Source organism: Streptomyces sp. NBC_00386, assembly GCF_036063235.1.
Taxonomy (GTDB): Bacteria; Actinomycetota; Actinomycetes; order Streptomycetales; family Streptomycetaceae; genus Streptomyces.
In genome coordinates this window covers 3,510,651-3,566,783 of record NZ_CP107950.1, presented here as the reverse complement: position 1 = coordinate 3,566,783, position 56,133 = coordinate 3,510,651, and the positions used below count along the sequence as shown (strand labels likewise).

Below are 56,133 nucleotides of genomic sequence, written 5' to 3'. Positions count from 1 at the left end.
TCTTGCCGCCGAGGTATCCCGCGGTGATGCCGATGACGACACCGACCACCGTGGTCAGCAGCGTGGCGGCCGTGGCGATCATCAGCGACGTGCGGATGCCGTACAGCAGGAACGTGAAGACGTCGCGGCCGAGCTGGGGTTCGATGCCGAACCAGAAGCTGCCGTCGATGCCGCCGTTGGGCTTCACCGGGAAGGCGAAGTCGTTGAGAAGGCCGTCCGTCTCCTGGCCGTACTGCTCGTACGGGTTCTTCCCGTACAGCTTGGCTATCAGCGGCGCGCAGATCGCGATCGCGAAAAAGAAGACCACGATGTACGCGGAGATGACACCGGTGCGGTCGCGCTTGAACCGCGTCCAGGCGAGTCGTCCGGGGGAGCGACTCTCCGAGCCCTTGGGGTTGGAAGACGGAGCCGGGGTCTTGCCGGTCTCGTCGGTCACCTCAAGTGGGGCGGCCGCGGATGGAGTAGGGGGGGTCATGATGCTCCAGGCCCGAGGGGGTCAAGGGCTCCGCAGGGCGCTCCCTACGGGCTACGCCGGACTTTTTCAACGCAATTCATGCAAGGTCAATAAAATCTCGGTCGCCTTGGTTTTGTCTTTACTTTCTTTGCCTTGACTTGACTCCAGCGTAACTACGCGTGTAGCGCACTGTGGCCGTTCTGTGTCCGGATTCGGGCTAAAGGGGCTAAACGGTCAATGAGTTCGTTATCCGGACGCCGGAGTCTCGGAATGCGTACATCTCGTGCACTGGAATCAACGGTTCCGTATCGAAGAGCGGAGACCTGTTGCGTCGAAGGTCAAGATCGTCTGTGCCGATGGTCAAGATCATTTGACGGAGTGTCCGGAGTGCCCCCTTCCGGATGGATCGCCACTCGGAAGGGTGGGGTAAATGTGCGATGTGCACCGTATGGGCAGATATTGGGCCCTAAAGCCACACTGCACCGGAGCCGGTCGTCCGACCCCGGCGCCGGCGGCACAGCGCACTCTTGAGGAGGCACACCATGCGTGGAGCCACGCACGCCAAATGGGCCGCATGCGCGGTGGCGGTAGCCCTCGCGGCGTCCGCCTGTGGGGGCGGAGGGGGCGGAAGCAGCAGCGGCTCCGGCACGGTCAGCGCCTCCTGGGGGGACCCGCAGAACCCGCTGGAACCGTCCAACACCAATGAGGTGCAGGGCGGCAAGGTCCTCGACATGATCTTCCGTGGGCTGAAGCGGTACAACGCCGAGACCGGCGCCGCCGAGGACATGCTCGCCGAGAAGATCGAGACCTCGGATTCGCAGAACTTCACGATCACGGTCAAGGGCGGCTGGAAGTTCAGCAACGGCGAGGCCGTCACCGCGCAGTCCTTCGTCGACGCCTGGAACTACGGCGCCAGCCTGAAGAACAACCAGAAGAACGCGTACTTCTTCGGCTACATCGAGGGCTACGACAAGACGCACCCCGACACGGGCACCCAGAGCGCCGACACCCTGTCCGGGCTCAAGGTGACCGGCACGAACACGTTCACCGTCAAGCTCACCCAGAAGTTCTCGACGTTCCCGGACACCCTTGGCTACGCGGCCTTCTCACCGCTGCCCAAGTCGTTCTTCAGCGACCACGCCGCCTGGGTCGCGAAGCCCATCGGCAACGGCCCGTACACCATCGACTCCTACGCCAAGGGCTCACAGATGGCCCTGGTGAAGTGGGACGACTACCCCGGCGACGACAAGGCGAAGAACGACGGTGTGACCCTCAAGGTCTACACGGACAACAACACCGCCTACAACGACCTCCTGGCCGGAAACCTCGACCTCGTCGACGACGTGCCCGCCGCCCAGCTCAAGAACGCCAAGAGCGACCTGAACGGCCGGTACATCAACACCCCGGCCGGCATCATCCAGACGATCGCCTTCCCGTTCTACGACCCGAAGTGGAACACCAGCGGCGCCACGAAGGTCCGTCAGGGGCTGTCCATGGCGATCAACCGCCAGCAGATCACCGACACCATCTTCCAGAAGACGCGGACGCCCGCGAGCGACTGGACCTCACCGGTGCTCGGCGAGAAGGGCGGCTTCCAGGAAGGCCTGTGCGGCAAGTCCTGCGACTACAACCCGTCCGAGGCCAAGAAGCTGGTCCAGGAGGGCGGCGGACTGCCCGGCGGCCAGGTCAAGATCTCGTACAACGCGGACACCGGCTCCCACAAGGAGTGGGTCGACGCCGTCTGCAACTCGATCAACAACGCCCTCGGCAACGACAAGGCCTGCGTCGGCAACCCGATCGGCACCTTCGCCGACTTCCGCAACCAGATCGGGCAGCACAAGATGCCCGGTCCGTTCCGGGCCGGCTGGCAGATGGACTACCCGCTGATCCAGAACTTCCTCCAGCCGCTGTACTACACCAACGCCTCCTCCAACGACGGCCAGTGGTCCAACAAGCAGTTCGACAGCCTCGTCAACCAGGCGAACGCGGAGACCGACACCACCAAGGCCATCCAGCTCTTCCAGCAGGCCGAAGGGGTCGTGCGGGACAACATGGCCGCCATCCCGCTCTGGTACCAGAACGGCAGCGCCGGCTACTCGGACAAGGTCTCGAACGTGGCGCTGAACCAGTTCAGCGTGCCCGTCTACAACGAGATCACCGTCAACTGAGCCGCCCGGGGCGGGCCGCTCGCACCGGTCCGCCCCTCTATCCCCGGAGCACTCATGGGACGGTACGTCGTCCGGCGTCTGCTGCAGATGATCCCGGTCTTCATCGGCGCCACCCTGCTCATCTTCGTGATGGTGAACGTGATGGGCGACCCCATCGCGGGCCTGTGCGGCGAGCGGAAGTGCGACCCCGCCACGGCCGCCCAGCTGCGTGCGGAGTTCGGCCTCGACAAGCCCCTGTGGCAGCAGTACCTGACCTACCTCGGCCACATCTTCACCGGCGACTTCGGCACCGCGTTCAACGGGCAGCCGGTCACCGAGCTGATGGCGTCCGCGTTCCCGGTCACCATCCGGCTGACGATCGTCGCGATCTTCTTCGAGATCGTCATCGGCATCACGCTCGGCGTCATCACCGGTCTGCGCCGCGGGCGGCCCGTCGACACCGGCGTCCTGCTGCTCACCCTCGTGGTCATCTCCGTGCCGACCTTCGTCACCGGTCTGCTGGCCCAGCTCCTGCTCGGCGTCAAATGGGGCTGGATCAAACCCTCGGTCTCCACGGACGCCACCTTCGGCGAGCTGATCGTGCCCGGCCTGGTGCTGGCCTCGGTGTCCCTCGCGTACGTGACCCGGCTGACCCGGACCTCCATCGCGGAGAACAAGCGGTCCGACTACGTCCGCACGGCCGTCGCCAAGGGCCTGCCGCGGCGCCGGGTGACCCTGCGGCACCTGCTGCGCAACTCACTGATCCCCGTGGTCACCTTCATCGGCACGGACATCGGGGCGCTGATGGGCGGCGCGATCGTCACCGAACGGATCTTCAACATCCACGGGGTCGGCTACCAGATCTACCAGGGGGTCGTGCGCCAGAACACCCAGACGGTCGTCGGCTTCGTGACCATCCTCGTCCTCATCTTCATGGTCGCCAATCTGCTCGTCGACCTGCTGTACGCCGTACTCGACCCGAGGATCCGCTATGCCTGAGCAGCCGCCGTACGAGGAAGAGGAATTCCACCACGGCCCCGAGGGCCCGCCGCCGGAGGACCTCGCCATCGCCCCGACCGGCTTCGGAGGCACGATGGACCTCGGGACGAGCGAGGCGGAGACCCTGGAGAAGACGCCGGGAGGGCCGGAGGGCACCGGGCCGAAGGAGAAGCCGCGCTCCCTGTGGTCCGACGCCTGGCGGGACCTGCGCCGCAACCCCGTCTTCATCATCTCCGGACTCGTCATCGTCTTCCTGGTCGTGATCTCGATCTGGCCCTCCCTGATCACCTCCCAGAGTCCGCTCCAGTGCGACCTCTCCAAGGCGCAGCAGGGCTCGCAGTCCGGACACCCCTTCGGCTACGACGGGCAGGGCTGCGACGTCTACACGCGGACCGTGTACGGGACCCGCGTCTCGATCAGCGTCGGCGTGCTCGCCACGGTCGGGGTCGCGCTCCTCGGCTCGTTCCTCGGCGGTCTGGCCGGCTTCTACGGCGGGATCGGCGACTCGATCCTGTCCCGGATCACCGACATCTTCTTCGCGATCCCCGTCGTGCTCGGCGGTCTGGTCCTCCTCTCCGTGGTGACCAGCAACACGATCTGGCCGGTCGTCGGGTTCATGGTGCTGCTCGGCTGGCCCCAGGTCTCGCGTATCGCGCGCGGCTCGGTGATCACCACCAAGGAGAACGACTACGTCCACGCGGCCCGCGCGCTCGGCGCCTCCAACTCCCGGATGATGCTGCGGCACATCACCCCGAACGCGATCGCGCCGGTCATCGTCGTCGCGACCATCGCGCTCGGCACGTACATCTCGCTGGAGGCGACGCTGTCGTACCTGGGGGTCGGTCTCAAGCCCCCGACGGTCAGCTGGGGCATCGACATCTCCTCGGCCTCCGCGTACATCCGCCAGGCCCCGCACATGCTGCTGTGGCCGGCCGGCGCGCTCGCGATCACCGTGCTCGCGTTCATCATGCTCGGCGACGCGGTGCGCGACGCCCTCGACCCGAAGCTGAGGTGACCGCCGTGCTGCTCGAAGTGCGCGATCTACAGGTGGAGTTCAGGACCCGGGACGGTGTCGCCAAGGCCGTCAACGGGGTCACGTACAGCGTCGACGAGGGCGAGACGCTCGCCGTGCTCGGCGAGTCCGGCTCCGGCAAGTCGGTGACCGCCCAGGCCGTGATGGGCATTCTCGACATGCCGCCCGGGAAGATCACCGGCGGCGAGATCCTCTTCCAGGGCAAGGACCTGCTGAAGTTCAAGGAGGAGGAGCGGCGCAAGGTGCGCGGCGCCGAGATGGCGATGATCTTCCAGGACGCGCTGTCGTCCCTGAACCCCGTGATCAGCGTCGGAGACCAGCTCGGCGAGATGTTCATCGTGCACCGCGGGATGAAGCGGAAGGAAGCCCGCGCCAAGGCGATCGAGCTGATGGAGCACGTGCGCATCCCGGGTGCCGCCGAGCGCGTGCGGGACTATCCGCACCAGTTCTCCGGCGGTATGCGCCAGCGCATCATGATCGCCATGGCGCTGGCCCTGGAGCCCGCCCTGATCATCGCCGACGAACCGACCACCGCGCTGGACGTCACCGTGCAGGCCCAGGTCATGGACCTGCTCGCCGAACTCCAGCGTGAGCTCCACATGGGGCTCATCCTCATCACCCACGACCTCGGGGTGGTCGCGGACGTCGCCGACAAGATCGCGGTGATGTACGCGGGCCGGATCGTCGAGACGGCTCCGGTCCACGACATCTACAAGGCACCCGCCCACCCCTACACGAAGGGGCTGCTGGACTCGATCCCCCGGCTCGACCAGAAGGGCGGGGAGCTGTACGCCATCAAGGGACTGCCGCCCAACCTGATGCACATCCCGCCGGGCTGCGCCTTCAACCCGCGCTGCCCGATGGCCCAGGACATCTGCCGCACCGAGGTGCCGCCGCTCGCGGAGGTCGACGCGGACCGCGGCAGCGCCTGCTTCTTCTGGAGGGAGTGCCTCGATGACTCAAGCCGCGACTGAGCCGCTGCTGGAGGTCAGCGGACTGGTCAAGCACTTTCCGCTCACCCAGGGAATCCTGTTCAAGAAGCAGATCGGGGCGGTCAAGGCCGTCGACGGCGTCGACTTCCACCTCGACCGCGGCGAGACCCTCGGCATCGTCGGCGAGTCCGGCTGCGGCAAGTCGACGGTCGCCAAGATGCTCGTCAACCTGGAGCGGCCCACCGAGGGGGCGATCAAGTACAAGGGCGAGGACATCACCCGGCTGTCCGGCAAGGCGCTGAAGGCCGTACGCCGCAACATCCAGATGGTGTTCCAGGACCCGTACACCTCGCTCAACCCGCGGATGACCGTCGGCGACATCATCGGGGAGCCGTACGACATCCACCCCGAGGTCGCGCCGAAGGGCGACCGGCGGCGCAGGGTCCAGGACCTGCTGGACGTGGTCGGCCTCAACCCGGAGTACATCAACCGCTATCCGCACCAGTTCTCCGGCGGCCAGCGCCAGCGCATCGGCATCGCGCGGGGCCTCGCGCTGCGGCCCGAGATCATCGTCGCCGACGAGCCGGTCTCCGCGCTCGACGTCTCGGTGCAGGCGCAGGTGATCAACCTGCTGGACCGGCTCCAGGCCGAGTTCGACCTCAGTTACGTCTTCATCGCGCACGACCTGTCGATCGTGCGGCACATCTCCGACCGGGTCGGGGTGATGTACCTCGGGCGGATCGTGGAGACCGGCAAGGACGTCGAGATCTACGACCATCCGACGCACCCCTACACGCAGGCGCTGCTGTCCGCGGTGCCCGTGCCGGACCCGGAGGCCCGGGAGCACCGGGAGCGGATCATCCTGCACGGGGACGTGCCCTCGCCCGCGCACATCCCGTCCGGCTGCCGGTTCCGCACCCGCTGCTGGAAGGCACAGGAACGCTGCACGCTGGAGGTGCCGCTGCTCGCGGTGCCGGCCGAGTTCCGGCTCATCGCGGGCCCGGCCGCCCACGACTCGGCCTGTCACTTCGCGGAGGAGAAGCGGGTCGTGCCTCCGGAGGGGCCGTCCGACGGACCGACATAGCGCCACAAATGTGAGCGAACGTCGTTAACACGCAGGCAACTTGACGGAAGCGGTACCGATATACGGACGCGGCATGGTGAACACCGTACGGCCGTGCGGGTGCCGTGAACGAGCCGGGGTGTCGCCATGTCACCCCGGCTCGTTGCTTTTCCGGTGGGTCAGTTCGTTCCGAGGGAGCGCTTGAGGAAGTCCACCTGGAGGAGCAGCAGGTTCTCGGCGACCTGTTCCTGCGGGGTCATGTGCGTGACCCCCGACAGCGGCAGCACCTCGTGCGGGCGGCCTGCGGCCAGCAGTGCCGAGGAGAGCCGCAGCGCGTGCGCCACCACCACGTTGTCGTCCGCGAGGCCGTGCACGATCATCAGCGGCCGGTGCGTCTCGGCGGGCGCGGCGAGTCCCTCGTCGGTGACCAGCGAACTCTTCGCGTACACCGCCGGGTTCGTCGCCGGGTCGCCGAGGTAGCGCTCCGTGTAGTGGGTGTCGTACAGCCGCCAGTCCGTGACCGGGGCGCCCGCGATGCCCGCGTGGAAGACGTCGGGGCGGCGCAGCACGGCGAGTCCCGCGAGCCAGCCGCCGTACGACCAGCCGCGGATCGCCACCCGGGACAGATCGAGCGGGAACCGCTCGGCCAGTCCGTGCAGTGCCTCCACCTGGTCGTCGAGGGAGAGCGTCAGGTCGTCGCGGATCGCCTTCTCCCAGGCGGGGGAGCGCCCCGGCGTGCCGCGGCCGTCGGCGACGACGACCGCGAAGCCCTGGTCGGCGAACCACTGCGAGGTGAGGTGGGAGTTGTGCGCGGCCAGCACCCGGGGGCCGTGCGGACCGCCGTAGGGGTCCAGCAGGACCGGTAGGGGATTGTCGCCGTCGTAGTCAGTAGGCATAAGCACGGCGCATGGGATTTTCTGTGCGCCCCCCTGTGTGAGTGTCACGCGCGGGGACAAACCGGGATCTTCGGCGTACGAGGAGATGGTCGCCGTCTTCTTCCCCTCGCGCAGCACCTGCACCTGGGCGCCCGGCCGGTCGAGCACCGACGACACGAGGACGGTCACGCCCCCGGCGCGCACGGCCGAGTGCACGCCGGGCTCCTGCGAGACGCGCTCCAGGCCGAGTTCGTTCACCCGGTACACATGTACTTCACCCGTTTCGGGCGAGTTCGCACCCTCGCCCGCCGAGGCCGCGATCAGCACGTCGTCGGTCGAGACGTCGAGCACCGCCCGGACATGCAACTGGGCTCCGGTCAGCGGGCGTTCGCCGAAGGCCAGGACCCGCGCGCCGCCTTCGTCGGCGATCCGCACGAGCTGTCCGCCGGGGCTCCAGCACGGCACTCCAGGGAAAAGATCAAGCCAAGTTGGATCTTCATCCGCGTGCACCATCCGGGTCGCCCCGGTGTCCGGGTCCACGGCCAGGAAGAGCTGGCTCCGCTGGTCCCTCGCCTGCACCAGGAGCAGCGGCGCACCGGCGGCTGACCAGTGCGCATGTGCCAGATACGGGTAGCGGGACCGGTCCCAGGAGACCTCGGTGCGTACCCCGTCGAGCCCGAACACGTAGAGCCGCACCTCGGCGTTGGCGCTGCCCGCCACCGGATAGGCGACCCGCTGCGGATCGGTTTCCGGGTGCGCCGGATCGGAGATCCACCAGCGCTGTACGGGCGTGTCGTCGACCCGCGCGACGAGCAGCCGGTCCCCTTCGGGCGACCACCAGAAGCCGCGCGAACGCCCCATCTCCTCGGCCGCGATGAACTCGGCCAGTCCGTAGGAAACCGTGCCGGGGCCCGTGGCCGGCTCCGGCTCCGCGAGGGCCCGGTCGCCCTCGCCCTCGGCCCCGACGACCCGCAGCGCGCCCCCGGACACGTACGCCACGAGCGTGCCGTCCGGAGAGGGCCGCGGGTCGATCACCGGCCCGGGGACCGGGAGTTCACGCGTCGTGCCGGCCCGCAGCTCGGCCGTGAACAGACGCCCTGACAAGGTGAAACAGGCCAACTCGGCGGCTGCGTCGGTGGCGTACCCGACGATGCCCGCGCCGCCCTCGCGGCTGCGCTCGCGACGCGCCCGCTCCTCCGGGGAGAGGTGCTCGGCCGCCCCGCCGAGCAGGGCCGCGGGGTCGGCCACCACCCGCTCACCGCCCTCCGGCACATCGAGGACCCACAGTTGGTTCGCCCGCTCCGTGCCGGAGGGGGAGCGCAGGAACACCACGCGGGAACCGTCGGGGGACACGGTGAACGCGCGCGGCGCGCCGGAGGTGAACCGCTGGGTGCGGGCGTACCGGCGCGGGAAGGAGAGAGGCTCGTTCGTCATGCCTCGACCATATTGGCCATGCGCCCCCTTGTGCGGCCGTGCGCCGATCGATGCGCGCGTACGGATAGTTATGATCACTAGCGCTGTGTGGGTAGGAACCTGCTGGCTGTTGTCAGGCTGGACCGACCCTCGTGTCCGAACCCGTACCGGACCCCAAGTCCCTGGGAACTTTGGAGGTGAGCCGCCGTGGCACTCTCGATTTCGGCGGTGGTGCTGCTGGCGATCATCGTCTTTCTTCTGATCAAGAAGTCAGGACTGAAAGGCGGGCACGCGGTCGTCTGCATGCTGCTCGGCTTCTATCTCGCCTCCTCGACCATCGCGCCCACGATCAGCGATCTGACCACCAACATCGCGGGCATGATCGGAAGCATCAAGTTCTGATCCGCGCCGGGACCGTGGGGCGGGGAGAGCGACCGGCCGCGCTCCCCGCCTTCCCCGTCCGGCCTCCGCGAAACGGGCCGGTCCGTCCGCGCCGCTGAACGCCGGCCCTGCGGCCTCCGAGGCCGCACGGCGGCCGCCGTCAGGGTCGGCGCGACCAGGTCCGGCAGGCGGCCCGGCAGACGGCCTCCGGGCGGCCCGGCGGGGGGCCGGCGCCTCGTAGGGTGGGTTCCATGACGGAACTGCCCGACCGGCGTCTGCTCCTGGTGCACGCGCATCCGGACGACGAGTCGATCAACAACGGCGCGACCATGGCCCGCTACGCGGCCGAGGGCGCCCAGGTGACGCTGGTGACCTGCACCCTCGGCGAGGAGGGCGAGGTCATCCCGCCCGAACTCGCCCATCTCGCCCCCGACCGCGAGGGCGGACTCGGCCCCTACCGGACCGGTGAGCTGAGCGCCGCCATGAAGGAACTGGGCGTCGCCGACCACCGCTTCCTGGGCGGCGCCGGGCGGTTCCGCGACTCCGGGATGATGGGCGCCGAGCAGAACCACCGCCCCGGCGCCTTCTGGGCCGCGGAGGTCGACGACGCCGCCGACCACCTCGTGGAGGTGATCCGCGAGGTGCGTCCCCAGGTGCTCGTGACCTATGACCCCGACGGGGGCTACGGGCACCCCGACCACATCCAGACCCATCGCGTGGCCATGCGCGCCGCCGAGCTGGCCGCGGAGCCCGCCCACCGACCCGACCTCGGCGGCGCGTGGCGGATCGCCAAGACCTACTGGAACCGGGTGCCGCGCCCGGTGGCCGAGGAGGCGTTCGCCCGCCTTCGCGAGGCCCTGCCCGAGCTGCCGTTCGACCGGGCGGCGGCCGTCGGCGACGTGCCCGGCGTGGTCGACGAGGCGACCGTCACCACCGAGATCGACGGCTCCGCGTACGCCGCCGCCAAGGCCGCAGCGATGCGGGCGCACGCCACCCAGATCACCGTGGACGGGCCCTGGTTCGTCCTCTCGAACGAGCTGGCCCAGCCGCTCTTCACCACCGAGTACTACGAACTGGCCGGCGCCCCGCGGCCCGCGGCGCGCGAGAGGGACCTCTTCGAGGGGACCGGCACCGCCCCGGGGAGCGAGTTGTGACCGGCTTGGGCACGACGAGGACCACGACGACCCGGCGAGGGACGGATCCGCGATGAGCGTGAACGGACAGCGCGGCGGGGCGAGCATGCTCGCCCAGCCGCTGACACGGCCCTCGGGCGGGCGGATCGCCTCCTATCTGGGGCTTTTTCTGCTCGGTGCCGTGGTCGGCGTCGCCGGAGCGCTGGTGCAGCCGGGCTGGTTCCCGTTCGGGCTGCTGCTCGCTCTGGCGGGCGCCGCCGGACTCTTCCTGGGCGGCGCGCGCGCGGCGGGCTCCCGGGCCGGAGCCGTCGCCCCCGCGGCGGGCTGGATGGTCGCCGTCGTCCTGCTCACCGCCAGCCGACCGGAAGGGGACTTCCTCTTCGGCGCGGGGGTCGTCTCGTATCTCTTCCTGCTCGGAGGCATGGCTCTGGCTGTGATGTGTGCCACTCTCGGCCAGGGGCGGCAACCAGGCCCTTCCGGTGCCCGAGTTGGCAAGTGACGTACCAGTTCGCCGTATCGGTCCCGTGCGGGTCCCGTGCGAGATTCCTCACCGGGCGAGGTTTGCGGGCCGGACATGGCCAGTATGGTGGTGCGCGCCGCCGAGCTGCCCGAGATGAGGTCGAGTAAACGGGCGGCGGAGCCAACCGGGAGAACCTGCCTTGAGTCGTGAAACTGACAGTTCGTCCTCCGGGCCCAACGGGCGCGGTGGAGCCGCGTACCCGTCGGGGACGCCGCCGTACGGCACCCCCACGGCTTCCGAGACCGGTGCCGACGCGGGCCGTTCGGCCGCCGGCAAGCCGACGGAGGAACGCAAGACCGAGACAACCCTGACGACACGGATCCGGATCAACATCCCCGGATCGCGGCCCATCCCGCCCGTGGTCGTGCGTACACCCGTCGCCGACGCCTCGCCCGAGGGCGGCGACGGCACGGGGACCGGTGCACCGGCGCCGCAGGGCACGAGCTCGCCCGCGGGCGCCCCCGCGACGACGGCCACCACCCCCGCCCCGTCCGCCCCCGCGCCCGTGGACCAGCCCGCGCCGGCCGAGGAGAAGACGAGCGAGTGGTTCGCGCCCCGCAGGGCCGGCGCGCCCCCCAAGGGCGCAACGGGCGGCGGCTCGACCAACGGTGCGGGCCTGCCGGGCGGTTCGGCTCCCGTCGGCACCGCGCCCTCCGCGGCCTCGCCGGGCGCGGGACGTCCGGCACCGTCCACCGGCGCCGGTCCGCTGGGCATCACCGGTGGCGTCCGGCCCGGCGGTGTGAACGGTGCCGCGCTCCCCGGGGCCACCGGCGCCGGACCCGTGGCCCCCGGCCACGGCGGCGGCACGGGCTCCTTCGACGTCTCCGGGGCGCTGCGCGACACCGGCTCCTTCCCTGCCATCGGCTCGCCCGGAGGGTCCGGAACGGCCGGCGCGTCCGCGGGGTCCGGCGAACCGCGCCGCGACGACCTGCCGTACTTCTCCGAGCCCGGCCGCTCGGGCCGTGGCGGCCCGGCCGGTCCGACCGGCGGTCCCGCCACCGGCGACGGCCCGCTGCGGCCTCCGGGCGGTGCGGGCGCGGCCCCCGGCAGCCTGGCCGCACGGTCCGGTCCGGCCCCCGGCAACCGGAACACGGGCACGGGATACACCGGCGCACACGGCGGCCTGAGCGGCGGTCTCAGCGACGACACCGCGATCCTCACCCCGCAGAAGCCGGCACCCGACCCGGGACCCGGTGCCTACGGCGCCCCCGCGGAGAACGTCTCCGGGCACACCCTGACCAGCGGTATGCCCGTCGTGTCGCCCAGCCAGAACTTCGCGTACGACGGGGAGCCCGGCAACGGTCCCCGCTCGCACACCCCGCCGAAGCTCCCCGAGCCGGTCCGCCAGCCGTCCGCCCCGTCGAAGCCGGCGAAGAAGAAGGGCCGCAACAAGCCGGCGCTCCTCGCCGCCCTGGTCGTGGTCCTCGCCGGCGGCGCCTACGGAGCCGGCCTGCTCATGAACCACTCGGACGTGCCCAAGGGCACCACGGTGCTCGGCGTCGACATCGGCGGCGGGACCCGCGACGACGCCGTCCAGAAGCTCGACGACGCCCTCGGCCCGCGGACGACCAAGCCGCTCACGCTGTCCGTCGACGGCGACACGGTCCAGCTCAAGCCCGACCAGGCCGGACTCCAGCTGGACAGCCAGGCCACCGTCCGCGCCGCCGCGGGCAGCGACTACAACCCGATCTCGGTGATCGGCTCGCTGTTCGGCCAGGGACGCGTGGTGGAGCCCGTGATGCCCGTCGACAAGGAGAAGCTCCAGGCGGCCCTGGAGCGCGCCGCGAGCGGCTCGGGTTCGGCGAGCGACGGCACGATCAAGTTCCAGGCCGGCAAGGCCGTCCCGGTCTACGGCAAGGCCGGCAAGGGCATCGACGTCGAACCCTCGCTGCAGGCCGTCCAGGACGCGTACCGCGCCCAGGTGGAGAGCAACACGGCCACGCCGGTGAAGGTCGCCACCACGACCCGTCAGCCGACGGTCAGCAAGGCCGAGGTGGACCGGAAGATGTCGACGTTCGCGAACGTCGCCATGTCCGCGAACATCACCGTCCAGACGGACGCGGCCCACACCGTCTCCTTCAGCCCGCAGAAGTCCATCTGGAAGTTCCTGAGCGTCCAGCCGGTCCAGGGCAAGCTCGTCGAGCACTACGACCTCAAGGCGCTCGAGGAGCTGTACGGCCACGCCTTCGACGGTGTGACGATCACCAGGGGCGACGGCAGCCAGAAGGCCGTGAGCCCGCAGGACGTGGCCTCGGCCGTCGGCAGGGCGCTCGTCGGGAAGACGGCCGCCGCCCGCGTCATCACCATCTCCACCAACCCCAACTAGGGCCTGTCAGCGCGTCGAGGGCACCCGGCCGGGATCACCCCGGCCGGGTGCCCTCGTGCCGTTCCGCGGGGCCGCCCGCATGAGGGTTCCGAAGCGGGGCGTGGGGCCGCCGGCATGAGGGTTCCGAAGCGGGGCGTGGGGCCGCCGGCACGACAGTCCGAGGCCCGGGGCGCGGGGTCGCCGGCATGACATCTGTCATCCGCCGCCCAGGACACACCACACTGCCGCGCGCACCCCGCCCTCCACCACGATGGACGGCATGACAACGACTGCGGCGACCACCACCCCGTCGGTGGTCCGGTTCGAATCGGTGACCAAGAGCTACGGGACCGTCCGGGCCGTGGACGGACTGACACTCGAACTCCACCCGGGCGAGACCGTCGCCCTGCTGGGCCCCAACGGCGCGGGCAAGTCGACCACGCTGGACCTGCTGCTCGGCCTCAAGAACGCCGACAGCGGCACGGTCCGGGTGTTCGGCACCGGCCCGCGCGAGGCGATCGTCGCCGGCCGGGTGGGCGCCATGCTCCAGAGCGGCGGCCTGATGGACGAGGTCACCGTCGGTGAACTGGTCAAGCTCGCCTGCGACCTGCACCCGAGGCCGTACCGCGCGAGCGAGGTCCTCGCCCGGGCGGGCATCACCCAGATCGCCGACCGCAAGGTCGACAAGCTCTCCGGCGGCCAGGCGCAGCGCGTCCGCTTCGCCCTCGCCACGGCCGGCGACAGTGACCTGATCGTCCTCGACGAGCCCACCACCGGCATGGACGTCTCCGCCCGGCAGGCCTTCTGGGCCACCATGCGCGAGCAGGCCGACCAGGGCCGTACGGTCCTGTTCGCCACGCACTACCTGGAGGAGGCCGATGCCATAGCCGACCGCGTGCTCGTCCTGCACCGCGGACGGCTGCTGGCCGACGGCACCGCCGCCGAGATCAAGGCCAGGGCCGGAGCACGCCGCGTCTCCTTCGACCTGGAGGGCACGATCGACGAGGCCCCGCTGCGCGCGCTGCCCTTCCTCACCTCGGTCACGGTGTCCAAAAGCGGCTCCGCCGCGGGGTCCGGACAGACCGTCCGTATCCAGTCCTCCGACGCGGACGCGACCGTCCACGCGCTGTACGGGCTCGGCGTCTACCCCCGCAACCTCGAAGTCGCCGGGCTCGGTCTGGAGCAGGCCTTCGTCGCCATCACCGAGGCCGAAGAGGCCACCCGCGGAGCGGCCGAGGACGCCACCCGCACCGTCGCCGAGGAGGCCGCGTCCAAGTGAACAGTCTCATCAAGCTGGAGATCACCCGCGCCCTGCGCAACCGCAAGTTCCTGTTCTTCTCGGTCATCTACCCCTCGGCCCTGTTCCTGCTGATCGCGGGCAGCGCCGACAGCACCACGAAGGTGGACGGCACCGGCCTGACCCTGCCGACCTTCTTCATGGTCTCCATGGCCTCCTTCGGCGCCCTGACCGCCGTCCTCATGGGCAACAGCGAGCGCATCGCGAAGGAGCGGGAGAGCGGCTGGGTACGGCAGCTGCGGCTCACCCCGCTGCCCGGCCGCGGCTACGTGTTCGCCAAGACGGCCAGCGCCGCCGTGATCAGCCTGCCGTCGATCGTGATCGTCTTCGTGGTCGCCGCGGCCGTGAAGGACGTACGCCTGGACACCTGGCAGTGGTTCGCGCTCACCGGCGTGATCTGGGCCGGAAGCCTGGTCTTCGCCGCGCTCGGTGTCGCCATCGGCTACCTCGCCAGCGGGGACGCGGTCCGGCCGATCACGATGATCGTCTACTTCGGTCTGTCGATGCTCGGCGGCCTGTGGATGCCGACGACGACCTTCCCCGACTGGCTCCAGAACATAGCGAAATGGCTCCCCACGCACGCGTACGCTGCCCTGGGGCAGGCCATCGAACTGGGGAACGCCCCGCACGCGAAGGACATCGCCATCCTCGCCGTCTCCTTCGCCCTCTTCGCGGGCGGCGCGGCCTGGCTGTACCGGAAGGACACGCTGAAGGCGTGAACGCCATGACGGAAGACCCGCTGCCCGACGGAGCCCGCACGGAGCGGATCGTGAGGATGGGGGAGTCCCCGCGCAACCTCCGCGAGGCCCTGCGCAAGTCGGTGTGGATCGTCATCTGGCTGGTGTTCCTCAGCTCGCCGGTCCACGACCTCGTCTCCGGCCACCACACGCCCGCGGCCACCGCGGCCGGCTGCCTGGGTCTCGCGGCCTTCGTCGCGGTCTATCTGATGCTGGTCTTCCGGCACATGGGCAAGGCGTTCACGGGCTCCCTGGCCGTCACCCTCATGGTGCTCGCCCTCGGCGCGCTGGCCGTCGCCCTGTGCCTGACGCTCGGCGCGCCCTGGCTCGGTCTGTTCGTGTACGTCTCGGTCGCCTGCGGGACGACGCTCCCGGTGCGTGTCTCCTACTGGACGATCCCGCTGACCGCCGTCGTGATGCTCCTGGTCGGCCTGCACGGCGGCGAGGAGGACGCGCGCAACCTGGTCCTGCTCGTCGTGCTGATCGGCTTCGCCATGACGGGTGTACGCCAGCTCGTACGGACGACGGTGGAGCTGCGCAAGGCACGGGCCACCGTCGCCCAGCTCGCCGCGAACGAGGAGCGGCTGCGGCTCGCCCGGGACCTGCACGACCTGCTCGGCCACTCGCTCTCGCTGATCACGCTGAAGAGCGAACTGGCCGGGCGGATGCTCCCCGACCACCCCGACAAGGCGGCCCAGCAGGTGGCCGACATCGAACAGGTCAGCCGCCAGGCCCTGGTCGACGTGCGCGAGGCGGTCACCGGCTACCGAAGGCCCCGGCTGGCCGGGGAACTCGCGGGCTCCCAGGTCGCGTTGACCGCCGCGGACGTGGTCGCCGACCTTCCGGCCGAACCCGCCCTCGACGGCGTTCCCGAGGAGACCGAGTCCGCGCTGGCCTGGGCGCTGCGCGAGGCGGTCACCAACGTCGTACGGCACAGCGGTGCCCGGCGCTGCACCGTGGAACTCGTCCGGCGCCAGACCCTGGACGGTCCCGTGCTCGAACTCTCGGTGGAGGACGACGGCTCGGGCGGCTCCTCCTCCGCCCCCGGCAACGGTCTGACGGGACTGACCGAACGGCTGGAGAAGGCGGGCGGATCGCTGGAGGCGGGCCGGGTCCGGCACGGATTCCGGCTGGTGGCACGGGCGCCCCTGGAGGGCGGCCGGGCCTCTGTGGGCGCGTCGGAGGACCCCGTAGGATCCGGTGCATGAGCCGCACGATCAAGGTCCTGCTCGCCGAGGACCAGTCGATGGTCCGCGAAGCGCTGGCCGCCCTGCTGGGACTGGAGCCGGACATCGAGGTGGTCGCCCAGGTGGCCCGCGGCGACGAGGTCCTGGCGGCGGCCCGCGCCCACGACGTGGACGTGGCGCTCCTCGACATCGAGATGCCGGGCATGACCGGCATAGAGGCGGCGGCCGAGGTCCACAAGGAGCTCCCGGGCATCAAGCTGATCGTCCTCACCACCTTCGGCCGCCCCGGATACCTGCGCAGCGCCATGGAGTCCGGCGCCGACGCCTTCCTGGTCAAGGACGCCCCGGCCGCCCAACTCGCCGCGGCCGTACGCAAGGTGCTGGCCGGCGAGCGCGTCATCGACCCCACCCTGGCGGCGGCCGCGCTCGCCGAGGGCGCCAACCCCCTGACCGACCGCGAGCGCGAGGTCCTCCGCGCCGCCGCCGACGGCTCCACCAACGCCGAACTGGCCAAGGCCCTCCACCTCTCCCAGGGCACGGTCCGCAACTACCTCTCGACCGCGATCCAGAAACTCGCGGTACGCAACCGGGCGGAGGCGGTACGGATCGCACGGGAGAAGGGCTGGCTGTGAGCGGCACGGCCCGCGGATGCCTCAGTTGAGCATCGCCCGTGCCGCGTGGGCCTGTTGGCGGACCCGGGACGCGGCCGGTTCGTCGACCGCGGCCACCACGTCCGCGTAGGCGTCGAGTTCGGCGGCACCGGTCAGGAAGTCTCCCCGCTGGACCAGGAGTTGGGCCCGCTCGTAGCGCAGCCGCGCCGGGTGCGAGGGCAGCAGCAGGGAGAGCTCCACCGACCACAGGGCCACGTCGGAGCGTTCGGGCCGGGCGGCGGCCCAGGCCCGGATGTTGTTCAGGACGCGCAGGACGACGTCGAGCGGGTCGGCGGGGGCGAGCATCGACGGGTCGAGCGGGGCGCCGGTCGCGCCCGCGACGAGGAGCTGCGCGTCGGAACCGGTCAGGACGCGCCCGCCGTCGAAGGGGTCGGCGAGCACCTGCTCCTCGGGCGGTCCGAAGCCCACCACGAAGTGACCGGGCAGCGCGACCCCGCAGACCGGCGCCCCGGCCCGCCGCGCGACCTCCATCCACACCACCGAGAGCAGGATGGGCAGCCCGCGCCGCCGGCGCAGCACCGCGTGCAGCAGGGAGGACTCCAGCCGCTGGTAGTCGCCCGGTGAGCCCCGGTACCCCAGGCGCCCGCCGAGGAGTTCGGCGAGGGCGGTGGCCCAGGACCGGGGGTCGCCCGGACGGAAGGGCAGCCGGCCCGCCAGCTCGTCCAGCAGGATCTGCGCCGCGTCCAGCCCGGCGTCGTCCAGTGTCCCGTCGGCCGCGGCGCCCACCAGCAGACACAGCTCGGCCAGATCGGGCCGCTCGGCCCGCGCCTCGTCGGCGAACCGCCGCCGTACCTCGTCGGCTCGCTCCGGCCGCGGTGGCTGGGGGGAACGCATAGCCGGTTCGTGCCCCGTCACGTCGATCGATACGGCTCGGCACCCGGACCGGCGTCGCCGGACACGCTGTCCGCCGTGCCGCCCGCCGCCGGAGCGGTGCCCGCGGGGGCGTCCGCCGTGCCCGTGTCCGGCCCGGCGTCCGTGACGGGGGAGGACGCCCACCGGTAGTGGTGGTACGCGTGATGCGGGCCGAAGCCCATCCGGGCGTACAGCTCCCGCGCCCCGGTGTTGTCGGCCTCCACCTGGAGCCAGGCCGCCGAGGCACCCTCCTCCAGGGCCCGGCCGGCCAGCGCGGCCATGACGGCGGTGGCCAGGCCGCGGCGGCGCTGCTCCGGGGCGACCTCCACGGCGGCGAAACCGGCCCAGCGCCCGTCCACCACGCACCGTCCGATCGCCGCCGGAGCCGCGTCCCCCGCGCCGGGCACCGTCGCGAACCACACCGAGGGGCCGCCGCCCAGCACCTTCAGGGCCACGTCGGCGACGCCCTTGCGCTGGTAGCGGCGAAGCCACGCCTCGTCGGCCGCGCGGGAGAGCGTCACCCCGGGCGCCTCCCGGTCCGCGACCGGCGCGAGCGGGCCGGTCCACAGCTCGGCGGTCACCTCACGGGTCCAGCCACGCGCCTCCAGCTCCGCGCAGAGCAGCTCCTGGGTGCCCTCGGCGCCGGTGGCGGTCTGGATGAAGGCGGGCAGGTCACGGGCCGCGTACCAGTCCCGTACGTACGCGAGCGCCCGGTCGAGCGGCACGCCCGGGTCGGCCAGCGGCAGCACGGAGTTGGCGCGCCGGGTGAACCCGCCGGCGGCCCGCAGCTCCCAGCCACCGAGCCGCTCGCTCTCCACCGGCGGCCAGGCCCGCGCGGCGACACGCGCCAGCTCCTCGTAGGACGCCGCGGGGCCGCGCCGCCGTGCCGGGGCGGACGGCACGACCTTGGCCGCGACCAGGGAGGACTCCGCGATCCGGACACGTTCCCCGGTCCGTCGTGTGATCAACAGCACACCGTCGTCCCATGATGTGAGAACACCGACCGTATCGGTGAACTTCTCCACCGTGTCTCCATCGTCGGTCAGGCGTCGAACCGAGACACGTTTGCCCACGTCAGCAGCGGTGACGCGGACCTCCAGGCGGCCGGCGGCAGAGAATTCCACAGGTCAGTTCACCCCTCCTGTTCGGATCAGACCCAAGAACGGAGATACTAGGGGCGGGCATCGACTACGCCGCGCTCCCGCGCGCCAGGCGGCGGAGCCTACGACAGGCCCGCCAGCGCCCTATCGAGGAGGAACGACAGCGTGACCTACGTCATCGCGCAGCCTTGTGTCGACGTCAAGGACAAGGCGTGCATCGAGGAGTGCCCGGTCGACTGCATCTACGAGGGCTCGCGGTCCTTGTACATCCACCCGGACGAATGCGTCGACTGCGGAGCCTGTGAGCCGGTGTGCCCGGTCGAGGCGATCTTCTACGAGGACGACACTCCGGAGGAGTGGAAGGACTACTACAAGGCGAACGTCGAGTTCTTCGACGAGCTCGGCTCGCCCGGCGGCGCCAGCAAGCTCGGTCTGATCGAACGCGACCACGCCTTCATCGCAGCGCTGCCGCCGCAGAACCAGTAAGCGGTCCGCCGGGTGCCCTCCCGGCGGCAGCTGGACGAGCGCCGCCTCGGTCCCGTACGGCCTGATCGTTCCGGTCGCTGTACGGGACCGAGGCGTTTGCGCCGCCGGCCCGCGCGGCGTCCGCGCGGCAGCCCGTACCCGCGTGTACCGGCCGTACGTACGAGAAAGTGAGCCTGATCCCGTGTCCGCAGTCTCCGACCGGCTTCCCACCTTCCCCTGGGACAAGCTGGAGCCCTACAAGGCGACCGCCGCCGCTCACCCGGGCGGCATCGTCGACCTGTCCGTCGGCACCCCGGTCGACCCGGTGCCCGAGCTGATCCAGAAGGCTCTGGTCGCGGCCGCGGACTCGCCCGGCTATCCGACGGTGTGGGGCACGCCCGAGCTGCGCGACGCGCTCACGGGCTGGGTGGAGCGACGGCTCGGCGCGCGGGACGTCACCCACCGGCACGTCCTGCCGATCGTCGGCTCCAAGGAACTGGTCGCCTGGCTGCCGACCCAGCTCGGTCTCGGCCCCGGCGACAAGGTCGCGTACCCCCGCCTCGCCTACCCGACGTACGAGGTCGGCGCGCGGCTCGCGCGGGCGGAGCACGTGGTCTACGACGACCCGACGGAGCTGGACCCGGCGGGCCTGAAGCTGCTGTGGCTGAACTCCCCGTCGAACCCGACCGGCAAGGTCCTGTCCGCCGGTGACCTCACCCGGATCGTCGCCTGGGCCCGCGAGCACGGCATCCTCGTCTTCTCCGACGAGTGCTACATCGAGCTGGGCTGGGAGGCCGACCCGGTCTCGGTCCTGCACCCGGACGTGTGCGGCGGCTCCTACGAGGGGATCGTCTCGGTCCACTCGCTGTCCAAGCGCTCGAACCTGGCCGGTTACCGCGCCGCGTTCCTCGCGGGCGACCCCGCCGTGCTCGGCGAACTCCTCGCGATCCGCAAGCACGGCGGCATGATGACCTCCGCGCCGACCCAGGCCGCCGTGGTCGCCGCGCTCTCGGACGACACGCACGTCCACGAACAGCGCGAGCGCTACGCGGCCCGCCGCACAGCCCTGCGCGACGCCCTCCTGGACCACGGATTCCGCATCGAGCACAGCGAGGCGAGCCTCTACCTCTGGGCCACCCGGGACGAGTCCTGCTGGTCCACGGTGGCGCACCTGGCCGACCTGGGCATCCTGGTGGCTCCCGGCGACTTCTACGGCGAGGCGGGCGAGAAGTTCGTCCGCGTGGCCCTCACCGCCTCGGACGAGCGTGTGGCGGCCGCGGTGGAACGCCTGCGCTAGTCCGGCCGTCCGGCTACGACGACGGCGACGGGGGTCCGGGGAACTCGCTTCCCCGGACCCCCGTCGCCGTACGGCACGATCCCGACGCCGGGCCCTGACCCAGCGGTAGGCCCTAGCCCACCGGCAGGCCCTTCAGCGGAAGCTGTCCGGTCGGCACGCCGCCCATGGTCACGGCGTCCGTCGGCAGGCCGCCGGAGGCCGTCTCCGCGGTGTCACCGACGAGGCCTCCGGCCTGGCCGGCCGCGCTCCCGGCCATCTTCTGCACGGCGGGCGCGGCCTTTTTGGCGGCCTTGGCGCCGGTCCTGGCCGTGGACGGCAGGGTCTTCTCGACCGCGGCGCCGCCGGACGTGCCGGCGATCCCGGGGACGTTCTGCGTCGCTCCGTCGAGCGTGTGGCCGACGTTCGCCCCGTCCAGGGCGGTCAGCCCGCCGAGGCCGGGTGCGGCCGGCAGGCCGGGCGCCGCGCAGGCGGAGCCGGCCGCGCCGACCACGGGTGCCGCTCCGGCCGCGACGAGCAGCACGACACGGGCGATCCGGCGGGTCAGGGGGAGGGACATGGTGCTCCTTAGACGGAAGAGAACGGGGAGGTGTCCTGCTCTGCCCGGCGGTCGGCCGGCCGGCTGCCGGCGGACCGCGTTCCCGGACGGCGATCGGCTGAGGTGATCGTTCCGGGCTCGGACGCAGTGACTACCGCTCGAAGTCCGCGAAGGTTGCGGTGGCCCGACGCAAAGAGTTGGCAATGCGTCGCATTATCAGTTGTGGATAAAAACGGGCAAACAATGCCCGGCCATACCGTTACTGAAACCCCCAGGGCCCCTTGTTCCCAAGGGATTTCACCGACGGGGAGTGAGCGTCCGAAAGCGCGCGCACATCACCGGCCCGCCGGGACCGCGTCCTCCCCAGGAGTGAGGTCCCGTACTACTGCCCGGTGACGATCCGGACCTCCGCCGAGGCCTCCCCCGGCCCCGGACCGCTCTTGTCGTCGGCCGTGCGCCACGACCCCTCCGAGGTCCCCGCGGTCCATTCGCGTCCCCCGTACGACACCCGGTCGATGTGCAGGGCCGAGGAGTTGGCCACGGCCCAGTGCGCCAGCTCCCAGCCGCGGCGGAGCGTCCCCGACCCGGTGTCGGACCCCTCGCGCACGGGGACGGTCACGGTCCGGCCGGTGACCCCCGTGGGGGCGGGGGAGGCCGTGGAGCCCGTAGCGCCCGAGGAGGCCGGTGAAGCCGAGGAGGCCGGTGCCGGCGACGCGGAGGAACCCTCGGCGTCCACGGTGGCGCCCGCCTCCTGGAGCACATCGCGCCCGAAGTCCCGGGCGAGCGCGGCACGCACCGGCGCCGGGCCGCCCGCCGGGGTCGCGGCCGGGCGCCCCTGGCAGGTCAGCGTGGCCGCCGCGCGGCCGGTCAGGGCGGCGGCGAGCAGCGTGGCGTCCGGCTCGTGCTTCGCGTACGCCTGCGGAAAGCCGCTGTGCTGCACCCGCTGCGCGGCGACGGTGAGCGGCAGCCGCGAGTACCCGGGCACCTTGGCCAGGTGCTCGTAGAAGATGCCTGCCGAATACGTCGGGTCCATGATCTGTTTCCTCGTGCCCCAGCCCTGCGACGAGCGCTGCTGGAACAGACCGAGGGAGTCCCGGTCGCCGTGCCGGATGTTGCGCAGCCCCGATTCCTGGAGCGCCGTCGCGAGAGCGATGGCCACCGCCCGCTCGGGCATGCCGCGCGAGGTGCCGATCGCCGAGATCGTCGCCGCGTTCACCGCCTGTTCGGGGGTGAACTCGTACGACGCGCCGTCGCCGTTGCCGGAGACGACCTTGCACCGGGGCGCGCCCACGCCGCCCGTGAGGTACTGCACGCCGAGGTAACCCGCGACCGCGAGCAGGACCACGAGGGCCCCTCCGAAACGCAGGAGGCGACCGCGGCGCCGGACAGGAGTGGGGGACGGCTCAGACACGCGTACAAGGTACTGGAGAGCGCCGCGGGCGAACCGTGGGGCTGTGGACAACGGGAGTACGGCCGGGGGATACGACCGCATCCGGCTGCTTTCGGGGCCTCCCGGCGGGGCGCGCTAGGGTCGAGGCCATGGCCGACACCCCGCTTGACCTCACCCTGGACGCTGCCGAGCTCACCGCGCGACTGGTCGACTTCCGCTCGGAGAGCGGCACCGAGAAGCCGCTCGCGGACGCGATCGAGGCCGCCCTGCGGGCGCTGCCGCATCTCAGGGTCGACCGGTACGGCAACAACGTCGTGGCTCGCACGGACCTGGGCCGCGCCGAGCGGGTCGTCCTGGCCGGTCACATCGACACCGTGCCGATCGCCGGCAACGTGCCCTCCCGCCTCGACGAGAACGGCGTGCTGTGGGGCTGCGGCACCTGTGACATGAAGTCGGGCGTCGCCGTCCAGCTCCGTATCGCGGCCACCGTCCCCGAGCCCAACCGTGACCTCACCTTCGTCTTCTACGACAACGAGGAGGTCGCGGCCGATCTGAACGGGCTGAAGCATGTGGCCGAGGCCCACCCCGAGTGGCTGCGGGGCGACTTCGCGGTCCTCCTGGAGCCCTCCGACGGACAGGTCGAGGGCGGCTGCCAGGGCACGCTGCGGGTGCTGCTGAAGACCAAGGGCGAGCGGGCCCACTCCGCCCGCAGCTGGATGGGCTCGAACGCGATCCACGCGGCCTCCCCGATCCTGGCCGTCCTGGCCGCCTACGAGCCGCGCTACCCGGTGATCGACGGCCTGGAGTACCGGGAGGGCCTGAACGCGGTGAACATCTCCGGCGGGGTCGCCGGCAACGTCATCCCCGACGAGTGCGTCGTCACCGTCAACTTCCGCTACGCGCCCGACCGCACCGAGGAGGAGGCGATCGAGCACGTCCGCGAGGTCTTCGCCGACTGCGGTGTGGCGGAGTTCGTCGTCGACGACCACAGCGGTGCCGCCCTCCCCGGCCTCTCCCACCCGGCCGCCGCCGCGTTCATCGAGGCGGTGGGGGGTACCCCGCAGCCCAAGTACGGCTGGACGGACGTCTCCCGTTTCAGCCGGCTCGGCATCCCGGCGGTGAACTACGGCCCCGGCAATCCGCACCTGGCGCACAAGCGGGACGAACGGGTGGAAACGGCCAAGATCCTCATCGGTGAGGAGCGGCTGCGCGACTGGCTGACCGCCTGAGGCACGGCCCATATCCGCCGGCTGTTCACGGCGGACATGCCGACGTCCCCCCGCCGTAACCAGCGGAGATCTACTCTGGGGCGGAACGACCTTCCCTCGCACCGGCCTCGGGCCGGAGCGGGGGAGATCCGTACGCGGAGGGAGTGGACATGGCTACTGGCGACCCGAGGGGCAAGAAGCGGCCACCGGAGGAGCAGCGGCTCGGCCCGGTGCTGCGCAGGCGGGATCAGGTCCAGGCGAGCACCACGGACCAGCGGCTGCTGGACGCGGGCGGCCCTTCCGACTGGGTGCACACCGATCCCTGGCGGGTCCTGCGCATCCAGTCGGAGTTCATCGAAGGCTTCGGCACGCTGGCCGAACTCCCGCCCGCGATCAGCGTGTTCGGCTCGGCCCGCACATCCGTGGACTCGCCCGAGTACGAAGCGGGAGTCGCCCTCGGCCGGGGCCTGGTCGAGGCCGGGTTCGCCGTGATCACCGGTGGTGGACCGGGTGCCATGGAGGCTGCCAACAAGGGTGCCTGCGAGGCCAAGGGCATCTCCGTCGGCCTCGGTATCGAGCTCCCCTTCGAGCAGGGGCTGAACCAGTACGTCGACATCGGCCTGAACTTCCGGTACTTCTTCGTCCGGAAGATGATGTTCGTCAAATACGCGCAGGGCTTCGTGGTCCTGCCCGGCGGCCTCGGCACCCTCGACGAACTCTTCGAGGCGCTCACCCTGGTCCAGACCCAGAAGGTCACCCGCTTCCCCATCGTGCTGTTCGGCACGGAGTACTGGGGCGGCCTCGTCGACTGGCTCAAGAACACCCTCATCGCCCAGGGCAAGGCGTCCGAGAAGGACCTGATGCTGTTCCACCTGACCGACGAGGTGGACGAAGCGGTGGCGCTGGTGTCGAAGGAGGCGGGCCCCCGCTAGAGGCTTTCAGACGCCTTCTCCCACGGCTCTACGGGCCGAGGGGCACGGGACGGGCTGACGAGTCGGCCCCTCCCGTGCGCCCGGGCGGTCCGTCCGCTATGCCAGTCCGCGCCGGGCCACCGCCGGCGGCCGGTGCCCGGCGATCGACGCGACCATGTCCAGGACCTGGCGGGTCTCCGCGACCTCGTGGACGCGGTACACCTGCGCCCCCAGCCACGCCGAGACCGCGGTCGTCGCCAGCGTCCCGAGGACCCGTTCCTTGACCGGCTTGTCGAGCGTCTCGCCCACGAAGTCCTTGTTGGAGAGGGAGACGAGAACCGGCCACCCGGTGGAGACCATCTCCCCGAGCCGCCGCGTCGCCTCCAGACTGTGCCGGGTGTTCTTCCCGAAGTCGTGTCCCGGATCGATGAGCACCGACTCGCGGGGCACTCCGAGAGCCACGGCGCGCTCCGCGAGGCCCAGCGTGACCCGCAGGATGTCGGCCATCACGTCGTCGTAGGCGATCCGGTGCGGGCGCGTGCGCGGCTCCGACTCCCCGGCGTGCGTGCACACGAGCCCCACCCCGTAACGGGCGGCCACCTCGGCCAGGCGCGGGTCGACCCCGCCCCAGGCGTCGTTGAGCAGATCGGCGCCGGCCTCGCAGACCGCTTCGCCGACCTCGTGCCGCCAGGTGTCGACGCTGATGACCACGTCAGGGAAGCGGCGGCGCACCTCGGCGACGAAGCCGACCGTCCGGCGCGCCTCCTCCTCGGCGGTGACCTCCTCGCCCGGTCCGGCCTTGACCCCGCCGATGTCGATGATGGCGGCGCCCTCGGACACCGCCTGCTCCACGCGCGCGAGCGCGGGCTCGTCGCGGAAGGTGGCCCCCTGATCGTAGAAGGAGTCCGGGGTCCGGTTCACGATCGCCATGATCACCGGCTCGTGCGCGTCGAATTCGCGCCTGCCCAGCCTGAGCATCCCCTGTGACCTCTCCCAGTAAGTCGCACCGATAAGCCGCCTGCGACCTTAGCTGTCACACTCGCATGGCACGATCGGAGCCTGACACCTCGACCGTCAGACTGCCTTCGTCAGCACCAGTACTTTCACGCCGACGCGACCCGCGCCGGCCCCGGAGCGTGGGGACCTCAGCGATGTTCATGTTCTTGTTCCTGGTCGTCGCCCTCGCCGTCGTGGTCGCCGCGGTGACCCTGTCCGTGGTGGGCGCCGGTGAGAGCGCGCCCCTCGCCGACGCCGAGCCCGAGCGGCTGCGCGATCCGCTGCCGTACGACCGTCCGGTGCACAAGGGCGACGTGGACGCCCTGCGTTTCGCCGTCACCGTGCGCGGCTACCGCATGGCGGACGTCGACGACGCGCTGGGCCGTCTCGGCGCCGAGATCGGCGAGCGGGACGCCCGGATCGCAGACCTGGAGGCCGCGCTCGCCGGCGCCCGCGCGGCGAGCGGCACCACCTCGCTGCGCAAGCACCCCGAGGACGAGCGGTGAGCGGGGCGCTGGCCGGACCCGACGGCGCGCTGCGCTGCCCCTGGGCGCTGTCCACCGAGGACTACGTGGCCTACCACGACGAGGAGTGGGGCCGGCCCGTCCGCGGCGACGACGCCCTCTACGAGCGGCTGTGCCTGGAGGCGTTCCAGTCGGGGCTGTCCTGGATCACGATCCTGCGCCGCCGCCCCGGCTTCCGCACGGCCTTCGCGGACTTCGAGATCGCCAAGGTCGCCCTGTTCACGGAGGCCGACGAGGAGCGCCTGCTCGCCGACCCGGGGATCATCCGCAACGGTGCCAAGATCCGGGCGACCGTCGCCAACGCGCGCGTGCTGGCCGAATGGGCCCCGGGCGAGCTGGACGAGCTCATCTGGTCCTTCGCCCCCGACCACGCCTCGCGGCCGGCCCCCGAGAAGCTCTCGGACGTACCGGCCGTCACCGACGAGTCGACGGCTCTGTCCAAGGCGCTCAAGAAGCGCGGCATCCGCTTCGTGGGCCCGACGACGGCGTACGCACTGATGCAGGCGTGCGGCCTGGTGAACGACCACCTGGCGGACTGCGTGGTGCGCGACGCCGGCTGACCGGGCCGCTCTTCCCGGGGTGCGGAGGTGTCCGCCGCGGACCACGCGCGGCCCGCGGCGAACGCCTTCGGACGGTCAGCGCCCGAGGTACTTGGGCTTCTCCTTGTTCACGAACGCCTGGACCGCGATGGCGTGGTCCTCGGAGGCACCGGCGCGCCCCTGGAGCTCGTCCTCCTTCTCCAGGGTCTCCTCCAGCGAGTGGGTGAGCCCGAAGGCGACGGACTCCTTCAGGGCGGCGTACGCCAGCGTCGGCCCGGCGGCCAGCGCCCGCGCCACCTTCTCCGCCTCGGCGCGCACCTCGCCGGCCGGAACCAGCCGGTTCGCGATGCCCAGCTCGTACGCCTCCTGGGCGCTGATGCTGCGCGGGAAGAGCAGCAGGTCGGCGGCACGGCTCGGGCCGATCACCCGGGGCAGCGTCCAGGAGATCCCCGAGTCGGCGGTCAGCGCGACACCGGCGAAGGACGTGTTGAAGGCGGCCGTGTCGGCGACGACGCGGTAGTCGGCGGCGAGCGCGAAACCGAACCCGGCCCCGGCCGCGACACCGTTGACCCCGGCCACCACGGGCTTCGCGGCGCCGGTCAGAGCCCGCACGATGGGGTTGTAGTGCTCGCGCACGGTGCTCATCGTCCCGCCCGACCCCGACTCCCTGTCGGCGGCCAGCAGCCCGATGTGCTCCTTGAGGTCCTGGCCGACGCAGAACGCCCGGTCACCGGCCGCGGTCAGCAGGATGGCCCGTACGGCGTCGTCCGCGGCGGCGGCCTGGGCCGCGTCCCGGAAGGCGACCTTGGTCTCGACGTTCATCGCGTTCATCGCCTCGGGGCGGTTCAGCGTGATGGTCGCGAGTCCGTCGCTCACCTCGTAGAGCACGGTGTCGGCCATGGTGGGTCCCTTCCGGGGTCGCGGCTCGTCGTACCGGCCGGTACGACCTGTGTCCGATGACAGCATGGCGGAGATCACCCGCGGTGGCGCGGAGCCTCCATGTGACCTGCGTCAAAGAATTCCGGGCTGTGGACGCCGTTGCGGCGGCGCAGTATCGCAGCCACATCGCCGAATTGGGTGGTTTTGCTCAAGCGCGTTGCGCAAGCGATGCCGACTGATGTTGGTCATCGGGTCCTGAGATGCGAGATAATGGCCTGGAAGCAATGTGTTCGATGCCGGTGACGTGTGTCCTATGAGGGGACGTGCGTGCCCTCCGAGGGGGCCGTCGGCGACGATGAGCTGGTTTCAGGAAGGGGAACGAGCATGGCGGCCATGAAGCCGCGGACGGGCGATGGCCCGCTCGAGGTGACCAAGGAGGGGCGGGGCATCGTCATGCGCGTTCCGCTCGAAGGCGGCGGTCGGCTTGTCGTCGAGCTGACCCCTGACGAGGCTGACGCGCTCGGCGACGCCCTCAAGAAGGTCGTCGGCTGACGCGGAACGCGACCCATACCCCTTTCGGCTTCCCCGGCACCGCACATGGTGCCGGGGACGCTGTTTTTCCGGGCGTACGGGACCGCCGCGCCGCTCGGCCGGCAGGGGTCGGGCAAGGCGGAAGGCCAGGTCGGAGGCACCCTGCGGGCAGTAGACCGGGCCGCGGACCGGCCGACGGGCCGGACGGTGGAATCAGCGCTTGACCGCGCACAGCAGGCCGTCGCCCACCGGCAGCAGCGACGGCACCAGCTCCTGGCTCTCGCGCACCGCGCGCAGCAGCTCGCGCAGCCGGCTCACCTCGACCGGCTGCGGTCCCGAGTCCACGGTGCGGCCGTCCGCGAAGACGCCCTCGAAGGCGACGAGCCCGCCCGGACGCAACAGGCGCAACGATTCGGCGAGGTAATCGAGGCTCTCCAGCCGGTCGCCGTCGCAGAACACGAGGTCGTATCCGGCGTCCGCGAGACGGGGCAGGACATCCAGCGCCCGGCCCGGGATGAAGCGCGCCCGGTTGCTGGCGAACCCGGCGGCACGGAAGGCCTGGCGGGCGAACTGCTGGCGCTCCGGCTCCGGATCGACGGTGGTCAGTACCCCGTCCGGCCGCATGCCGTGCAGAAGATGAATTCCGGAGACGCCGGTCCCGGTACCTATCTCGGCGACCGCCTTCGCGTCCACGGTGGCGGCGAGCAGGCGCAGCGCGGCGCCCGTGCCGGGCGTCACCGAGCGCAGGCCCGCCTCGTGGGCCCGGTCCCGCGCCCATCGCAGCGCCTCGTCCTCGGCGACAAAGGCGTCGGCGAACGCCGCCCAGCTCGTCTGCCGGTTGCCGGTAATGACCCTCTCCTGTCCCCGTGGTTGCCTGGGCGTGACTGTATCCGTTGGTGCCGGGAACCTGCGGATGGGACCGGGCGTTTAGAGGGGTGGGAGAACCGAGCGGGGGGAAGTCGATGAGTCGGTACACGGAGCGGGGCCGCGGGCGGACGCCGGCGAGCCCATATGAGCCCGTATCAAATTCCCGTAAAACCGCTTATCCGGAGCTAACGGGCGAGGTGGCTATGGTAGGGGCTCCACTGGACACCACCAGAGCCGACAGGGGAGGTGCGGCTGCGCCTGTGGATCGGGGAGGAGTGCTGCGGCGCCTGCTCAGATCGACGGGTGAGCCGAAATCCGTGACCGACAACGCTGACCAGCTCCCCGTTGCTGCCCCGGCGCAGACCGCGACGTTCACCACCGACGCGGAGCCGCAGGCATGGACTCCGCCCACCTGGGAGGAGATCGTCAGCACGCACAGCGGTCGCGTCTACCGTCTCGCCTATCGCCTCACGGGCAACCAGCACGACGCCGAGGACCTCACCCAGGAAGTCTTCGTCCGCGTCTTCCGCTCGCTGTCGACCTACACGCCCGGCACCTTCGAGGGCTGGCTCCACCGCATCACCACGAACCTCTTCCTCGACATGGTGCGGCGCAAGCAGCGCATCCGCTTCGACGCCCTCGGCGACGACGCGGCCGAGCGACTGCCCAGCCGCGAGCCCTCCCCGCAGCAGGTCTTCAACGACGCGCACTTCGACGCCGACGTCCAGCAGGCGCTGGACACCCTCGCGCCCGAGTTCCGCGCCGCCGTCGTCCTCTGCGACATCGAGGGACTGTCCTACGAGGAGATCGCCGCGACCCTGGGCGTCAAGCTCGGCACGGTCCGCTCCCGGATCCACCGCGGCCGCTCCCAGCTGCGCAAGGCCCTGGCACACCGGTCTCCCGAGGCCCGCGCCGAGCGTCGCTCGTTCGCGGCCCGTGTGCCCGTGCTGGGGGGAGGAGGCGCGACCGCGTGAGTGGAATCCGTCCCACCCCTGCCGAGCAGCACCTCGGGGACCGACTTTCCGCCCTGGTGGACGGAGAGCTCGGTCATGAGTCGCGCGACCGCGTCCTGGCCCACCTCGCCACCTGCGCGAAGTGCAAGGCCGAGGCCGACGCCCAGCGCCGACTGAAGAACGTCTTCGCGGAAGTGGCCCCGCCGCCGCCCTCCGAGAGCTTCCTCGCCCGCCTCCAGGGACTCCCCGGGGGAGGCGACTCCGACAGCCCGCGACTGAACGGCGGCACCTTCGGCGGCGGACTGCCCGGCGGCTCCACGGGCTCCGGACTGCCCGGCTTCTTCGGAATGCGCGGCGAGACCTTCGGGTACGTCCCGGCCGGACCGCACGCCGATGTGCTGCCCCCCGCTCCGGGGCGCGGCTTCCGTATCCATGACGTCAGCCGCCACGAGGCCGAGCGGTCCGCCTCGCGCGGGCTGCGGTTCGCCTTCGTCGCCGCGGGCGCGGTGTCGCTCGCGGCCGTCGCGCTCGGCGGGGTGACCACCGGTCTGCCCGGGGACACGGACGCGCGCGGAGGAGCCGGCGCCGGGAGCAATGTGACGCCGTCCCGGTCCCAGGGCGCGGGAGCGACCTCGGCTCCCGAGTCGCAGCGCCGCCGGTCCGCCGGTCCGCTGCTCACCCAGGGTGAGCGGTCGCTCGGCAACGGTCCGGTGGCACCGACCGGGGTGTCCGCCCCGCTGCTGCCCGGAGTTCCCGCTCCGGCCGGCCGCGGCCAGGACGTCGTGCACACGCTGACGACACCGGTGGTCGCCGGTGCCGCCGCGATGTCCCCGCTCATACGTCCGCTCACCGAGGTCCAGCCGCCCGCGGCGACCCCGGCTCCGGGCCTGCTCGCCGCCCCCGCCGTCACACCGTCCCCCACCTCGTCCCCGTCCCCCACCCCTCATCAGGCTCACTGACACCGCCCTCTGCGCGTCGGCCCGGGAACCTGGTTGAATCCGGGGAGGGCCGCGTCCGCGGGAGGGATCACGGACGCGGAGTCGACCAGTCTGTGGTGGCCGTCGGTGCGTTGTGCCGCGGGCCAGGTGTGGGGAGAGCATGAACGAGGGCAGGCCCACGAAGGCGAACCGGTGGAGTCGACCCCGGCCCGAGGACACGGGCGCGGACACCGCGCCGGCCGGCCTCACGGAACCGGATTCCCCCCAACCCGCCGCCTCCCGGAACACCGCGAACGGTGCCGGGCCGAGCGCGCCCGAGGAGCGGGCACAGACCACCCCGGCCGTCACCCGGGCCGAGGCGGCCGCCCCGGCCCACGGGACGGCCCCCGCGGGCGCCGTCCCGGCCCAGGGCGGCGCTCCCGACGAGGCCCTGCCCCTCGTACCGGAACCGGAAGCCTCAGGGCCTCCGAACCCGATGTCCCCCGTGCCCCGGCCTCCCGACGGCCCCGCCGCTGTCTTTCCCGCCCCGGCCGGGTCCGACGGTCCCGTCGAGTCAGACACGCCCGATCCCTGGCGGAACTACGACCCCTGGGCCGCGCCCGGATCCCCGCGGCACCACGGCCACCTCGCCCGGAGCGGACCCGGCGGACCCTTCCAGCAGAACGGCGTCGCCGTGCCCACCGTGGCGGAGCGGCGCCGAAGGGCGAGGAAGACCCTGGTGCTCGCCGCCGTCGCGCTCGCGCTGGCGTCCGGGGGCGTGGGGGGCTTCGTGGGGGCCTATCTGGAGCGGAACGGGGGACTGACGGACATCGAGCTGCCGCAGGCCGCCAAGGAGGCCCCGGGGCGCGCCCCGGACAGCGTCGCCGGGATCGCGGCGCACGCGCTGCCCAGCGTCGTCACCCTGCACGTGCACGGGAGCGAGGAGGACGGCACCGGCACCGGGTTCGTGCTCGACGGCGAGGGGCACATCCTCACCAACAACCACGTGATCGAACCCGCCGGCGGCAGCGGCACGATAACCGTGACGTTCAGCGGCGGTCAGACCGCGAAGGCCCGGGTCGTCGGACACGACAGCGGCTACGACCTCGCCGTGGTCAAGGTCTCCGGGGTCCGCGGGCTCGCGCCCATGCCGCTGGGCAACTCGGACAGCGTCCAGGTCGGCGACCCCGTCGTCGCCATCGGCGCGCCCTTCGACCTGGCCAACACGGTCACCTCCGGGATCATCAGCGCCAAGGACCGGCCCATCACGGCGGGCGGCGAGAAGGGCGACGGCACCGACGTCTCGTACGTGGACGCCCTCCAGACCGACGCGCCGATCAACCCCGGCAACTCGGGCGGACCGCTGCTCGACTCCCGGGCCCGTGTCATCGGCATCAACAGCGCCATCCGTTCCGCCGACAGCGGCTCCGACCTGGGGACCGGTCAGGCCGGATCCATCGGGCTGGGCTTCGCGATCCCCGTCAACCAGGCCAAGCGCGTCGCCGAAGAGCTCATCAACACCGGCAGGGCCACCCACCCCGTGATCGGTGTCACGCTCGACATGAACTACTCGGGCGACGGAGCACGGGTGGGCATGAAGGCCGCCGGGGGCGGTGCGCCCGTCACGCCAGGCGGTCCCGGAGACGAGGCGGGCATCAGGGCCGGCGACGTCATCACCGAGGTCGACGGCACGCCTGTCCACTCCGGCGAGGAACTCATCGTGAAGACCCGCGCCCACCGGCCCGGCGACCGCCTCCGGCTGACCGTCAGGCGGGGCGGAACGAACCGGACGATCACCCTGGTCCTCGGTTCGGCGAACGGCGGCTGAGGGCCGCGGCCCCGGGGGCCGCGAGTGACACGAACCTCACAGTCGAGAACGATGTCGCAGCTCGGGACGGCAAACATCGTGGAAAACCCGCGGTGTACCCGAAGCCGGGAGCCCCGGGACAGTTCCGGACGGACGGGAACGCCGGGTACCGTGGGACGCGGCCCGGACCGCGGAAGACCCCCGAGGGCCGTGGACCGAGGGCATCGCGAGGAGCTATCAGGTGTTCAATGACGTAGGACCGCTCGAGCTGGTGACGCTGATCGTCCTGGCCGTGCTCGTCTTTGGTCCCGACAAGCTCCCGAAGATGATTCAGGACGTCACGCGCACGATCCGCAAGATCCGTGAGTTCTCGGAGAGCGCCAAGGCGGACATCCGCGACGAACTCGGCCCGGATTTCAAGGACTTCGAGTTCGAGGACCTCAACCCCAAGACGTTCATACGCAAGCAGCTGGACAATGACGAGCTGGGGCTCAAGGAGATCCGCAACGGCTTCGACCTGAAGAAGGAGATGGCCGAGGTCACGGACGCGGTGCACAACCGTGAGTCCGACTCCTCCGCGGCGGGCGGGTCCGCCGGCGGCACGACCGGCGGCTCCGTCGACATGACGAAGAAGCGCGAGAAGCTCGACGCCGACGAGCACCCGCCCTACGACGCCGACGCCACCTGATCCGTACGGCGCCGTCTGATCCCTGCGGCGCCGCCTGATCCGTACGGTCCGTCCCGGAGTGCCGAGGCGCGGCCTGTCACGCGGAGGAGCCCCGCAACCGGGCAGTCATGACCCTCACCGGTCGGTGAGCCCTGCCCTCGGCGGCCGGATCCGGCGCGAGAACGGGTGCCTCCGCGGGCCGTGGACGGGCCCCGCGCGGTCCGAATACGCCCTTCGTACGTCTTACGCGCCGGGCGGTTTCGCCGCTGCTCGGAGCGGGGTGGCTATGCTGCCCAGTTGTTGTGCGGACCGACAAGGTCGCCCGAGGGGGGTGGGCCGCCCGGTCCGACGAGAGCGAGGAGGCGTCCGGCAGATGGAGACGACAAGTCGGGTAGGCGCGCAGGCGCCGGCCGCGGAGGGCGGACAACAGGTCCCTTCCGCCCGGCGTACGGTCGACGGCTACCTGCTGGCGCCCTTTCCCTGGTACGGCCTCGACGAGGCTTTCACGGGGCAGCGCTGGCTGATGCAGGTGGGCACCTCCGCGGACGGCGCGGTCGAGCACGGTTCGGTCGGGCACGGGGACGAACCCTCGGTGCGCTCCGAGCCGGGCGAGGACAAGGAGCGGTTCGCGGTGGTGGTCACCGTCGCCGCCAGCCCCGTACGGCGCAGCGCGGACGGCACGGGACTGCTGGAGGCCACCTCGGTGTCCTCGGCGGCGTGGCTGGCCGGTGTGGGGCTGCTGTCCTTCACCTGGCCCGGCCAGATGGACCACACCCTGCGCGACGACTGGCTGGACCAGCAGACCGAGACCGCGTGGGTGCTGGCCGACGACCTGGACGGGGCGGACTGGTCCACCCTGTCCCTGCCCGTGGACGGCGTTCCCACGGCCTTCCACTACCGCGAGTCCGAGTTCGGCTGGGTCCTCGCGGGTTCCACCCAGGAAGGCGTCCACGTGGGCGCGTACGGCCGGGGGATGAGCGCGTACGGGCTCGGCTTCGCGATGATCAAGGACATCGCCGCATACGACCGGTAAGGCCCTGGCAGCGGCCACGAGGCCCCCGGGACCACGACAGGCACCCACAAGCGCCACAGGGGCCCCTGGCGGCCGCTACGAAGGAGGGGGCGCCGTCCGCACGGACGGCGCCCCCTCCTTCGTAGCGACGGCGCCGGGGTCTCCCGCGGGAGACCCCGGCGTCCCGGAACGCGTCCGGGTTCTAGAACTTGTTGCGCGGGGTGATGCCCAGCGACATGCCCGACAGGCCGCGCTGACGGCCGCCCAGCTTGCCCGCGATGGCGCGCAGGGCCGCGCCGGCGGGGGAGTCGGGGTCGGTCAGGACGACCGGCTTGCCCTCGTCGCCGCCCTCGCGCAGGCGGACGTCGATCGGGATGGAGCCGAGGACCGGGACGGTCGCCCCGGTGGTGCGGGTCAGACCGTCGGCGACCGACTGGCCGCCACCGGTGCCGAACACGTCGACCATCTCGTCGCAGTGCGGGCAGGGCAGCCCCGACATGTTCTCGACGACGCCCACGATCTTCTGGTGGGTCTGCACCGCGATGGAGCCGGCCCGCTCGGCGACCTCGGCCGCCGCCTGCTGCGGGGTCGTGACGACCAGGATCTCGGCGTTCGGGACGAGCTGGGCGACGGAGATCGCGATGTCGCCCGTGCCCGGCGGGAGGTCCAGGAGCAGGACGTCCAGGTCGCCCCAGTACACGTCCGCCAGGAACTGCTGGAGCGCGCGGTGGAGCATCGGGCCGCGCCAGACCACCGGCGCGTTGCCCGGGGTGAACATGCCGATGGAGATGACCTTCACACCGTGCGCGGACGGCGGCATGATCATGTTCTCGACCTGGGTCGGCCGGCCCTCCGCGCCGAGCATGCGCGGCACCGAGTGGCCGTAGATGTCGGCGTCCACGACACCGACCTTGAGACCGTCGGCGGCCATCGCGGCCGCCAGGTTCACGGTGACCGAGGACTTGCCGACGCCGCCCTTGCCGGAGGCCACCGCGTACACACGGGTGAGCGAGCCCGGCTTGGCGAAGGGCACCTCGCGCTCGGCGGTGCCGCCCTTCAGCGCGGTCGCCAGCTCACGACGCTGCTCGTCGCTCATCACGTCGAGTTCGACGTCGACGCCGGTGACGCCCTCGACCCGCGAGACCGCCTCCGTCACCCGCTGGGTGATCGTGTCGCGCATCGGACAGCCGGAGACCGTCAGGTACACGGCGACCGCGACCATGCCATCCGCAGCGATCTGTACCGATTTGACCATCCCCAGTTCGGTGATGGGTCGGTTGATCTCGGGGTCGTTCACCGTCGCCAGTGCTTCACGCACCGCGTCTTCCGTAGCCATAGGGACGATGGTACGGCGCTTCCCATGTGCCCCGGAAAGCCCTGTCACCGGTCGTCTACGTCACGTCCCTGCGACCGTTCCGCCGGGAATACGACCCGTCCGTCCCCGTGACCGTCGGGGTAGCGGTCCTCCAGCTCCTTGACCAGGTCCTGGAGCTCGTTGCGGATCCAGTCGCGGGTGGCGACCTCGCCGAGGCCCATCCGCAGCGCGGCGATCTCGCGGGTGAGGTACTCGGTGTCGGCGATGGAGCGTTCGTTCTGCTTGCGGTCCTGTTCGAGGTTGACCCGGTCGCGGTCGTCCTGCCGGTTCTGCGCGAGCAGGATCAGCGGGGCGGCGTAGGAGGCCTGGAGCGACAGCATCAGGGTCAGGAAGATGAACGGGTAGTTGTCGAAGCGCAGGCCGTGCGGCGCGAAGGCGTTCCAGACCACCCACATGATGATGACGATCGTCATCCAGACGAGGAACCGCCCGGTGCCGAGGAAGCGGGCGATGCGCTCCGAGAACCGTCCGAAGGCCTCCGGGTCCCACTCGGGCAGCAGTCTGCGCCGCGGCGGCTTCGGCTGGTCGAGCCGGGTGCGCGGGCGGGAGGCCGCCGTCGCCCCCGTGGCGGCCCGCTCACGGGCCTCACGGTCAGGCGCCATGGCGTCCCTCTCCGCCCCGCGGGCCGTCCGGCTCCCCGGGCACGTCCTCGGGGCCGCGGCCGTCCTCTGGGCCGGTCCCGTCCTCGTCGCGGGACTCGTCGAGTTCGTCGCGCTCCTCGTGCATGCTGTCGTGCACACCCTCGTCGAGGTGGAACTCCGTCTCCCGCCAGTCCTCGGGCAGCATGTGGTCCAGTACGTCGTCCACGGTCACCGCCCCGAGCAGCGAGCCGCTCTCGTCGACGACGGGGGCCGCGACCATGTCGTACGTCGCGAAGAACCCGGCGACCACCGGCAGCTCGTCCTCCGGGGCCAGCGGATGGAGGTCGTCGTCGACGAGCGAGCCGACCAGGGTGGGCGGCGGATCGCGCAGCAGCCGCTGGAAGTGCACCGCGCCCAGGTACTTGCCCGTCGGTGTCTCGTCCGGCGGGCGGCACACGTACACCTGGGCGGCGAGCGCGGGGGAGAGATCGGGGTTGCGGACCCGGGCGAGCGCGTCGGCGACGGTCGCGTCGGGCCGCAGCACGATGGGCTCGGTGGTCATGAGCCCACCCGCCGTCCGTTCCGCGTACGCCATCAGCCGCCGGACGTCCGCCGCGTCGCCGGGCCGCATCAGCCTCAGCAGCCGCTCCACGTCCTCGGTGGGCAGTTCGGCGAGCAGGTCGGCCGCGTCGTCGGGGTCCATCGCCTCCAGGACGTCCGCCGCGCGCTCCTCCTTGAGCTTGCCGAGGATCTCGATCTGGTCGTCCTCGGGCAGCTCCTCCAGGACGTCGGCCAGACGGTTGTCGTCGAGCGCGGCGGCCACCTCGCCGCGCCGCTTCGGCGACAGGTGGTGCAGCACGTTCGCGAGGTCGGCGGGCCGCAGCTGCTCGAAGGTGGCGAGCAGGCTCTCCGCGCCCTGTCCGTGCTCCTCCAGCGAGAATCCGGTGACGGAGGACCAGTCGACCGTCATCGTCTCGCCCTTGGAGCGCCGGAAGGCGCCGCCGCGGCCCTTGCGGACGAAGACCCGGCCGATCTCCCACTCCCTGCGGGCCGGGAGCTGCTGGATCGACACGTCGAGGACCGTCACCTCCTCGCCCGTCTCGACGAGGGTCACGAGCCGGTCCAGCAGTTCGCCGAAGACGAGCCGTTCGGTGGGTCGCTGCTCGAAGCGGCGCACGTTCAGGACGCCGGTCGTGATGACCTGGCCGGACTCGATGCCGGTCACCCGGGTCATGGGCAGGAAGATCCGGCGGCGCGTGGACAGTTCGACGACGAGGCCGAGCATGCGCGGCGGCCGCCGTCCGACGCGCAGCATGGCGACGAGGTCCCGCACACGGCCCACCTGGTCGCCGTTCGGGTCGAAGACGGCGACGCCGGACAGGTGCGAGACGAAGATCCGGGGGGCGGCCGCTGCCATGCCCGCGCCTCCTTCGCTTCGATGCGTTCTGTCCCGGTCTGTCCGCTCGGGTGGGCTTCAGGCTAGCCCGTCCCGGTCGGGTGCGCCCTGGTGGGCGGTCCGGACGGACTGCCTCCGCCGGGCGGCGGGCGCACCGGTACGCTGCCGTACGCCGTTTGAGGACCGTGCACGAGAGGCAGCCCCACCTGTGACCGCAATTCCCCAGGGCCGTATCCGCAGAGCCGTGACGGCGGCCGCGATCTGCGCACTGGCCGTGACAGCGACGGGGCTGACGGGGTGCGGCAGCGAGGACCCGGACGCGGGTACGAACGGGGTCGGCAAGCTGTCCGCGACCGCCATCCAGGCGAAGGCGAAGAAGGCGGCCGAGAAGGCGTCGACCGTGCGGCTCTCCGGGACCGTCGTCTCGGGCGGCACCACCTACACCCTCGACATGCGCCTCAAGTCCGACGGCGGCACCGGTTCGGTCACCTCCAAGGGGGGCGGTTTCCGGCTGCTGCGGGTCGGCGAGCACCTCTTCCTCAAGGCGGACGCCGAGTTCTGGGCCCACGAGGACGGCGAGAGCGACGGCAAGTCGGACACGGCGGCGGCCGACAAGCTGGAGGGCATGTACGTGAAGGTGCCGACAGGCGACCCCGCGTACAAGCGCTTCAGCGGCTTCACCGACAAGGACGTCCTGCTCGACGGGCTGCTCGGTCTGCACGGCGCCCTCGCCAAGGACGGCCACCACGAACAGTCCGGTGTCCGCACGATCCGCATCACCGGCGGCAAGGGCTCGGGCGGCACCCTGGACGTCTCACTCCAGGGCACCCCGTACCCGGTCCTGCTCGGGCGCGCGGGCAACGCCGGCACCCTCCGTCTGACCGACTGGGGCAAGGACTTCCCGCTCGCGGAACCGCCGAAGAAGGACACGGTCGACTACGGGCAGCAGCTGCCCTCGTCGTGACCCGCTCATGACCCGCCCGGTCCACGACCACGGGCGGCGACGGCCCTCGTCGTGAGCCCGCACGGTCCCGGTGGCAGGCAGCCGCCCGTCGTACGGCAGACGGCAGACGGCAGACGGGAAGGCCGGACAGGCCTCAGCCGCGCTTGCGCCGCTTCAGCAGGAGACGGGGCAGCGCCGCCGGAGCCGGCCGGCGGGTCGTCGCCGGGCTCGGCAGCGGACGTGCGGCGAGCGAGCCCTCGGGCGGCTCGGCGGTCGCGCCCGTCGGTTCCAGGCGCACCACCCGGCATTCGCGCGCCCAGCGCTCCGGCATGGCCTCGCCGTCCGGGGCGTTCAGCCGCTTGCCCTTGAGTTCTCCGACGGCCGCATCCCACTCCGGGGTGTTCGCGGCGAGTTCCACGACCGTGGCGGACCAGGTGACGAGCCGTCCGCCCTTGTCCTTGCTGCGGACGGTGACGACGGCGTGCCCTCCGTCGACCAGCCCCGGCAGCGGCTGCTCGCCCGGCCCGTCGCCGACCAGGCAGGCCGCGCCCTCGTGCCACACGTGCCACAGCGCGCGGGTGGGCACCTCCTCGCCCGGACCGGCCGGCGAGGGCGCCGCGGCGCCCTGTACCCAGATCAGCCCGGACTTCTTGGTGGCCTCCTCGACGAGGGCCTGGTCGAGCAGCTCTTGCGTCATGGGGCCCAGACTATCCAGCCCGTCCTACAGCCAGCCGTTGCGCTTCAGGATCCGGTGGATCGTGAGACAGAGCCCGACCGTGACCCCCATGACCACGGGGTAGCCGTAGCGGGCGTGCAGCTCGGGCATGTACGTGAAGTTCATGCCGTACACACCACAGACCATCGTCGGTACGGCGACGATCGCGGCCCACGAGGTGATCTTGCGCATGTCCTCGTTCTGCGCCACGGAGGCCTGCGCGAGGTTGGCCTGGAGGATCGAGTTGAGCAGTTCGTCGAAGCCGAGGACCTGCTCCTGCACGCGCGCGAGGTGGTCGGCGACGTCACGGAAGTACTTCTGGATGTCGGGGTCGATCAGCCGCATCGGGCGCTCGCTCAGCAGCTGCATGGGGCGCAGCAGCGGCGACACCGCCCGCTTGAACTCCAGCACCTCACGCTTGAGCTGGTAGATCTGCCCGGCGTCCGTGCCGCGCGGGGTGCCCTTGCGGCCCGGCGAGAACACCTCGGTCTCGACCTCGTCGATGTCGTCCTGCACGGCGTCCGCGACCGCGATGTAGCCGTCGACGACATGGTCGGCGATCGCGTGCAGGACCGCCGAGGGGCCCTTGGCGAGCAGTTCGGGGTCGTCCTGGAGGCGGTGCCGCAGCGCGCGCAGCGACCCCTGCCCGCCGTGCCGGACGGTGATGAAGAAGTCCCCTCCGGTGAAGCACATGACCTCGCCGGTCTCGACGATCTCGCTGGTCGCCGTCAGCCGGTCGTGCTCGACGTAGTGGATGGTCTTGAAGACGGTGAACAGGGAGTCGTCGTAGCGCTCCAGCTTGGGCCGCTGGTGGGCCTGGACGGCGTCCTCCACGGCCAGCGGGTGCAGTCCGAACTCCCGGGCGATACCGGCGAATTCGTCCTCGGTGGGCTCGTGCAGACCGATCCACACGAACCCGCCGTCGCGCCGCACCTGGCGCATGGCCTCCTGCGGTGTGAGCGGGGTGCGGGTCGCGACGCGGGCGCCGTCACGGTAGACGGCGCAGTCGACCACGGCCGACGGGGTGGCCGGGTCGCGGGTGGTGTCGTACGAGCCACTGTCCTTGATGCGCAGGGAGGGACGGGGGCGGACCGCGGCGCGCAGGTCACGGATCATCGACATGGCAGGCTCCTTCTCGCGGGCGGAGGCGGCCGGCGACGGTTGGAACTACCCGGAATGGGGACGTCCTGACTGCGGATGTTTGGCACGTCCACAAAGCGGGGAGCACCGCACCGTCGCGGTGGCAGCTTCGCTGTTGATTCAGATCGGACAGATCAGGGGTTCAGATCGGACAGATCAGGCGGAAACGAAGCGCTCTTCCGTGGTGCACCGGGCGGCATTGACACGTATGCACACGATTGCGGGAGGCGGCAGCCGGCAGGGCTGAAAAACCCAGCGGAACCAGCTACGGACTCAGCGACCGGAAGAGCGGGTGGTACTGCACGATCGACTTCGGTCCATTGCAGCCCCACCTCCTCCGGTCGGTCCCCCGTGAGGGACGATCCATCCCCCGAAGGGGAGTCTGTCTCCCTCCGAAGGGGAGTCAGATCAGTCTCAGTGCGTCGGAGTCCGGGAGCAACTCCCGCAGCGCCATGAGGGCCTGGGGGCCTTCAGTCATGCACTGCTCCGACCAGCGGCCAAGAGTATCAGCGCACCGATACGTCAAGGCCCCGCTTTGCGCGTTGTTGACCGGGGTCCGGTGCGCGCAGGCTGAATTGGCGCGGCCTATGCTCGGTTCATGGCTGATGTTCTTCCTCTGGTCGAGGCCCGTTTGCGCTCCGCGTTGGGCGAACCCGACGCGCGGGCCGCTGTCACCTTTCTGGGTACCGACCGCATCGAGGTGCTGCGCTTCACGGAGGGGGACATCGTCCGCTACGCCACGCTCGGCATGTCCGTCCAGCCGATGGCGGACCCCACCGCCGTGCTCGCCGATCCGGTGAAGGGCCCGCGCGCCGAGCTGGTCCTCTCGGTCCGTCCGGCCGGGGCCGACACCGACAAGGTGCTCCGCCCGCTGGCCGTGCTCGCCGCCGCCCCCCAGGTCGAGGGTCTGGTCGTGGCCCCCGGTGCCTCGCTCGACGTGGGTGAACCCCTGTGGCCAGGCGCGCCGTTCACCTCCGTCCTGGTCGCCGAGTCCGGCGGTCTGGTGGAGGACCTGGAGCTCGACGCTCCCGCCGATCCCGTACGTTTCCTGCCGCTGCTCCCCATGACGCCCAACGAGGCCGCCTGGAAGCGCGTCCACGGCGCCGGCGCTCTCCAGGAACGCTGGCTGAACGGCGGAACGGACTTGCGCGATCCGCTGCGCAAGTCCGTTCCCCTGGACTGACCGATACCGGGACACCGCGTGTGACGGAACGTCGATCCACGTTCTGGAACACTCAGTTGGCGAAAGCGGCGACGCCGTCCTCGGTGGCGTGGACCGGCTCCAGCTTCTCCGCCCTCTCGGTGAGCGCCGCGCGCCGTACGTAGACCACCGCCGCGCCCAGCAGCGCGGTGACCGCGGCGACCACGAACGGGACGCGGATGTTGCTCCACTCCTCGATCTTCGGGGCGAAGTACGGCGCCGCCGCGGCCGCGAACCAGCGCACGAAGTTGTAGCCGGCGCTCGCCACGGGGCGCGGGGCGTCGGAGACCCCGAGGGCCAGCTCCGTGTAGACGGTGTTGTTCACGCCGATGAACGCGCCGGACAGGATCGTGCAGACGACGGCGGTGGTGTGGTCGCCGTACCCGAGGACGAGCACGTCGACGGCGAGCAGCACCAGGGAGCCGCCCAGCACCTTGAGCGAGCCGAACCGTGCCTGCATGCGCGGGGCCACGATCACCGAGAAGACCGCGAGCAGCAGACCCCAGCAGAAGAACACCGCGCCGGACTTGTACGGCGTCATGTTCAGTACGAACGGGGTGAAGGCCAGCACGGTGAAGAACGTGTAGTTGTAGAAGAACGCGGAGGCCGCGGCGGAGGCGAGGCCCTTGTGGCCGAGGGCGCGCAGCGGGTCGAGCAGTGAGGTCGTGCGCGCGGGCTTCGGCTGCTCCTTCAGGAACGCCGTGATGCACAGGAAGCCGATCGCCATCAGGAACGCGGTGCCGAAGAACGGGTAGCGCCAGCTCGCGTTGCCGAGCAGGGCTCCCAGCAGAGGCCCGCAGGCCATGCCGAGGCCCAGCGCGGACTCGTACAGCAGGATCGCGGCCGCGCTGCCGCCCGCCGCCGCGCCGACGATGACGGCGAGGGCGGTGGAGACGAACAGCGCGTTGCCGAGCCCCCAGCCGGCCCGGAAGCCGACGAGCTCGCCGACCGATCCCGAGGTACCGGCCAGTCCGGCGAAGACCACGACGAGCGCCAGGCCGAGCAGCAGGGTCCTGCGGCCGCCGATCCGGCTGGAGACGAAGCCGGTCAGCAGCATCGCGAACGCGGTGATCAGGAAGTACGAGGTGAAGAGCAGGGACACCTGGCCCGCCGTGGCGTCGAGTCCCCGGGCGATGGACGGCAGGATCGGGTCGACGAGTCCGATGCCCATGAAGGCGACGACGGACGCCCCGGCGGTCGCCCAGACGGCCCTCGGCTGACGCAGGATGCCGCCCGCGCCGGCGTCGAACGTGTCGCCCTTCGCGGGGCCTTCCGTGCTGTTGATCATGCCCGCTCCCTCACTGTGCACCGACCGGATCGTTGTCTTATACACACAATAAGTTAGCTGGACTAATAAATGCAAGATGCACGTAGTTTTTGGCGTGGCCGGCCCGCGCCGGACGGGTGATCGTCCTTGACGCGGGCAAAGACGGGGAGGACCGTTGGGCCCTATGAGGGGCGAACCCAGTTGCCCGAAGTGTGGTGGCCGGGTCAGGGCTCCCGGCCTCTTTGCCGATTCCTGGCAGTGTGATGTGCACGGCACGGTGCATCCGCTGCAGCCCGTGATCCCGCCCAGCGTCGAGGCCCTCGGTGTGGTCGTGCACCGCGCCCGGGTACCGGTGTGGATGCCGTGGCCGCTGCCGGTCGGCTGGCTGTTCACCGGGGCGGCGTTCGCGGGGGACGACCGCAGTGGCGGCAGGGCCACCGTCATCGCCTGCTCCGGGCCCGGACCGCTGGGCGGCATGGGTGAGCTGATCCTCGTCGCCGAGGAACTGGGCGTCGGCCTCGGCGCGCGGTACGCGGGCATGGACGGCCCCGACCCCGGCCCGTACATGAGCGTCGAGAAACCGCCGCAGGCGAAGGTCCTCGCGGCGGGCCGGCCCACCCCGCTCTGGCATGTCTCCGGCTCGCCCGACGACCGCGCCGTCTTCGCGGGCGAGGCGCGGGGGCTGTGGCTGTGGGCCGTCGTCTGGCCCGAGCAGACCGGACTGCTGATGTACGACGAACTGGTCCTGACCGATCTGCGTGACGCGGGCGCCGAGGTCGACCTGCTGCCGTGCGGCGCGCTGTCGCCGCGCATCCTGGAGCCGTAGGGCCGCGTGCGGCGGTGCCGGGGTGCGGTGTGCCCGGACGTCGGCCTGGGGTGCGCCCGGACGTTGGAGTGGGTGTGCCTGGACGCCCGAGTGGGGTGTGCTCGGACGGCGGCGTGGGGTGTGCTCGGGTGCCGGCCTGGGGCGTGCTCGGACGCCCGAGTGGAGCGTGCCCGGGTGCCGGGAAGTGTAGGGGGTGCTCCCCTGGTACGGGTGTGACAGTGAGGGGCGGATTCCCGCTATCCTTGAGCGTCCCGTCCGTCCCGTCACCGCCTGGAGTCACGCGTAGTGCGCATCGATCTGCACGCCCACTCCACCGCCTCCGACGGTACGGACACTCCGGGGGAGCTGGTGCGCAACGCGGCCGCCGCCGGTCTGGACGTCGTCGCGCTGACCGACCACGACACCACGCGCGGACACGCCGAGGCGATCGCCGCGCTCCCCGAGGGACTCACCCTCGTCACGGGCGCCGAGCTCTCCTGCCGGATCGACGGCATCAGCATGCACATGCTGGCCTACCTGTTCGACCCCGAGGAGCCCGCACTGCTCGCCGAGCGCGAACTGGTACGGGACGACCGGGTGCCGCGCGCCCAGGGCATGATCGCCAGGCTCCGGGAAATCGGCGTGCCGATCACCTGGGAACAGGTGGCACGCATCGCGGGCGACGGATCGGTCGGGCGCCCGCACGTCGCCTCCGCGCTGGTCGAACTGGGCGTCGTCGACAGCGTCTCCGACGCCTTCACCGAGCAGTGGCTGGCCGACGGGGGGCGTGCCTACGTCCCCAAGCACGAAACCGACCCCTTCGAGGCGATCCGGCTGGTCAAGGGCGCCGGAGGCGTCACCGTCTTCGCTCACCCCGCCGCCGCCAAGAGGGGCCGGACCGTGCCGGAGTCGGTGATCGCCGAGCTGGCCGGAGCGGGCCTCGACGGCATTGAGGTCGACCACATGGACCACGAACCGGCCACCCGGGCACGGCTGCGCGGTCTGGCCTCCGAACTGGGGCTGCTGACCACGGGCTCGTCCGACTACCACGGCAGCCGCAAGACCTGTGTGCTCGGGGAGTTCACGACCGACCCCGAGGTCTACGGGGAGATCACCCGCCGCGCCACCGGGGCGTTCCCGGTACCGGGCGCGGGCGGAGCCTGAATCCCCGGACGTTCCCACCGGGCTTGACCGCACCGGGCCCTGCCGGCTCGGCCGGGGCTGTGCTTGGCCGTGTGCCTGGGGCGTTGCCTGTGTCTGGGCCCTGTGCCTGTGACTTCGACTGTGACCGTGCCTGTGGCTGTGCCGGAGGCCCCGGTTGCGACCGTGGCTGTGATCCGGCTGCGGCCCTGCCTGTGCCTGCGGCGGCTGTCCTGGTGCCGGTCCCGGCGGGCACGTGAGGTCCGTACGCACCGGGCCCGTCCCGTAAGGCCCCTGCCGGGCGGCGCGCGCACCGACGCTCCCGCACCGCCGGTCGTGCCGACGTGCCCCGCCCCGTGGAACGACCGCCCGAAGCGGTGGCCGGAAGGCCCCGCCCCCGATCCCTGCCCTCACTCACCCTCTCGCAAGGCTTCTCCTCACCATGTTCGACGTCGCCGTCTTCGGCTCCCTCTTCCTCACGCTCTTCGTCATCATGGATCCCCCCGGGATCACCCCGATCTTCCTGGCGCTCACCGCGGGCCGCCCCGCCCGGGTGCAGCGGCGGATGGCCGTCCAGGCGGTCTGCGTCGCCGGCGGCGTCATCACCGTCTTCGGGCTCCTCGGGCACCAGATCCTGGACTACCTGCACGTCTCCGTGCCCGCGCTCATGATCGCGGGCGGACTGCTGCTCCTGCTCATCGCCCTCGACCTGCTCACCGGCAAGACGGACGAGCCGAAGCAGACCAAGGACGTCAACGTCGCCCTCGTGCCCCTCGGGATGCCGCTGCTCGCCGGGCCCGGCGCGATCGTCTCCGTGATCCTCGCGGTGCAGAAGGCCGACTCGGTCGCCACCCAGGTCTCCGTGTGGACCGCGATCCTCGCGATCCATGTCGTGCTGTGGGTCGTGATGCGCTACTCGCTGCTGATCATCCGCGTCATCAAGGACGGCGGAGTCGTCCTGGTGACCCGGCTCGCGGGCATGATGCTCTCCGCCATCGCGGTGCAGCAGATCATCAACGGCGTCACGCAGGTGATCCGGGGGAGCTGACGGCCCCCGCAGACACGCAGAGCCCCGCACGGCTTTCTCACCGTGCGGGGCTCTGAAGTCTTTGAAGCGTCTGCTGTCCGCGACGCGGTTCGTCCTGCGAGGCGCCTTCGGTGCGCCCCTGTACCGCGAAGCGGACGGTCGTCGTGTTACGAGGCGGTTGTGTCGGCCGGGCGGATCCACAGACGCTGCCCGATGGCGGCGGCCTGCTGAACGATCCGGTTGACGGAGGCGGCGTCTACGACAGTGCTGTCCACGGGCGTGCCGTCGACATCGTCGAGTCGCATGATTTCGAAGCGCAAGGGCTTCTCCCTTCGTCTGGTCATCCTCCTGAGGAGAACTACTTGTGTCTGACGAGCGAGACATCACTGTCCTCGCTCACGTAGGGAGTCAACGGGATGCGTGTTACAAACATTCCCTACGCTAAGGAAATTTTTCGAGAACCTAATTACCGGCGGGTAGCCCGGGTGGCGGAGACTGAACGGCGCCAGTTGTGTTCGCAGCGTGACCGCCGGGACAATGGCACCGATGAACGACGACCACGCGGCTCTCGCCGCCCGCATAGACCGTACGAACGAGTTGCTCCAGCGCATGCTCGCCGAGGTCGCGAAGACCCCCTCCACCCACGCGATCTTCGTCGACGCCGGATATCTGTACGCGGCCGCGGGGCGCCTCGTCGCCGGCACGGAGGACCGCCGTTCGTTCGACCTCGACACCGAGGGTCTCATCGAGGCACTCATCGACCGGGCCCGCACGATCTTCGCCGACAGCAGGCTGCTGCGCGTCTACTGGTACGACGGCGCGCGGCGGCGCATCCACACCGCGGAGCAGCAGTCCATCGCCGAACTCCCGGACGTGAAGGTCCGGTTGGGCAACCTGAACGCCAACAACCAGCAAAAGGGCGTCGATTCACTCATCCGCTCGGACCTGGAGTCCCTCGCCCGGCACCGCGCCATCAGTGACGCGGCACTGCTCGGCGGCGACGAGGACCTCGTCTCCGCGGTCGAGGCGGCCCAGGGCTACGGAGCCCGGGTCCACCTCTGGGGCATCGAGGCACCCGAGGGCGGCAACCAGGCCGAGCCGCTTCTCTGGGAGGTCGACAGCCAGCGCACGCTCGACCTCGACTTCTTCAAGCCGTACGTGGCCAGGCGGACCGCCCAGTCGTACGACCCGACGGCGGCGGTCCGGCCCACTCGGGAGGACGTGCGCTTCGTGGGCGCCCAGGTGGCCGCGAAGTGGCTGGCCGCACGCGGCCGCGAATCCCTGGCCGAGCTGCTTCCCGGTCATCCGTATCTCCCCGGCTCGGTCGACCAGGATCTGCTGGTCGAGGCCGAGGGGCTGCTCCAGTACTCCCTGCGCGGCCAGTCGGACCTGCGCCGCGCACTGCGGGACGGCTTCTGGGAACACCTCCAGGCGCAGTACTAGTGCCGCGGCAGGCAATGTTTGCCCGTCAAGGAGCGGCGTCATGGGGGTCCCCCCTGCTCGAGCGAAGCCGAGAGCTTGGGGGAGCGTGCCGGGAGTCGCGACGGGGCGAAGGCTGCCCCTCGGGGCACTAGCCGGGGTTGCCGGGAGCGCTCGCGGGCAGCGTGCCGTCCCAGAACGCGGCCAGCGCGCGGGCGGTCTCCAGGGGCTGGTCGGCGTTCGGTGAGTGTTCCGCACCCTCGACGACCGTGCGGTGCGCGTCCAGCCGTACGGCCATCGTGTCCAGCAGGGTGACCGGCCAGGTGTCGTCACGTTCGCCGGACAGCACGTGCTTCGGCAGCGGGACGGCGGCCAGTTCGGCGACACGGTCGGGCTCTTCGCAGAGCTGGCGGCCCGTGGCGACGAGCTGGGCGGGACTGTTGCCGAGCCAGCGGCGGCGCAGGTCGGAGAGGTCGTCGAGCCCCGCGTCCAGCCCGCCCGTGTCGGTCTCCTCGGGCGGCTCCATCGCCTGGATCGCCTCCCACACCTCGGCCATGCTCATCACGGCCAGCGCGTCCCGCAGCAGCTTGACGCGCTGCTGCTGAGCCGTGGAGATCTGCGCGGGGCCGGAGGCCATGAGGGTCAGGGACACGAACGGCGACGGGTCGGCCAGCACCGCGGTCCGCGCGATCTGGCCGCCGAGCGAGTGCCCCACGAGGTGCACCGGAACGCCGACGGCGGCGGCCTGCGCGAGCACGTCCTGCGCCAACTCGCTCTGCGCGTAAGCCGTTTCGTCGTCGCGTGGTCCCTCGGTCTCGAACTGTCCGCGCCCGTCCACGGCCACCGTCCGGTAGCCCGCGGCGGCCAGCGGCGCGTGCAGCGCGATGAAGTCCTCCTTGCTCCCGGTGAACCCCGGCAGCAGCAGGACGGTTCCCTTGGGCTGTCCCTCCGGCGCGGCGTCGAGCACGGCGAACTCGCCGCGCGCGGTCGACAACCGGTACGCGCGGACACCGGCGGGCGGAACGAACGTGTAGGGCCTGCTCATGCGGAGGAGGCTATCGGGCGTCGGCGAGGGCCGCTCGACGGGTGGGGTGGTCGGGGGCCGTCACGGTGGCCGTGTGCCGAGGTGCGGGTACGCCGATGGCCCGGCCCCACCGGAAGGGGGGACCGGGCCATCGGACGGGAGATCAGCTCTCCGTGGGCTCCGCGGCGACGACCTTGCGGGTGCGTCGGCGGGCGGCGGGCTTGGTCTCCGTGGCCTCGGTGGCCTGGGCCGGGATCTCGGCGTCGGCGACGGCCTTGCGGGTCCGGCGGCGTACGGGCTTGGCTTCGGTCGCCTCGGCGGCCTCGGCGGTGTCCGTGGCGGTGCTCGCTGCCTTGCGGGTGCGCCGGGGCTTGGCCTCGGCGACCGTCTCGGCGACCTCGGTCGCGGCGGCCTCGACGGTGTCCACGACCGCTTCCGCCACCTTGCGAGTGCGTCGGCGGGCGGCGGGCTTGGTCTCCGTGGCCTCGGCGGCCTGGGCCGGGATCTCGGCGTCGGCGACGGCCTTGCGGGTCCGGCGGCGTACGGGCTTGGCTTCGGTCGCCTCGGCGGCCTCGGCGGTGTCCGTGGCGGTGCTCGCTGCCTTGCGGGTGCGCCGGGGCTTGGCCTCGGCGACCGTCTCGGCGATCTCCGTCGCGGCGGCCTCGACGGTGTCCACGACCGCTTCCGCCACCTTGCGGGTGCGTCGGCGGGCGGGCTTGGCCGGAGCCTCGGTGACGTCGGCGGCCTCGGTGACCGTCTCGGCGGCGGGAGCCGTCTCGACGGCCTTGCGGGTCCGGCGGCGGGCCGGCGCGGCCTGAGCCTCGGCGACGACCTCGGCGGCGGCGCTCTCGACCACGGCCTCGGCGGCGGTCACCACCGCCTCCGCCGTCTCCACGACCGTCGCGGCGGTCCTGCGGGTCCGGCGACGGCGCGGCGCGGCCGGCTCGTCGGCGACACCCTCAGCCGTCGCCACGGCGGCTTCCGCGGCCTCGGTCACGGGGGCGGCGACGGCTGCCACGGCCTCGCCCGCTCCACCGCGCGTCCGCCGACGGCGGCGCGGCGTGCGGGGCTCGGCGGTCTCGACGGACGCGGGCGACTCCGTGGTCGCCGGAGCGGCCGTGGACGCGGACGTCTCGTCCGAGGGAGCGCCGTTGCGCGTACGGCGGCGCTGGCGGGGAGTGCGCGGCGCGCGCTCACGCTCGGCGGGCGCGGGCGCAGCCGTACGGCCACCGCGGCCACGCGGACCGCCACGGCCGCCGGTCTCGCCCAGGTCCTCGACCTCTTCGGCCCCGAGCCCGGCGCGGGTGCGCTCGGAACGCGGCAGGACACCCTTGGTGCCGGCCGGGATGCTGAGCTCCTCGTAGAAGTGAGGAGAGGTCGAGTACGTCTCCGGCGGGTCCGGGAAACCGAGGTCCAGCGCCTTGTTGATGAGCTGCCAGCGCGGGATGTCGTCCCAGTCGACGAGGGTGATCGCGATGCCCTTGGCACCCGCGCGGCCGGTGCGGCCGATGCGGTGCAGGTACGTCTTCTCGTCCTCGGGGGACTGGTAGTTGATGACGTGGGTCACGCCCTCGACGTCGATACCGCGGGCCGCGACGTCGGTGCAGACCAGCACGTCGACCTTGCCGTTGCGGAACGCGCGCAGCGCCTGCTCGCGGGCACCCTGGCCGAGGTCGCCGTGGACCGCGCCGGAGGCGAAGCCGCGCTGCTGGAGCTGGTCGGCGAGGTCCGCCGCCGTCCGCTTGGTGCGGCAGAAGACCATCGCGAGACCGCGGCCGTCGGCCTGCAGTATGCGCGAGACCATCTCCGGCTTGTCCATGTTGTGAGCGCGGTACACGAACTGCTTCGTGTTCGCGACCGTCGCGCCCGAGTCGTCCGGCTCCGAGGCGCGGATGTGCGTGGGCTGCGACATGTAGCGGCGCGCGAGACCGATGACCGCGCCCGGCATGGTCGCCGAGAACAGCATCGTCTGACGGCGGGCCGGCAGCATGTTCATGATCTTCTCGACGTCGGGCAGGAAGCCCAGGTCGAGCATCTCGTCGGCCTCGTCGAGGACGAGCGCCTTGATGTGCTTGAGGTTGAGCTTCTTCTGGCCCGCGAGGTCCAGCAGCCGCCCGGGGGTGCCGACGATGACGTCGACGCCCTTCTTCAGGGCCTCCACCTGGGGCTCGTACGCCCGGCCGCCGTAGATGGCCAGAACGCGTACGTTGCGGACCTTGCCCGCGGTCAGCAGGTCGTTGGTCACCTGCGTGCACAGCTCGCGCGTCGGGACGACGACGAGCGCCTGCGGGGCGTCGGTGAGCTGCTCGGGCTTGGCCCGGCCCGCCTCGACGTCCGCCGGGACGGTGACGCGCTCCAGGAGCGGAAGGCCGAAGCCCAGCGTCTTGCCGGTGCCGGTCTTGGCCTGGCCGATGACGTCGCTGCCGGAAAGGGCAACGGGGAGCGTCATCTCCTGGATGGGGAAGGGGTTGACGATGCCGACGGCCTCAAGGGCTTCGGCGGTCTCAGGAAGGATTCCGAGGTCTCGGAAAGTCGTAGTCAGGGTGCTGCCTCTTCTGTGTACGCGGTGCGAGGCGAGCGCGGGGGTCGTGTCGGGACCGTGCCGGGGACGTCGGCCGCTCTTGACGGGCGGGCCGAGTGGCATGGGACCACTGCCGACGCTCGAGCTCTCGTGCCGCTGAGGGTTCCCTCCGGATGCCGTACGCAATGTGCCGTACCGACGAGGAGGGCTGTCGGGTCGGAGCCGATCGGGCCACCGACCGGGCATCCTCATTCGTGCGGCCCGTCGAATTTACTCGCCGGGCGCATTACCACCATACCCCGGAATCGCGCACATGCGATGGCCGATTTGGTCACGTAGTCGTCGTCACACAGGTTGAGCAGGGACTTCCCCCGTACGGTGAGCGGGCTATTGTGCGCTTCATGACGACGCCTGACAACGCCGCTGAGAAGCCCGCCGAAGCCCCCGCCGACACCGCCCCCGCGGCCACCGGAGTAGCCGCGCAGAACTGGGACACGGCCTCGGCCGAGCCTCAGTACCGCGCCGCGGTCGTGGACCTGCTCGGAGCGCTCGCGTACGGCGAGCTCGCGGCGTTCGAGCGGCTCGCGGAGGACGCCAAACTGGCGCCCACGCTGAGCGACAAGGCGGAACTGGCGAAGATGGCGTCCGCCGAGTTCCACCACTTCGAGCAGCTGCGGGACCGGCTCTCCGCGATCGGCGCGGAGCCGACGCAGGCGATGGAGCCCTTCGTCGCCGCGCTCGACGGTTTCCACCGGCAGACGGCTCCCTCGGACTGGCTGGAGGGGCTCGTCAAGGCGTACGTCGGCGACTCGATCGCCAGTGACTTCTACCGCGAGGTCGCGGCCCGGCTCGACTCGGACACCCGCGGGCTCGTCCTCGGCGTCCTCGACGACACCGGTCACGCCGGTTTCGCGATCGAGAAGGTGCGCGCCGCGATCGACGCCGACCCGCGGGTCGGGGGCCGGCTCGCGCTGTGGGCGCGGCGGCTGATGGGCGAGGCACTGTCCCAGTCGCAGCGCGTGGTCGCCGACCGCGACGCCCTGTCGACGATGCTCGTGGGCGGTGTGGCGGACGGATTCGATCTCGCGGAGGTCGGCCGGATGTTCTCCAGGATCACCGAGGCGCACACCAAGCGGATGGCCGCGCTGGGCCTGGCGGCCTAGGACGGACAACGCCTAGGACGGACACGCACCAAGGACTACCGGCGCGGTTCACGGTCGCGGGAGCGGGGCCTTCGCAGCGGCTTACGCCGTCGCCGAGCGGCGTCGAAAACGCTCCTCGGGGCGCAGCAGCAACGACAGCAGCGCCGCGGACACGGCCACCGCGCCGAGAAGGATGGCCAGGAAGTGGCCGGAGCCCAGTGCCGTGTGCGTCAGGAAGGCGCCGAACAGGGCTCCCGCCACGCCCGTCGACAGGACCAGGCTGCGTGTGGGCAACCGGTGGGGCAGGCGGTACGAGGCCGCCCACGCCAGCGCGAGACCGAGCAGCGCGGAGCCGAACGCTTCCAAGAACATGGGTGGGGTCCCTCCCGCACGGCCGGTGCAAATCGGTCGTAGCCGGTCCTACCCCTGAGGTTCGGAACGCAACCCTCCTCCGTGCCCGGCATGTGCTCCATCTGCTGAGGCGCCCGGCGTACGGGAGCGGCGGTGGTGCGGATCGGGGTGTGCGCCGGAGCGGAAGCGGGCGTGCGCCGGTCGGATGAGCCGACGCGAACCGGCGAACCCGGCGGGCCGGGCAGCAGGACGCAGTACGGGCAGCACGAAGCAGGTACGGGAAGGGCCCGGTGACGATGTCACCGGGCCCTTCCCGTACCTGCTTCGTCGCTCCAGTCGCCCTACAGGGCGCTGAATCCGACCTTGCGCTGCGTGGGCTCGCCGAGCTCCACGTACGCCAGCCGGTCGGCCGGAACCAGGACCTTGCGGCCGTGGTCGTCCACGAGGCTCAGCAGCTGCGACTTGCCGGCCAGCGCCTCGGACACCGCGCGCTCGACCTCTTCCGGGGTCTGACCGCTCTCCAGAACGATCTCGCGGGGCGCGTGCTGCACGCCGATCTTGACCTCCACGGCTTTGTCCCTCCGACGGTCAGTCATGTGCGCGTTCGTACGCGCCGTACGCAGCACACATTAGCCCGGCGAGGGGACGCGCACGCTCCGCCCGGGAACGCCAGGAGCGAACAGCCGACGGGAACAAAGAAGCGGCCGGGGGCGTGCCCCGGCCGCTTCCTTCGTGTCGGTGATCCAGTGGTCCGGTGGATCAGTGGTGGTCGGTGCCGTGCAGCGGGAAACCCGCGATGCCCCGCCAGGCGAGCGAGGTCAGCAGCTGGACCGCCTGGTCGCGCGGGACACTGCGGTCACTGTGCAGCCAGGAACGGGCCACCACCTGGGCCAGGCCACCGAGCCCCGAGGCGAGGAGCATCGACTCCTCGCGAGAGAGACCGGTGTCCTCGGCGATGACGTCGCAGATCGCCTCGGCGCATTGGTGCGTCACCTTGTCGACGCGCTCGCGCACCGCCGGCTCATTGGTCAGGTCGGACTCGAAGACCAGCCGGAACGCGCCGCCGTCGTCCTCCACGTAGGCGAAGTAGGCGTCCATCGTCGCGCGGACGCGCAGCTTGTTGTCCGAGGTCGACGCGAGAGCGGCCCGTACCGCCAGCAGCAGGGACTCGCAGTGCTGGTCCAGCAGGGCGAGGTACAGATCGAGCTTGCCCGGGAAGTGCTGGTAGAGAACCGGCTTGCTGACGCCCGCGCGCTCGGCGATGTCGTCCATGGCGGCCGAGTGGTATCCCTGCGCAACGAAAACTTCCTGGGCGGCGCCGAGGAGCTGGTTGCGTCGGGCACGGCGCGGCAGGCGAGTGCCCCGCGGGCGTGCTGCCTCTGTCTGCTCGATGGCTGTCACGCCGCCTCCCAAAGTTGTCCACGTGCGGTGTGCGCCGCGCCGCCATCGTACTTTTCGGTAACCCTGCTGTGTGCGGTGCGAGCGGAGAATTTCACGGACCGACCCCCTGCCGGGACGGCGCACACTGTGCCGAAGGGGACGAGCTGGGCACCCGGCCGCCGCGGCGGCCCTGATCTGCGGTGTCGGATCACCTGTGGATGTCAGGTCACCTGTAGTCGTCCTCGTTCAGCCGGACGACCCGGGCCTGCTCGGCCAGATCGCCGTCGTCGGCGTTGAGGCGGTCGCCCGGGGGTTCCGGGTCGACGTCGTCCGCGGGGTCCAGCTCGGCGGACTGCTCGACGGCGTCGGCCTCGGGGGTCTCGACGTCGGGGATCTCCCGGAACTGGTCGTCGAACGTTCCGGGGTCTGTCGGGTCGACTGTCATGGTTCCTCTTCCCGAACGGTACGAGTGCGCTCCTGATATGCGGACGAGTGCCCTCGTTCGAAGCCTAGGAGACACGCGATCCGGACGCTATGCGATCGGCCCGCGATCTGTGACCGCGAACACATGAGCCCCCGCGTGATCGTCTCGTAACATTGCGGCATGTCTTCGACCGAACTCCCTTCCGCGCCGGCCGTCAGTGTCACGCCGCGGGTCGGCGCCGTCAGGGTCGCGGAGGGAGAGCGACTGCGATCGGTCGGGCTGCCCGGCATCACGTTGACGGTCCGGTCGAGACCCCCGGTCAGGGAGGACCTCCCGCCCGCTCTGTACGTGCACGGTCTGGGCGGTTCCTCGCAGAACTGGTCGGCGCTGATGTCCCGGCTCGACGGGCTCGTGGAGAGCGAGGCCCTCGACCTGCCGGGCTTCGGCGACTCGCCGCCGCCGGACGACGGCGACTACTCGGTCACCGGACACGCGCGGGCGGTCATCCGCCATCTCGACGCGTCCGGACGGGGTCCCGTACATCTTTTCGGCAATTCCCTCGGCGGAGCCGTCACGACGCGCGTCGCTGCCGTGAGGCCGGATCTCGTCCGGACGCTCACGCTGGTGTCCCCCGCGCTGCCCGAGATCCGCGCGCAGCGCACGGCCTGGCCGACCGCGCTGCTCGCTCTGCCCGGGGTGGCGGGACTGTTCACGAAACTCACCCGGGACTGGAGCGCTGAGCAGCGCGTACGAGGGGTTCTGGCCCTCTGTTACGGCGATCCCGGCATCGTGACGCCCGAGGGGTTCCGTAACGCGGTCGAGGAGATGGAGCGACGGCTCGCCCTGCCCTACTTCTGGGACGCCATGGCACGCTCGGCGCGCGGGGTCGTGAACGCCTACACGCTGGGCGGCCAGCACGGACTGTGGCGTCAGGCCGAACGGGTGCTCGCTCCCACGCTCCTGGTCTACGGCGGCCGCGACCAACTTGTCGGCTACCGTATGGCGCAGCGCGCGGCCCGTGCGTTCCGCGATTCCCGGCTGCTGTCCCTGCCGGACGCGGGGCACGTCGCCATGATGGAGTATCCGGAGACGGTCGCCACCGCCTTCCGTGAACTCCTGGCGGACCTGGGAGAGTCGACCACTTCGGTGGCAGTCGGCGCGGAGAGCTGAGGCGGGAAGTGGGACGACACAGTCGTCGGGGGCGGGCCGGCAAGACGGACACCGCGCAGACGCGGGCGGTTCCGGCGGACGAGGCGGCACCGGCTCCGGCGCCGGGCCCGGACGGCGTCCGCCGCGCCGCGACACGCCCGGCCGGCTCCCCGGGTCCCTACCCGCCCTCGGGCGGCAGTTCGCAGCAGGGCGCGCCACGATTCTCCGACGGCACTCCGGCGCACGGTTTTCCGCGGGTCGCGGACGGCACTCCCGCGCGAGGGGTGCCGCGCTACGCGGACGGGACCCCGGCCCACGGAGTCCCGCGCTTCCAGGACGGCGCCCCTGTACGCGGGGTGCCGCGTTCCTTCGAGGGGACCCCGGCGCACGGAACGCCGCGTCTTCCCGACGGGACCCCGGCGCACGGAACGCCGCGTTTCCCCGACGGGACCCCCGCCCACGGAATGCCGCAGGTGCGGGGCGGGCATCCCGAGCAGCGTGAACAGGGCGGCGGCTGGGGCGAGTCCAGGGCCGGC

56 protein-coding genes (2 of these 56 running past the window's edge) are annotated in these 56,133 nt (G+C 71.4%); 34 read left to right on the top strand and 22 right to left on the bottom strand.

The features are described from left to right. Positions 1-475, bottom strand: partial view of an ABC transporter permease gene (locus OG780_RS15495; RefSeq protein WP_328448592.1) — the 5' end (the start) only. Its footprint begins 554 nt before the window's first position; only the first 475 of its 1,029 coding nucleotides appear in the window; it begins with the start codon at positions 473-475; the stop codon falls past the left edge of the window. 521 nt (positions 476-996) lie between these two features. Here OG780_RS15495 and OG780_RS15490 point away from each other — a divergent pair. From OG780_RS15490 to OG780_RS15470, 5 genes are read left to right on the top strand one after another with little or no spacing between them, the layout of a single operon-like run. Then, positions 997-2,622, top strand: a complete 1,626-nt coding sequence (locus OG780_RS15490; protein WP_328448590.1) for a peptide ABC transporter substrate-binding protein — start codon at positions 997-999, stop codon at positions 2,620-2,622. A 54-nt stretch (positions 2,623-2,676) separates the two neighbouring features. After that, complete coding sequence (locus OG780_RS15485) at positions 2,677-3,600, top strand: ABC transporter permease (RefSeq protein ID WP_326785698.1); 924 nt, start codon at positions 2,677-2,679, stop codon at positions 3,598-3,600. Next, positions 3,593-4,615 (top strand): ABC transporter permease, encoded by a 1,023-nt coding sequence (locus OG780_RS15480; RefSeq protein ID WP_443062164.1) that lies wholly within the window; start codon positions 3,593-3,595, stop codon positions 4,613-4,615. The genes OG780_RS15485 and OG780_RS15480 overlap by 8 nt, the downstream gene beginning before the upstream one ends. 5 nt (positions 4,616-4,620) lie before the next feature. Further along, complete coding sequence (locus OG780_RS15475) at positions 4,621-5,607, top strand: ABC transporter ATP-binding protein (RefSeq protein ID WP_328448587.1); 987 nt, start codon at positions 4,621-4,623, stop codon at positions 5,605-5,607. Further along, positions 5,588-6,649, top strand: coding sequence for an ABC transporter ATP-binding protein (locus OG780_RS15470; RefSeq protein ID WP_326785696.1), 1,062 nt, complete (start codon positions 5,588-5,590; stop codon positions 6,647-6,649). Before OG780_RS15475 ends, OG780_RS15470 begins: the two co-directional genes overlap by 20 nt. A gap of 158 nt (positions 6,650-6,807) precedes the next feature. Here the strand turns inward: OG780_RS15470 and OG780_RS15465 are convergent, their stop codons facing one another. After that, on the bottom strand, positions 6,808-8,937 hold the full coding sequence (locus OG780_RS15465; protein WP_328448584.1) for a S9 family peptidase: 2,130 nt from the start codon (positions 8,935-8,937) through the stop codon (positions 6,808-6,810). Positions 8,938-9,123: 186 nt separating this feature from the next. Between OG780_RS15465 and OG780_RS15460 the strand changes: the two genes are divergently transcribed. The 8 genes from OG780_RS15460 to OG780_RS15425 all read left to right on the top strand — a co-directional run bounded on the left by OG780_RS15460 (position 9,124) and on the right by OG780_RS15425 (position 17,108). After that, the gene (locus tag OG780_RS15460) at positions 9,124-9,318 is read left to right on the top strand and encodes a hypothetical protein (RefSeq protein WP_037620693.1); all 195 of its coding nucleotides are present in this window, start codon (positions 9,124-9,126) and stop codon (positions 9,316-9,318) included. Positions 9,319-9,548: 230 nt separating this feature from the next. Next, the gene (mshB, locus tag OG780_RS15455) at positions 9,549-10,451 is read left to right on the top strand and encodes an N-acetyl-1-D-myo-inositol-2-amino-2-deoxy-alpha-D-glucopyranoside deacetylase (protein ID WP_328448581.1); all 903 of its coding nucleotides are present in this window, start codon (positions 9,549-9,551) and stop codon (positions 10,449-10,451) included. A gap of 52 nt (positions 10,452-10,503) precedes the next feature. Beyond that, positions 10,504-10,929 (top strand): DUF6113 family protein, encoded by a 426-nt coding sequence (locus OG780_RS15450; protein ID WP_328448579.1) that lies wholly within the window; start codon positions 10,504-10,506, stop codon positions 10,927-10,929. Between the two features lie 160 nt (positions 10,930-11,089). After that, complete coding sequence (locus tag OG780_RS15445; protein ID WP_328448577.1) at positions 11,090-13,276, top strand: hypothetical protein; 2,187 nt, start codon at positions 11,090-11,092, stop codon at positions 13,274-13,276. A 259-nt stretch (positions 13,277-13,535) separates the two neighbouring features. Further along, complete coding sequence (locus OG780_RS15440; protein ID WP_328448575.1) at positions 13,536-14,534, top strand: ABC transporter ATP-binding protein; 999 nt, start codon at positions 13,536-13,538, stop codon at positions 14,532-14,534. Continuing rightward, complete coding sequence (locus OG780_RS15435; RefSeq protein WP_328448573.1) at positions 14,531-15,271, top strand: ABC transporter permease; 741 nt, start codon at positions 14,531-14,533, stop codon at positions 15,269-15,271. Before OG780_RS15440 ends, OG780_RS15435 begins: the two co-directional genes overlap by 4 nt. A gap of 5 nt (positions 15,272-15,276) precedes the next feature. Next, on the top strand, positions 15,277-16,497 hold the full coding sequence (locus tag OG780_RS15430; protein ID WP_328458146.1) for a sensor histidine kinase: 1,221 nt from the start codon (positions 15,277-15,279) through the stop codon (positions 16,495-16,497). Beyond that, positions 16,494-17,108 (top strand): response regulator transcription factor, encoded by a 615-nt coding sequence (locus OG780_RS15425; RefSeq protein ID WP_328448571.1) that lies wholly within the window; start codon positions 16,494-16,496, stop codon positions 17,106-17,108. Before OG780_RS15430 ends, OG780_RS15425 begins: the two co-directional genes overlap by 4 nt. A gap of 21 nt (positions 17,109-17,129) precedes the next feature. On the opposite strand, the gene OG780_RS15420 is transcribed toward OG780_RS15425, so the two are convergent. Together OG780_RS15420 and OG780_RS15415 are read right to left on the bottom strand one after the other, a co-directional pair. Then, the gene (locus OG780_RS15420; protein ID WP_328448569.1) at positions 17,130-17,981 is read right to left on the bottom strand and encodes a SirB1 family protein; all 852 of its coding nucleotides are present in this window, start codon (positions 17,979-17,981) and stop codon (positions 17,130-17,132) included. A gap of 17 nt (positions 17,982-17,998) precedes the next feature. Next, positions 17,999-19,123 carry a GNAT family N-acetyltransferase gene (locus OG780_RS15415; protein ID WP_328448567.1) on the bottom strand — a complete coding sequence of 375 codons (1,125 nt, stop codon included), beginning with the start codon at positions 19,121-19,123 and terminating at the stop codon, positions 17,999-18,001. A 141-nt stretch (positions 19,124-19,264) separates the two neighbouring features. Here OG780_RS15415 and fdxA point away from each other — a divergent pair, with 141 nt between their 5' ends. Together fdxA and OG780_RS15405 are read left to right on the top strand one after the other, a co-directional pair. Further along, entirely contained in the window at positions 19,265-19,585 is a 321-nt protein-coding gene (fdxA, locus tag OG780_RS15410; protein WP_030573070.1) for a ferredoxin, read from the top strand. Between the two features lie 181 nt (positions 19,586-19,766). Continuing rightward, on the top strand, positions 19,767-20,861 hold the full coding sequence (locus OG780_RS15405; protein WP_326785686.1) for a bifunctional succinyldiaminopimelate transaminase/glutamate-prephenate aminotransferase: 1,095 nt from the start codon (positions 19,767-19,769) through the stop codon (positions 20,859-20,861). 112 nt (positions 20,862-20,973) lie between these two features. On the opposite strand, the gene OG780_RS15400 is transcribed toward OG780_RS15405, so the two are convergent. Then, the gene (locus OG780_RS15400) at positions 20,974-21,417 is read right to left on the bottom strand and encodes an ATP-binding protein (protein ID WP_328448565.1); all 444 of its coding nucleotides are present in this window, start codon (positions 21,415-21,417) and stop codon (positions 20,974-20,976) included. 361 nt (positions 21,418-21,778) lie between these two features. Continuing rightward, positions 21,779-22,807: a heavy metal transporter gene (locus OG780_RS15395; RefSeq protein ID WP_328448563.1), complete on the bottom strand. Its 1,029-nt coding sequence runs from the start codon at positions 22,805-22,807 to the stop codon at positions 21,779-21,781. Between the two features lie 128 nt (positions 22,808-22,935). On the opposite strand from OG780_RS15395, the gene dapE reads away from it, so the two are divergent. Both dapE and OG780_RS15385 read left to right on the top strand, forming a co-directional pair. Next, positions 22,936-24,015, top strand: a complete 1,080-nt coding sequence (dapE, locus tag OG780_RS15390) for a succinyl-diaminopimelate desuccinylase (RefSeq protein WP_328448561.1) — start codon at positions 22,936-22,938, stop codon at positions 24,013-24,015. 149 nt (positions 24,016-24,164) lie between these two features. Next, complete coding sequence (locus OG780_RS15385) at positions 24,165-24,926, top strand: TIGR00730 family Rossman fold protein (protein ID WP_328448559.1); 762 nt, start codon at positions 24,165-24,167, stop codon at positions 24,924-24,926. 96 nt (positions 24,927-25,022) lie between these two features. On the opposite strand, the gene folP is transcribed toward OG780_RS15385, so the two are convergent. After that, on the bottom strand, positions 25,023-25,883 hold the full coding sequence (gene folP / locus OG780_RS15380; protein ID WP_326785681.1) for a dihydropteroate synthase: 861 nt from the start codon (positions 25,881-25,883) through the stop codon (positions 25,023-25,025). A 173-nt stretch (positions 25,884-26,056) separates the two neighbouring features. Between folP and OG780_RS15375 the strand changes: the two genes are divergently transcribed. Beyond that, positions 26,057-26,407, top strand: a complete 351-nt coding sequence (locus OG780_RS15375; RefSeq protein WP_328448556.1) for a DivIVA domain-containing protein — start codon at positions 26,057-26,059, stop codon at positions 26,405-26,407. Beyond that, the gene (locus OG780_RS15370; protein WP_328448554.1) at positions 26,404-26,985 is read left to right on the top strand and encodes a DNA-3-methyladenine glycosylase I; all 582 of its coding nucleotides are present in this window, start codon (positions 26,404-26,406) and stop codon (positions 26,983-26,985) included. Before OG780_RS15375 ends, OG780_RS15370 begins: the two co-directional genes overlap by 4 nt. A gap of 75 nt (positions 26,986-27,060) precedes the next feature. On the opposite strand, the gene OG780_RS15365 is transcribed toward OG780_RS15370, so the two are convergent. Beyond that, entirely contained in the window at positions 27,061-27,864 is an 804-nt protein-coding gene (locus OG780_RS15365; protein ID WP_328448552.1) for an enoyl-CoA hydratase/isomerase family protein, read from the bottom strand. Between the two features lie 363 nt (positions 27,865-28,227). Between OG780_RS15365 and OG780_RS15360 the strand changes: the two genes are divergently transcribed. Continuing rightward, positions 28,228-28,395, top strand: coding sequence for a DUF3117 domain-containing protein (locus OG780_RS15360; protein ID WP_003966491.1), 168 nt, complete (start codon positions 28,228-28,230; stop codon positions 28,393-28,395). A gap of 192 nt (positions 28,396-28,587) precedes the next feature. On the opposite strand, the gene OG780_RS15355 is transcribed toward OG780_RS15360, so the two are convergent. Beyond that, positions 28,588-29,289, bottom strand: a complete 702-nt coding sequence (locus OG780_RS15355; protein ID WP_328458144.1) for an O-methyltransferase — start codon at positions 29,287-29,289, stop codon at positions 28,588-28,590. A 227-nt stretch (positions 29,290-29,516) separates the two neighbouring features. Here OG780_RS15355 and sigE point away from each other — a divergent pair, with 227 nt between their 5' ends. From sigE to OG780_RS15330, 5 genes are all read left to right on the top strand, one after another. After that, positions 29,517-30,215, top strand: a complete 699-nt coding sequence (gene sigE / locus OG780_RS15350) for an RNA polymerase sigma factor SigE (protein WP_326790809.1) — start codon at positions 29,517-29,519, stop codon at positions 30,213-30,215. Further along, a complete protein-coding gene (locus OG780_RS15345) occupies positions 30,212-31,153 on the top strand; it encodes an anti-sigma factor family protein (RefSeq protein ID WP_328448550.1) in 942 nt (313 codons plus the stop codon). Before sigE ends, OG780_RS15345 begins: the two co-directional genes overlap by 4 nt. Before the next feature lie 139 nt (positions 31,154-31,292). Continuing rightward, entirely contained in the window at positions 31,293-32,939 is a 1,647-nt protein-coding gene (locus OG780_RS15340; protein ID WP_328448548.1) for a S1C family serine protease, read from the top strand. 220 nt (positions 32,940-33,159) lie between these two features. Continuing rightward, the gene (locus OG780_RS15335; RefSeq protein ID WP_328448546.1) at positions 33,160-33,606 is read left to right on the top strand and encodes a sec-independent translocase; all 447 of its coding nucleotides are present in this window, start codon (positions 33,160-33,162) and stop codon (positions 33,604-33,606) included. Positions 33,607-33,958: 352 nt separating this feature from the next. Further along, complete coding sequence (locus OG780_RS15330) at positions 33,959-34,618, top strand: hypothetical protein (RefSeq protein ID WP_328448544.1); 660 nt, start codon at positions 33,959-33,961, stop codon at positions 34,616-34,618. A 181-nt stretch (positions 34,619-34,799) separates the two neighbouring features. Here the strand turns inward: OG780_RS15330 and OG780_RS15325 are convergent, their stop codons facing one another. The 3 genes from OG780_RS15325 to OG780_RS15315 are packed head-to-tail and all read right to left on the bottom strand — an operon-like array spanning position 34,800 to position 37,970. Beyond that, positions 34,800-35,933 (bottom strand): Mrp/NBP35 family ATP-binding protein, encoded by a 1,134-nt coding sequence (locus OG780_RS15325; RefSeq protein ID WP_328448542.1) that lies wholly within the window; start codon positions 35,931-35,933, stop codon positions 34,800-34,802. A gap of 44 nt (positions 35,934-35,977) precedes the next feature. After that, entirely contained in the window at positions 35,978-36,574 is a 597-nt protein-coding gene (locus tag OG780_RS15320; RefSeq protein ID WP_328448539.1) for a DUF1003 domain-containing protein, read from the bottom strand. After that, positions 36,564-37,970, bottom strand: a complete 1,407-nt coding sequence (locus OG780_RS15315) for a magnesium transporter MgtE N-terminal domain-containing protein (protein ID WP_328448537.1) — start codon at positions 37,968-37,970, stop codon at positions 36,564-36,566. Before OG780_RS15315 ends, OG780_RS15320 begins: the two co-directional genes overlap by 11 nt. Before the next feature lie 187 nt (positions 37,971-38,157). On the opposite strand from OG780_RS15315, the gene OG780_RS15310 reads away from it, so the two are divergent. Further along, positions 38,158-38,913, top strand: a complete 756-nt coding sequence (locus tag OG780_RS15310) for a hypothetical protein (protein WP_328448535.1) — start codon at positions 38,158-38,160, stop codon at positions 38,911-38,913. A 133-nt stretch (positions 38,914-39,046) separates the two neighbouring features. Here OG780_RS15310 and OG780_RS15305 read toward each other — a convergent pair whose 3' ends face one another. Both OG780_RS15305 and OG780_RS15300 read right to left on the bottom strand, forming a co-directional pair. Further along, positions 39,047-39,589, bottom strand: a complete 543-nt coding sequence (locus OG780_RS15305; protein WP_328448533.1) for a hypothetical protein — start codon at positions 39,587-39,589, stop codon at positions 39,047-39,049. Positions 39,590-39,613: 24 nt separating this feature from the next. After that, the gene (locus OG780_RS15300; protein ID WP_328448531.1) at positions 39,614-40,729 is read right to left on the bottom strand and encodes a magnesium and cobalt transport protein CorA; all 1,116 of its coding nucleotides are present in this window, start codon (positions 40,727-40,729) and stop codon (positions 39,614-39,616) included. Positions 40,730-41,345: 616 nt separating this feature from the next. Between OG780_RS15300 and OG780_RS15295 the strand changes: the two genes are divergently transcribed. Beyond that, entirely contained in the window at positions 41,346-41,930 is a 585-nt protein-coding gene (locus OG780_RS15295) for a suppressor of fused domain protein (protein WP_328448529.1), read from the top strand. A gap of 52 nt (positions 41,931-41,982) precedes the next feature. Here the strand turns inward: OG780_RS15295 and OG780_RS15290 are convergent, their stop codons facing one another. Continuing rightward, complete coding sequence (locus tag OG780_RS15290) at positions 41,983-43,236, bottom strand: MFS transporter (RefSeq protein WP_328448527.1); 1,254 nt, start codon at positions 43,234-43,236, stop codon at positions 41,983-41,985. A gap of 163 nt (positions 43,237-43,399) precedes the next feature. Here OG780_RS15290 and OG780_RS15285 point away from each other — a divergent pair, with 163 nt between their 5' ends. The 3 genes from OG780_RS15285 (at position 43,400) to OG780_RS15275 (ending at position 46,208) form a co-directional block, all read left to right on the top strand. After that, entirely contained in the window at positions 43,400-44,041 is a 642-nt protein-coding gene (locus OG780_RS15285; protein WP_326785665.1) for a DUF6758 family protein, read from the top strand. A gap of 285 nt (positions 44,042-44,326) precedes the next feature. After that, entirely contained in the window at positions 44,327-45,184 is an 858-nt protein-coding gene (locus tag OG780_RS15280) for a PHP domain-containing protein (RefSeq protein ID WP_328448524.1), read from the top strand. A gap of 418 nt (positions 45,185-45,602) precedes the next feature. Further along, a complete protein-coding gene (locus OG780_RS15275; protein ID WP_328448522.1) occupies positions 45,603-46,208 on the top strand; it encodes a MarC family protein in 606 nt (201 codons plus the stop codon). Between the two features lie 146 nt (positions 46,209-46,354). Here the strand turns inward: OG780_RS15275 and OG780_RS15270 are convergent, their stop codons facing one another. After that, entirely contained in the window at positions 46,355-46,507 is a 153-nt protein-coding gene (locus OG780_RS15270) for a hypothetical protein (RefSeq protein ID WP_020136747.1), read from the bottom strand. Positions 46,508-46,733: 226 nt separating this feature from the next. Between OG780_RS15270 and OG780_RS15265 the strand changes: the two genes are divergently transcribed. Next, complete coding sequence (locus tag OG780_RS15265; RefSeq protein WP_328448519.1) at positions 46,734-47,630, top strand: NYN domain-containing protein; 897 nt, start codon at positions 46,734-46,736, stop codon at positions 47,628-47,630. Positions 47,631-47,757: 127 nt separating this feature from the next. On the opposite strand, the gene OG780_RS15260 is transcribed toward OG780_RS15265, so the two are convergent. Continuing rightward, complete coding sequence (locus tag OG780_RS15260; RefSeq protein ID WP_328448517.1) at positions 47,758-48,651, bottom strand: alpha/beta fold hydrolase; 894 nt, start codon at positions 48,649-48,651, stop codon at positions 47,758-47,760. Between the two features lie 142 nt (positions 48,652-48,793). Next, positions 48,794-51,274 carry a DEAD/DEAH box helicase gene (locus OG780_RS15255; RefSeq protein ID WP_328448515.1) on the bottom strand — a complete coding sequence of 827 codons (2,481 nt, stop codon included), beginning with the start codon at positions 51,272-51,274 and terminating at the stop codon, positions 48,794-48,796. 278 nt (positions 51,275-51,552) lie between these two features. Here OG780_RS15255 and OG780_RS15250 point away from each other — a divergent pair, with 278 nt between their 5' ends. Then, entirely contained in the window at positions 51,553-52,314 is a 762-nt protein-coding gene (locus OG780_RS15250) for a ferritin-like fold-containing protein (protein ID WP_328448513.1), read from the top strand. A gap of 81 nt (positions 52,315-52,395) precedes the next feature. On the opposite strand, the gene OG780_RS15245 is transcribed toward OG780_RS15250, so the two are convergent. The 4 genes from OG780_RS15245 to OG780_RS15230 form a co-directional block, all read right to left on the bottom strand. Then, positions 52,396-52,665 carry a hypothetical protein gene (locus tag OG780_RS15245; protein WP_328448511.1) on the bottom strand — a complete coding sequence of 90 codons (270 nt, stop codon included), beginning with the start codon at positions 52,663-52,665 and terminating at the stop codon, positions 52,396-52,398. 320 nt (positions 52,666-52,985) lie between these two features. Beyond that, the gene (locus OG780_RS15240) at positions 52,986-53,213 is read right to left on the bottom strand and encodes a DUF3107 domain-containing protein (RefSeq protein ID WP_028801993.1); all 228 of its coding nucleotides are present in this window, start codon (positions 53,211-53,213) and stop codon (positions 52,986-52,988) included. 190 nt (positions 53,214-53,403) lie between these two features. After that, positions 53,404-54,045 (bottom strand): TetR/AcrR family transcriptional regulator, encoded by a 642-nt coding sequence (locus tag OG780_RS15235; RefSeq protein WP_326785658.1) that lies wholly within the window; start codon positions 54,043-54,045, stop codon positions 53,404-53,406. Between the two features lie 205 nt (positions 54,046-54,250). Further along, the gene (locus OG780_RS15230) at positions 54,251-54,469 is read right to left on the bottom strand and encodes a hypothetical protein (protein ID WP_328448509.1); all 219 of its coding nucleotides are present in this window, start codon (positions 54,467-54,469) and stop codon (positions 54,251-54,253) included. Between the two features lie 159 nt (positions 54,470-54,628). Between OG780_RS15230 and OG780_RS15225 the strand changes: the two genes are divergently transcribed. Continuing rightward, the gene (locus OG780_RS15225; RefSeq protein ID WP_328448507.1) at positions 54,629-55,618 is read left to right on the top strand and encodes an alpha/beta fold hydrolase; all 990 of its coding nucleotides are present in this window, start codon (positions 54,629-54,631) and stop codon (positions 55,616-55,618) included. 8 nt (positions 55,619-55,626) lie between these two features. Then, positions 55,627-56,133, top strand: the 5' portion of a protein-coding gene (locus tag OG780_RS15220; protein ID WP_328448505.1) for a DUF3152 domain-containing protein. 1,059 nt of this gene lie beyond the right edge of the window; the window shows 507 of its 1,566 coding nt (coding positions 1-507); the start codon lies at positions 55,627-55,629; its stop codon lies off the right edge, out of view.

Excerpts from the sequence above, each read along its gene's own strand:
- OG780_RS15305 (WP_328448533.1), bottom strand. The coding sequence starts at position 39,589 with ATGACGCAAGAGCTGCTCGACCAGGCCCTCGTCGAGGAGGCCACCAAG.
- OG780_RS15490 (WP_328448590.1), top strand. The coding sequence starts at position 997 with ATGCGTGGAGCCACGCACGCCAAATGGGCCGCATGCGCGGTGGCGGTA.
- OG780_RS15250 (WP_328448513.1), top strand. The coding sequence starts at position 51,553 with ATGACGACGCCTGACAACGCCGCTGAGAAGCCCGCCGAAGCCCCCGCC.
- OG780_RS15425 (WP_328448571.1), top strand. The coding sequence starts at position 16,494 with ATGAGCCGCACGATCAAGGTCCTGCTCGCCGAGGACCAGTCGATGGTC.
- OG780_RS15315 (WP_328448537.1), bottom strand. The coding sequence starts at position 37,970 with ATGGCAGCGGCCGCCCCCCGGATCTTCGTCTCGCACCTGTCCGGCGTC.
- OG780_RS15465 (WP_328448584.1), bottom strand. The coding sequence starts at position 8,937 with ATGACGAACGAGCCTCTCTCCTTCCCGCGCCGGTACGCCCGCACCCAG.
- OG780_RS15325 (WP_328448542.1), bottom strand. The coding sequence starts at position 35,933 with ATGGCTACGGAAGACGCGGTGCGTGAAGCACTGGCGACGGTGAACGAC.
- OG780_RS15300 (WP_328448531.1), bottom strand. The coding sequence starts at position 40,729 with ATGTCGATGATCCGTGACCTGCGCGCCGCGGTCCGCCCCCGTCCCTCC.
- OG780_RS15320 (WP_328448539.1), bottom strand. The coding sequence starts at position 36,574 with ATGGCGCCTGACCGTGAGGCCCGTGAGCGGGCCGCCACGGGGGCGACG.
- OG780_RS15375 (WP_328448556.1), top strand. The coding sequence starts at position 26,057 with ATGTTCATGTTCTTGTTCCTGGTCGTCGCCCTCGCCGTCGTGGTCGCC.
- OG780_RS15225 (WP_328448507.1), top strand. The coding sequence starts at position 54,629 with ATGTCTTCGACCGAACTCCCTTCCGCGCCGGCCGTCAGTGTCACGCCG.
- OG780_RS15255 (WP_328448515.1), bottom strand. The coding sequence starts at position 51,274 with ATGCCACTCGGCCCGCCCGTCAAGAGCGGCCGACGTCCCCGGCACGGT.
- OG780_RS15365 (WP_328448552.1), bottom strand. The coding sequence starts at position 27,864 with ATGGCCGACACCGTGCTCTACGAGGTGAGCGACGGACTCGCGACCATC.
- mshB (WP_328448581.1), top strand. The coding sequence starts at position 9,549 with ATGACGGAACTGCCCGACCGGCGTCTGCTCCTGGTGCACGCGCATCCG.
- OG780_RS15420 (WP_328448569.1), bottom strand. The coding sequence starts at position 17,981 with ATGCGTTCCCCCCAGCCACCGCGGCCGGAGCGAGCCGACGAGGTACGG.
- OG780_RS15290 (WP_328448527.1), bottom strand. The coding sequence starts at position 43,236 with ATGATCAACAGCACGGAAGGCCCCGCGAAGGGCGACACGTTCGACGCC.
- OG780_RS15470 (WP_326785696.1), top strand. The coding sequence starts at position 5,588 with ATGACTCAAGCCGCGACTGAGCCGCTGCTGGAGGTCAGCGGACTGGTC.
- OG780_RS15400 (WP_328448565.1), bottom strand. The coding sequence starts at position 21,417 with ATGTCCCTCCCCCTGACCCGCCGGATCGCCCGTGTCGTGCTGCTCGTC.
- OG780_RS15260 (WP_328448517.1), bottom strand. The coding sequence starts at position 48,651 with ATGAGCAGGCCCTACACGTTCGTTCCGCCCGCCGGTGTCCGCGCGTAC.
- OG780_RS15340 (WP_328448548.1), top strand. The coding sequence starts at position 31,293 with ATGAACGAGGGCAGGCCCACGAAGGCGAACCGGTGGAGTCGACCCCGG.
- OG780_RS15295 (WP_328448529.1), top strand. The coding sequence starts at position 41,346 with ATGGCTGATGTTCTTCCTCTGGTCGAGGCCCGTTTGCGCTCCGCGTTG.
- OG780_RS15485 (WP_326785698.1), top strand. The coding sequence starts at position 2,677 with ATGGGACGGTACGTCGTCCGGCGTCTGCTGCAGATGATCCCGGTCTTC.
- OG780_RS15230 (WP_328448509.1), bottom strand. The coding sequence starts at position 54,469 with ATGACAGTCGACCCGACAGACCCCGGAACGTTCGACGACCAGTTCCGG.
- folP (WP_326785681.1), bottom strand. The coding sequence starts at position 25,883 with ATGCTCAGGCTGGGCAGGCGCGAATTCGACGCGCACGAGCCGGTGATC.
- OG780_RS15275 (WP_328448522.1), top strand. The coding sequence starts at position 45,603 with ATGTTCGACGTCGCCGTCTTCGGCTCCCTCTTCCTCACGCTCTTCGTC.
- dapE (WP_328448561.1), top strand. The coding sequence starts at position 22,936 with ATGGCCGACACCCCGCTTGACCTCACCCTGGACGCTGCCGAGCTCACC.
- OG780_RS15330 (WP_328448544.1), top strand. The coding sequence starts at position 33,959 with ATGGAGACGACAAGTCGGGTAGGCGCGCAGGCGCCGGCCGCGGAGGGC.
- OG780_RS15440 (WP_328448575.1), top strand. The coding sequence starts at position 13,536 with ATGACAACGACTGCGGCGACCACCACCCCGTCGGTGGTCCGGTTCGAA.
- OG780_RS15265 (WP_328448519.1), top strand. The coding sequence starts at position 46,734 with ATGAACGACGACCACGCGGCTCTCGCCGCCCGCATAGACCGTACGAAC.
- OG780_RS15245 (WP_328448511.1), bottom strand. The coding sequence starts at position 52,665 with ATGTTCTTGGAAGCGTTCGGCTCCGCGCTGCTCGGTCTCGCGCTGGCG.
- OG780_RS15430 (WP_328458146.1), top strand. The coding sequence starts at position 15,277 with ATGACGGAAGACCCGCTGCCCGACGGAGCCCGCACGGAGCGGATCGTG.
- OG780_RS15480 (WP_443062164.1), top strand. The coding sequence starts at position 3,593 with ATGCCTGAGCAGCCGCCGTACGAGGAAGAGGAATTCCACCACGGCCCC.
- OG780_RS15450 (WP_328448579.1), top strand. The coding sequence starts at position 10,504 with ATGAGCGTGAACGGACAGCGCGGCGGGGCGAGCATGCTCGCCCAGCCG.
- OG780_RS15385 (WP_328448559.1), top strand. The coding sequence starts at position 24,165 with ATGGCTACTGGCGACCCGAGGGGCAAGAAGCGGCCACCGGAGGAGCAG.
- OG780_RS15360 (WP_003966491.1), top strand. The coding sequence starts at position 28,228 with ATGGCGGCCATGAAGCCGCGGACGGGCGATGGCCCGCTCGAGGTGACC.
- OG780_RS15285 (WP_326785665.1), top strand. The coding sequence starts at position 43,400 with ATGAGGGGCGAACCCAGTTGCCCGAAGTGTGGTGGCCGGGTCAGGGCT.